This is a genomic window from Streptomyces sp. NPDC104313 (genome assembly GCF_055583985.1).
In genome coordinates this window covers 844,842-902,512 of sequence record NZ_JBVJMW010000001.1, presented here as the reverse complement: position 1 = coordinate 902,512, position 57,671 = coordinate 844,842, and the positions used below count along the sequence as shown (strand labels likewise).

At 72.8% G+C, this 57,671-nt stretch carries 41 protein-coding genes, 1 tRNA gene and 1 pseudogene (2 of these 43 cut by a window edge); 20 read left to right on the top strand and 23 right to left on the bottom strand.

The features are described 5' to 3' along the window. A protein-coding gene (locus ACZ60Q_RS03960; protein ID WP_469627905.1) for a sugar phosphate isomerase/epimerase family protein crosses the window boundary here: on the bottom strand, positions 1-490 show its 5' portion. Its footprint begins 437 nt before the window's first position; only the first 490 of its 927 coding nucleotides appear in the window; it begins with the start codon at positions 488-490; its stop codon lies beyond the left edge, outside the window. A gap of 133 nt (positions 491-623) precedes the next feature. Here ACZ60Q_RS03960 and iolC point away from each other — a divergent pair, with 133 nt between their 5' ends. The 8 genes from iolC to ACZ60Q_RS03920 all read left to right on the top strand — a co-directional run bounded on the left by iolC (position 624) and on the right by ACZ60Q_RS03920 (position 10,198). Further along, on the top strand, positions 624-1,697 hold the full coding sequence (gene iolC / locus ACZ60Q_RS03955; RefSeq protein WP_469627902.1) for a 5-dehydro-2-deoxygluconokinase: 1,074 nt from the start codon (positions 624-626) through the stop codon (positions 1,695-1,697). Next, on the top strand, positions 1,694-2,596 hold the full coding sequence (locus ACZ60Q_RS03950; protein ID WP_469627899.1) for a Cgl0159 family (beta/alpha)8-fold protein: 903 nt from the start codon (positions 1,694-1,696) through the stop codon (positions 2,594-2,596). Before iolC ends, ACZ60Q_RS03950 begins: the two co-directional genes overlap by 4 nt. Before the next feature lie 5 nt (positions 2,597-2,601). Next, on the top strand, positions 2,602-3,597 hold the full coding sequence (iolB, locus tag ACZ60Q_RS03945; protein ID WP_469627896.1) for a 5-deoxy-glucuronate isomerase: 996 nt from the start codon (positions 2,602-2,604) through the stop codon (positions 3,595-3,597). Next, on the top strand, positions 3,594-5,570 hold the full coding sequence (iolD, locus tag ACZ60Q_RS03940; protein ID WP_469627893.1) for a 3D-(3,5/4)-trihydroxycyclohexane-1,2-dione acylhydrolase (decyclizing): 1,977 nt from the start codon (positions 3,594-3,596) through the stop codon (positions 5,568-5,570). The genes iolB and iolD overlap by 4 nt, the downstream gene beginning before the upstream one ends. A gap of 58 nt (positions 5,571-5,628) precedes the next feature. Beyond that, positions 5,629-7,131, top strand: coding sequence for a CoA-acylating methylmalonate-semialdehyde dehydrogenase (gene mmsA / locus ACZ60Q_RS03935; RefSeq protein ID WP_469627890.1), 1,503 nt, complete (start codon positions 5,629-5,631; stop codon positions 7,129-7,131). A 122-nt stretch (positions 7,132-7,253) separates the two neighbouring features. Next, positions 7,254-7,874 (top strand): DUF4291 domain-containing protein, encoded by a 621-nt coding sequence (locus ACZ60Q_RS03930; protein WP_469627887.1) that lies wholly within the window; start codon positions 7,254-7,256, stop codon positions 7,872-7,874. 121 nt (positions 7,875-7,995) lie between these two features. Then, positions 7,996-9,369 carry a sensor histidine kinase gene (locus tag ACZ60Q_RS03925; RefSeq protein WP_469628017.1) on the top strand — a complete coding sequence of 458 codons (1,374 nt, stop codon included), beginning with the start codon at positions 7,996-7,998 and terminating at the stop codon, positions 9,367-9,369. A 7-nt stretch (positions 9,370-9,376) separates the two neighbouring features. Further along, the gene (locus ACZ60Q_RS03920; RefSeq protein WP_469627884.1) at positions 9,377-10,198 is read left to right on the top strand and encodes a response regulator; all 822 of its coding nucleotides are present in this window, start codon (positions 9,377-9,379) and stop codon (positions 10,196-10,198) included. On the opposite strand, the pseudogene ACZ60Q_RS03915 reads toward ACZ60Q_RS03920, so the two are convergent. Both ACZ60Q_RS03915 and ACZ60Q_RS03910 read right to left on the bottom strand, forming a co-directional pair. Continuing rightward, a pseudogene (locus ACZ60Q_RS03915) lies at positions 10,154-10,876 on the bottom strand (phosphatase PAP2 family protein); the annotation flags it as partial. The gene ACZ60Q_RS03920 and the pseudogene ACZ60Q_RS03915 sit on opposite strands and share 45 nt — an antisense overlap. Positions 10,877-11,019: 143 nt before the next feature. Next, positions 11,020-11,448 carry a GNAT family N-acetyltransferase gene (locus ACZ60Q_RS03910; protein WP_469628013.1) on the bottom strand — a complete coding sequence of 143 codons (429 nt, stop codon included), beginning with the start codon at positions 11,446-11,448 and terminating at the stop codon, positions 11,020-11,022. A gap of 143 nt (positions 11,449-11,591) precedes the next feature. Between ACZ60Q_RS03910 and ACZ60Q_RS03905 the strand changes: the two genes are divergently transcribed. The 4 genes from ACZ60Q_RS03905 (at position 11,592) to ACZ60Q_RS03890 (ending at position 17,550) form a co-directional block, all read left to right on the top strand. Continuing rightward, on the top strand, positions 11,592-14,246 hold the full coding sequence (locus ACZ60Q_RS03905) for an alpha/beta fold hydrolase (protein WP_469627881.1): 2,655 nt from the start codon (positions 11,592-11,594) through the stop codon (positions 14,244-14,246). Further along, on the top strand, positions 14,243-15,154 hold the full coding sequence (locus ACZ60Q_RS03900) for an ABC transporter permease (protein ID WP_469627878.1): 912 nt from the start codon (positions 14,243-14,245) through the stop codon (positions 15,152-15,154). The genes ACZ60Q_RS03905 and ACZ60Q_RS03900 overlap by 4 nt, the downstream gene beginning before the upstream one ends. A 147-nt stretch (positions 15,155-15,301) precedes the next feature. Continuing rightward, complete coding sequence (locus tag ACZ60Q_RS03895; protein WP_469627876.1) at positions 15,302-16,981, top strand: vWA domain-containing protein; 1,680 nt, start codon at positions 15,302-15,304, stop codon at positions 16,979-16,981. 113 nt (positions 16,982-17,094) lie between these two features. Continuing rightward, complete coding sequence (locus tag ACZ60Q_RS03890) at positions 17,095-17,550, top strand: anthrone oxygenase family protein (RefSeq protein WP_469627873.1); 456 nt, start codon at positions 17,095-17,097, stop codon at positions 17,548-17,550. Between the two features lie 283 nt (positions 17,551-17,833). Here the strand turns inward: ACZ60Q_RS03890 and ACZ60Q_RS03885 are convergent, their stop codons facing one another. The 3 genes from ACZ60Q_RS03885 to ACZ60Q_RS03875 form a co-directional block, all read right to left on the bottom strand. Then, the gene (locus ACZ60Q_RS03885) at positions 17,834-18,709 is read right to left on the bottom strand and encodes a peptidoglycan-binding protein (protein WP_469627870.1); all 876 of its coding nucleotides are present in this window, start codon (positions 18,707-18,709) and stop codon (positions 17,834-17,836) included. Between the two features lie 864 nt (positions 18,710-19,573). Next, positions 19,574-20,695, bottom strand: coding sequence for a Fic family protein (locus ACZ60Q_RS03880; RefSeq protein ID WP_469627867.1), 1,122 nt, complete (start codon positions 20,693-20,695; stop codon positions 19,574-19,576). Positions 20,696-21,101: 406 nt separating this feature from the next. Then, positions 21,102-21,177: transfer RNA gene (locus ACZ60Q_RS03875), tRNA-Arg, on the bottom strand. Positions 21,178-21,483: 306 nt separating this feature from the next. Between ACZ60Q_RS03875 and ACZ60Q_RS03870 the strand changes: the two genes are divergently transcribed. The 7 genes from ACZ60Q_RS03870 to ACZ60Q_RS03840 all read left to right on the top strand — a co-directional run bounded on the left by ACZ60Q_RS03870 (position 21,484) and on the right by ACZ60Q_RS03840 (position 30,275). Then, the gene (locus tag ACZ60Q_RS03870; protein WP_469627864.1) at positions 21,484-23,127 is read left to right on the top strand and encodes an ATP-binding protein; all 1,644 of its coding nucleotides are present in this window, start codon (positions 21,484-21,486) and stop codon (positions 23,125-23,127) included. Next, entirely contained in the window at positions 23,124-25,067 is a 1,944-nt protein-coding gene (locus ACZ60Q_RS03865; protein WP_469627861.1) for a YfjP family GTPase, read from the top strand. Before ACZ60Q_RS03870 ends, ACZ60Q_RS03865 begins: the two co-directional genes overlap by 4 nt. A gap of 133 nt (positions 25,068-25,200) precedes the next feature. After that, positions 25,201-25,662, top strand: coding sequence for a single-stranded DNA-binding protein (locus tag ACZ60Q_RS03860; protein WP_469627858.1), 462 nt, complete (start codon positions 25,201-25,203; stop codon positions 25,660-25,662). A gap of 188 nt (positions 25,663-25,850) precedes the next feature. Continuing rightward, positions 25,851-27,344, top strand: a complete 1,494-nt coding sequence (locus ACZ60Q_RS03855; protein WP_469627855.1) for a Cys-Gln thioester bond-forming surface protein — start codon at positions 25,851-25,853, stop codon at positions 27,342-27,344. Between the two features lie 125 nt (positions 27,345-27,469). After that, positions 27,470-29,134: an energy-dependent translational throttle protein EttA gene (ettA, locus tag ACZ60Q_RS03850; RefSeq protein WP_469627852.1), complete on the top strand. Its 1,665-nt coding sequence runs from the start codon at positions 27,470-27,472 to the stop codon at positions 29,132-29,134. 5 nt (positions 29,135-29,139) lie between these two features. Further along, on the top strand, positions 29,140-29,562 hold the full coding sequence (locus tag ACZ60Q_RS03845; protein WP_007448086.1) for an acyl-CoA thioesterase: 423 nt from the start codon (positions 29,140-29,142) through the stop codon (positions 29,560-29,562). Continuing rightward, positions 29,559-30,275 carry a DUF8010 domain-containing protein gene (locus ACZ60Q_RS03840; RefSeq protein WP_469627849.1) on the top strand — a complete coding sequence of 239 codons (717 nt, stop codon included), beginning with the start codon at positions 29,559-29,561 and terminating at the stop codon, positions 30,273-30,275. Before ACZ60Q_RS03845 ends, ACZ60Q_RS03840 begins: the two co-directional genes overlap by 4 nt. 33 nt (positions 30,276-30,308) lie before the next feature. Here the strand turns inward: ACZ60Q_RS03840 and ACZ60Q_RS03835 are convergent, their stop codons facing one another. From ACZ60Q_RS03835 to ACZ60Q_RS03815, 5 genes are all read right to left on the bottom strand, one after another. After that, entirely contained in the window at positions 30,309-31,856 is a 1,548-nt protein-coding gene (locus ACZ60Q_RS03835; protein WP_469627846.1) for an alpha/beta hydrolase, read from the bottom strand. Positions 31,857-31,955: 99 nt separating this feature from the next. After that, positions 31,956-32,960, bottom strand: coding sequence for an ABC transporter ATP-binding protein (locus tag ACZ60Q_RS03830; RefSeq protein WP_469627842.1), 1,005 nt, complete (start codon positions 32,958-32,960; stop codon positions 31,956-31,958). Next, on the bottom strand, positions 32,957-35,833 hold the full coding sequence (locus ACZ60Q_RS03825) for an ABC transporter permease (protein WP_469627840.1): 2,877 nt from the start codon (positions 35,831-35,833) through the stop codon (positions 32,957-32,959). The genes ACZ60Q_RS03830 and ACZ60Q_RS03825 overlap by 4 nt, the downstream gene beginning before the upstream one ends. 1 nt (position 35,834) lies before the next feature. Further along, positions 35,835-39,125 carry an FtsX-like permease family protein gene (locus tag ACZ60Q_RS03820; RefSeq protein ID WP_469627837.1) on the bottom strand — a complete coding sequence of 1,097 codons (3,291 nt, stop codon included), beginning with the start codon at positions 39,123-39,125 and terminating at the stop codon, positions 35,835-35,837. Between the two features lie 179 nt (positions 39,126-39,304). Then, positions 39,305-39,709, bottom strand: a complete 405-nt coding sequence (locus tag ACZ60Q_RS03815; RefSeq protein WP_469627834.1) for a globin — start codon at positions 39,707-39,709, stop codon at positions 39,305-39,307. Between the two features lie 191 nt (positions 39,710-39,900). Here ACZ60Q_RS03815 and ACZ60Q_RS03810 point away from each other — a divergent pair, with 191 nt between their 5' ends. Then, entirely contained in the window at positions 39,901-40,896 is a 996-nt protein-coding gene (locus tag ACZ60Q_RS03810) for a methyltransferase domain-containing protein (protein ID WP_469627831.1), read from the top strand. Between the two features lie 16 nt (positions 40,897-40,912). Here ACZ60Q_RS03810 and ACZ60Q_RS03805 read toward each other — a convergent pair whose 3' ends face one another. The 12 genes from ACZ60Q_RS03805 to ACZ60Q_RS03750 all read right to left on the bottom strand — a co-directional run. Continuing rightward, positions 40,913-42,397 (bottom strand): FHA domain-containing protein, encoded by a 1,485-nt coding sequence (locus tag ACZ60Q_RS03805; protein ID WP_469627828.1) that lies wholly within the window; start codon positions 42,395-42,397, stop codon positions 40,913-40,915. 131 nt (positions 42,398-42,528) lie between these two features. After that, positions 42,529-43,890, bottom strand: coding sequence for a vWA domain-containing protein (locus tag ACZ60Q_RS03800; RefSeq protein WP_469627825.1), 1,362 nt, complete (start codon positions 43,888-43,890; stop codon positions 42,529-42,531). Between the two features lie 112 nt (positions 43,891-44,002). Continuing rightward, a complete protein-coding gene (locus ACZ60Q_RS03795) occupies positions 44,003-45,424 on the bottom strand; it encodes a PP2C family protein-serine/threonine phosphatase (RefSeq protein WP_469627822.1) in 1,422 nt (473 codons plus the stop codon). Positions 45,425-45,426: 2 nt separating this feature from the next. Then, the gene (locus ACZ60Q_RS03790) at positions 45,427-48,273 is read right to left on the bottom strand and encodes a serine/threonine-protein kinase (RefSeq protein WP_469627819.1); all 2,847 of its coding nucleotides are present in this window, start codon (positions 48,271-48,273) and stop codon (positions 45,427-45,429) included. Next, positions 48,270-49,646, bottom strand: a complete 1,377-nt coding sequence (locus ACZ60Q_RS03785; protein WP_469627815.1) for a zinc ribbon domain-containing protein — start codon at positions 49,644-49,646, stop codon at positions 48,270-48,272. The genes ACZ60Q_RS03790 and ACZ60Q_RS03785 overlap by 4 nt, the downstream gene beginning before the upstream one ends. Positions 49,647-49,765: 119 nt before the next feature. Further along, positions 49,766-50,803: a glutamate ABC transporter substrate-binding protein gene (locus ACZ60Q_RS03780; protein ID WP_469627813.1), complete on the bottom strand. Its 1,038-nt coding sequence runs from the start codon at positions 50,801-50,803 to the stop codon at positions 49,766-49,768. Between the two features lie 11 nt (positions 50,804-50,814). Continuing rightward, positions 50,815-52,203, bottom strand: coding sequence for a hypothetical protein (locus tag ACZ60Q_RS03775; RefSeq protein ID WP_469627810.1), 1,389 nt, complete (start codon positions 52,201-52,203; stop codon positions 50,815-50,817). A 367-nt stretch (positions 52,204-52,570) separates the two neighbouring features. Next, entirely contained in the window at positions 52,571-53,554 is a 984-nt protein-coding gene (locus ACZ60Q_RS03770; protein ID WP_469627807.1) for an N-acetylglucosamine kinase, read from the bottom strand. Then, entirely contained in the window at positions 53,545-54,810 is a 1,266-nt protein-coding gene (locus ACZ60Q_RS03765) for a 6-phospho-beta-glucosidase (protein WP_469627805.1), read from the bottom strand. Before ACZ60Q_RS03765 ends, ACZ60Q_RS03770 begins: the two co-directional genes overlap by 10 nt. A gap of 1 nt (position 54,811) precedes the next feature. Next, a complete protein-coding gene (locus ACZ60Q_RS03760) occupies positions 54,812-55,714 on the bottom strand; it encodes a carbohydrate ABC transporter permease (RefSeq protein WP_469627802.1) in 903 nt (300 codons plus the stop codon). Between the two features lie 3 nt (positions 55,715-55,717). Next, complete coding sequence (locus tag ACZ60Q_RS03755; RefSeq protein ID WP_469627799.1) at positions 55,718-56,659, bottom strand: carbohydrate ABC transporter permease; 942 nt, start codon at positions 56,657-56,659, stop codon at positions 55,718-55,720. A 6-nt stretch (positions 56,660-56,665) separates the two neighbouring features. Continuing rightward, positions 56,666-57,671, bottom strand: partial view of an ABC transporter substrate-binding protein gene (locus ACZ60Q_RS03750; RefSeq protein WP_469627796.1) — the 3' portion only. Its footprint extends 326 nt past the window's final position; 1,006 of the gene's 1,332 nt are visible here — the last part of the coding sequence; its start codon lies off the right edge, out of view — the gene reads right to left on this strand; it ends in the stop codon at positions 56,666-56,668.

Below are 57,671 nucleotides of genomic sequence, written 5' to 3'. Positions count from 1 at the left end.
GGTGGACGACGATGCGCAGCCCGAAGCGCTCCCGGACCTCCCGGCCCAGCCGCTCCGTCTGCGCGGTCAGCTCACGCCACTGCGCGGGCGTGAGCACCCGGTCCTCCAGCACCTCGCCCGTCTTGTCGTCGCGCCAGAAGGAGGGGATGACGACCAGGTGCTCGGCGCCCATGGCCCGGGTCAGTCCGGCGATGTCCGCGACATGCGCCCACGTCCGGTCCCAGACGTCCGGGCCGTGGTGCAATCCGGTGAAGACGGTCCCGGCGGAGACCGTGAGCCCCCGGTCGCGGGTCTCGTCGGCCAGCCGGGCCGGGTCGGTGGGCAGATAGCCGTACGGGCCCAGTTCGATCCACGCGTATCCGGCCTCGGCCACCTCGTCGAGGAAGCGATGCCAGGGCACCTGCCGCGGGTCGTCGGGGAACCACACTCCCCAGGAGTCGGGGGCCGAGCCGATACGGATGCGGGCCGAGGACTGGACGGAGGGGGTCATAACGCCCAGCCTCGGGGCCCGTGCGGAAGAGTGTCAAGGGTTCGTCCGAATGTCCGGACAAAATATTGACAGGGTTCCCGGGAGGGGACTAGACCTGGGACCAGCCGGCCACCGGTGGGTCGAAGGGATGGGCATGTCTGAGCCGTACGACGTGATCACCATGGGGCGGATCGGGGTGGACCTCTACCCGCTGGAGGTCGGGGTACCGCTCGCCCGGGTCGAGACGTTCGGCAAGTTCCTCGGCGGCTCCCCGACGAACGTCGCGGTGGCGGCGGCCCGGCTGGGGCGGCGGACGGCCGTGATCACCCGGACCGGGGACGACCCCTTCGGCGCGTACCTCCACCAGGAGCTGGAGCGGTTCGGGGTGGACGACCGGTGGGTGACGCCCGTGCGGGAGTACCCGACTCCGGTCACCTTCTGCGAGATCTTCCCGCCGGACGACTTCCCGCTCTACTTCTACCGGCAACCCAAGGCCCCCGACCTGGAGATCCACGCGCCGGACCTCGACCTGGACGCGGTGCGCGATGCCCGGATCTTCTGGATGACGGGCACCGGACTCAGTGCCGAGCCGAGCCGCTCCGCCACCCTGGCCGCCCTCGCCGCGCGCACGCCCCGCGTCCGCCCCGCCGGTACGCCGCGTACGGCGACCGTCTTCGACCTCGACTGGCGGCCGATGTTCTGGGACGGCGGCGACGACAGCGCCGAGGCCCCCGCGCGGTACCGCGAAGCACTGGCCCGTGCCACGGTCGCCGTCGGCAACATCGACGAGTGCGCGATCGCGACCGGCGAACGCGAACCGTACGCCGCGGCCCGTGCCCTGCTCGCGGCCGGGGTGGAGCTCGCCGTCGTCAAACAGGGCCCGAACGGCGTGCTCGCCGTCCACCGGGACGGCACCACCGCCGACTGCCCGCCCCTGCCGGTCGAGGTGGTCAACGGACTCGGCGCGGGCGACGCGTTCGGGGGCGCGCTCTGCCACGGGCTGCTCGCCGGGTGGCCCCTCGACCGCCTCGTGCGGTACGCGAACGCGGCCGGCGCGATCGTCGCCTCCCGGCTCGCCTGCTCGTCCGCGATGCCGTTCGCGGACGAGGTCGAGGGTGCTCTCGCGGCCGGAACCGTCACGGCGGACCCGGGCACTCCGGTGAACACCGGCGCCGCCCCGGGCGACCTCGGCGCGGCGGCTGACGTCCCGGCCGGAGCGGGCTCATGACGCCTTTCGCGCCCTCCCTCTCCGCACTCGTGCGGCTGCGTGCCGAGCGCCCCGAAGCCGTCGCCGAGGCCGCCGCGCGACGGAAGCGGCGACGGCTGATCCGTCACCCCGGCGACCGGTTGATGATCATCGCGGCGGACCACCCCGCGCGCGGCGCGCTCGCCGTGGGCGACCGGGCCCTCGCCATGGCCAACCGCTTCGAGCTGCTGGAGCGGCTCTGCCTCGCCCTCTCCCGTCCCGGGGTCGACGGAGTGCTCGCCTCCGCCGACGTCCTGGACGACCTCCTTCTGCTGGGAGCCCTGGAGGACAAGGTCGTGATGGGGTCGATGAACCGCGGCGGGCTGGCCGGCGCCACGTTCGAGCTCGACGACCGGTTCACCGGCCACCGCCCCGACGACCTGGTCCGCCAGGGGTTCGACGCGGGGAAGCTGTTGCTGCGCATCGACCACGACGACCCCGGTTCGCTGGACACCCTGCACACCGCCGCCCGCACCATCGACGCGATGGCGGCGCACCGGCTGCCCGTCTTCGTCGAGCCGTTCCTCTGCCGCCGCGTCGACGGCCGCCTCCACAACGACCTCGGGGCCGCCGCCGTGGCGACCTCCATCGCCATCGCGTCGGGCCTCGCCGGGACATCCGCGTACACCTGGCTGAAGGTCCCCGTCACCGACGAACCCGGCGCCATGGCCCGGGCGATGGAGGCCTCCACCCTGCCCGCCGTCCTGCTCGGCGGCGAGGTCGGCGCCGACCAGGACGCCGCGTACGGGAAATGGCGCGACGCGCTGCGGCTGCCCACCGTGCGGGGGCTGGTCGTGGGGCGCTCGCTGCTCTACCCGGTCGACGGAGACGTGACGTGTGCCGTCGACACCGCCGTATCGCTGCTCGGCACGGGTAGGTAAGGGCCATGACGACGCATCACCCCCATGAGCGGGACCAGGAGACGCATCACCCCCAGGGGCGGGACCAGGAGACGCATCACCCCCAGGGGCGGGACCAGGACAAGCGGCAGGACGGGCGGGGCCGGTACCACCTGCCGGCCGGCAGCGTCGCACGCGGGGCGTACGCCGTTGACATCGACCCCGAGCGGGCCGGCTGGGACCGTTCGGCCCTGCGGGTGCTGGAGCTGGAACCGGGAGGTGTTCACACGCTCGACACCGGTGGTAGCGAATGGATCGTCCTGCCCCTGGCCGGTGCATGTACGGTGCGTACGGCAGGCGAGATCTTCGAACTACTGGGCCGGGAGAGCGTGTTCAGCGGGGTCTCCGACTTCGCCTACGTACCGCGCGACTCCCACGCACAGATCGCCTCCGGCGCAGGTGGCCGCTTCGCCCTGGCAGGAGCGAAGTGCGAGCGACGACTCCCCGCTCGCTACGGCCCCGCGCCGGAGGTACCCGTCGAGCTGCGCGGCTCCGGGACCTGCTCGCGCCAGGTGAACAACTTCGCCGCCGCCGACACCTTCGACTGCGACCGGCTGATCGCGGTCGAGGTGCTCACCCCCGGCGGCAACTGGTCCTCCTACCCGCCCCACAAACACGACGAGCACGTGCCGGGCGAGGAGTGCGAACTGGAGGAGATCTACTACTTCGAGGTGGCGGACGGCGGGATCGGCTACCACCGGGTCTCCCCGTCGCGCGACGGCGGTACGGACGTCCTCGCCGAAGTGCGCGGCGGCGACGTCGTCATCGTCCCCGACGGCTGGCACGGACCGTCCATCGCCCCGCCCGGCCGGACGCTGTACTACCTGAACGTGATGGCCGGGCCGGGGGAGGAGCGCGCCTGGCTGATCCGCGACCACCCCGACCACCGATGGATCCGCGACATCTGGCGGGACGAGCCGATCGACGCCAGACTCCCGCTGTACACGGCGCATCCGTCGCCCGGCCCGGAGGTAACGCCTTGAGCCCGACGAGTCCCGCGAACCCCGCCTGTCCCACCCGCCGACTGACCACCGCTCAGGCCCTGATCGCCTTCCTGGCCCGGCAGTACACCGAGCGCGACGGCCGCCGGCAGCGACTCATCAGCGCCACCTGGGGCATCTTCGGGCACGGCAACGTCGCGGGCATCGGCCAGGCACTCGTCGAGGCGGAAGGCGGCCGAAGCGGTGGGGACGGCGGCGGCGACAGGGCCGCGCACCGTATGCCGTACCTCCAGGGCCGCAACGAACAGGCCATGGTGCACGCGGCCGTGGGCTACGCCCGTCAGTCGGGGCGGCTCTCCGCCCACGCGGTGACCACGTCCATCGGCCCGGGGGCCACCAACCTCGTCACCGGGGCCGCCCTCGCGACGATCAACCGCCTGCCCGTCCTCCTCCTGCCCGGCGACACCTTCGCGACCCGGCCCGCCGACCCCGTACTCCAGCAGCTCGAAGTGGAGTACGCGGGCGATGTCTCGGTCAACGACTGTCTGCGCCCGGTTTCGCGCTACTTCGACCGGATCACCCGGCCCGAGGCGCTGATCCCGGCCGCGTTGCAGGCGATGCGCGTCCTCACCGACCCCGCCGAGACCGGGGCCGTCACGCTCGCGCTGCCCCAGGACGTACAGGCGGAGGCGTACGACTGGCCGCTGGAGTTCTTCGCCGAGCGCGACTGGCACGTCCGCAGACCCGCCCCCGACACGCACGAACTGGAAGCCGCGGTACGGGCGGTGCGCTCCGCCCGACGCCCCCTGATCGTCGCCGGCGGCGGGGTCCGGCACAGCGCCGCCGAGGAGACGCTCGCCGCGTTCACCGCCGCGACCCGCATCCCGGTCGCCTCCACCCAGGCGGGCAAGGGCGCGCTCCGCCACGACCACCCGGCCGACGTCGGCGGCATCGGCCACACCGGCACCGCCACCGCCGACGAACTGGCCCGCAGCGCCGACCTGGTGATCGGCATCGGCACCCGCTTCTCCGACTTCACCACCGCCTCCGGCACGCTCTTCGCCGATCCGGCCGTCCGCTTCCTCCACCTCAACATCACCGGCTTCGACGCCCACAAGCTGGCCGCCCTCCCGCTGGTCGCCGACGCCCGGGCCGGACTGGAAGCGCTCACGGCGGCGCTCGCCGGACGCGGCTACCGGGTCGACCCGGCGTACGAGACGGAGTACACCGGCGGCAAGGAAGCGTGGGAGGAACGGGTCGAGGCATCTTTCGCCACCCCCGACCCCACCGCGCGCCCCACCCAGACCCAGGTCCTCGGCCTGCTGGACGCCCTGGCCACCGAGGACGACATCATCGTCAACGCCGCGGGCTCCCTCCCCGGCGACCTGCACAAGCTCTGGCGCACCCGCTCCCGCGACCAGTACCACGTCGAGTACGGCTACTCCTGCATGGGCTACGAGATCCCCGCCGCGATCGGTGTCCTGCTCGCCGACGGAGCCCGGAGCGGCCCCGACCGGCCGCGCCGCCCCGTCTGGGCGCTCGTCGGCGACGGCACGTATCTGATGAACCCAACCGAGATCGTCACCGCCGTCCAGGAGCACCTGCCGCTGAAGCTGCTGATCCTCCAGAACCACGGGTACGCCTCCATCGGCGGCCTCTCCGAGGCGGTCGGCGCCGAACGCTTCGGCACGGCCTACCGCCGGCGGGACGCCGACGGCGGCTTCACCGGACCGCCGCTCCCCGTTGACCTGGCCGCCAACGCGGCCTCCCTCGGCATGCGCGTCCTGCGCGCCACCACCATCGACGACCTGCGCAAAGCACTCTCCGAGGCCCGTGACGCGCAGGGCCCCACTTGTGTCTACGTCGAGACGGAAACGCCCGACACAGTGTCGGGCCCCCCTCCGGCACAGGCGTGGTGGGATGTTCCGGTAGCCGAGACCGCGAGCCGGCCGGCGGCGGTCGAGGCCCGGCAGGAGTACGAGCGGCAGGCCGCCGCCCGACGCCGCCATCTGTGAAGCCCGCCTGAACCCGCTCGCACCTGCCCGAGCGGCCGGAAGCCTGAAGGAGTACGTCATGACGAAGACCGTCAACCACTGGATCGGCGGCAAGACAGTGGAGGGCACGTCGGGCCAGTACGGTCCCGTCACGGACCCGGCCACCGGCGCCGTCACCACGCGGGTCGCGCTCGCCTCCGTGGAGGAGGTGGACGCGGCAGTGGCGGCGGCGAAGGCCGCGTACGCGACGTGGGGCACCTCCTCGCTCGCCCAGCGCACCACCGTCCTCTTCCGCTACCGTGCGCTGCTCGACGCCCACCGCGACGACATCGCCGCGCTGATCACCGCCGAGCACGGCAAGGTGCACTCGGACGCGTTGGGCGAGGTCGCCCGCGGTCTGGAGATCGTCGAGCTGGCATGCGGGATCACCACCCAGCTCAAGGGTGAGCTGTCCACTCAGGTGTCCAACCGGGTCGACGTCTCCTCGATCCGCCAGTCCCTGGGCGTCGTCGCGGGCATCACCCCGTTCAACTTCCCGGCCATGGTGCCGATGTGGATGTTCCCGCTGGCCATCGCCTGCGGCAACACCTTCGTGCTGAAGCCCAGCGAGAAGGACCCCTCGGCCGCCAACCTGCTGGCCGAGCTGGCATCGGAGGCCGGCCTTCCCGACGGCGTCCTCAACGTCCTGCACGGCGACAAGGTCGCCGTCGACGGCCTGCTGAACCACCCCGACGTGGCCGCCGTCTCCTTCGTCGGCTCCACCCCCATCGCCCGCTACATCCACGCCACCGCCTCCGCGGGCGGCAAGCGCGTCCAGGCGCTGGGCGGCGCGAAGAACCACATGCTCGTCCTCCCGGACGCCGACCTGGACTCGGCCGCCGACGCGGCGGTCTCGGCGGCGTACGGCTCCGCCGGTGAGCGCTGCATGGCGATCTCCGCGGTCGTCGCGGTCGGCGCGATCGGCGACGAACTGGTCGCGAAGATCCGCGAGCGCGCCGAGAAGATCACGATCGGCCCCGGCAACGACCCCGCCTCCGAGATGGGCCCCCTGATCACCGCCGCCCACCGCGACAAGGTCGCCTCCTACGTCACGGGCGCCGCCGCCCAGGGCGCGGAGGTCGTCCTGGACGGCACGGGCCACACGGTCGAGGGCTTCGAGGACGGCCACTGGATCGGCCTGTCCCTCCTGGACAAGGTCTCCACCGACTCCGACGCGTACCGGGACGAGATCTTCGGCCCGGTGCTGTGCGTGCTCCGCGTGGACACCTACGAGGACGGCGTCGCCCTCATGAACGCCTCGCCGTTCGGCAATGGCACCGCGATCTTCACCCGCGACGGCGGCGCGGCCCGCCGCTTCCAACTGGAGATCGAGGCCGGCATGGTCGGCGTCAACGTGCCCATCCCGGTCCCCGTGGGCTACCACTCCTTCGGAGGCTGGAAGGACTCGCTCTTCGGCGACCACCACATCTACGGCAACGACGGCGTGCACTTCTACACGCGCGGCAAGGTCGTCACCACCCGCTGGCCCGACCCGGCCGACGCCCCGACGGGCGTCGACCTCGGCTTCCCGCGCAACCACTGAAGGCCGCCCCCACCGCCCCCGTCGTCCGCACGGGCCCCCGCCCGCACCGGTGTGCCGACGGGGCCCGTCGGCACGCGAAAAGCGGATGCCGGGCCACCGCCCCGTCCCACATCCTGTGACCCATGAACACCCCGACCCTCCCGCCCCGTTACGAGATCCGCGCCCGGCAGACCGCCACCACCGTCACCGTCTACCAGGCGTACCGCCCCGCCCTCGGACTGCCCGCCGCACGCGACGGGCGGTTCCCCGAAGCCTGGAAGCGGGACCGGATGACCTGGATCAAGCCCAGCTTCCTGTGGATGATGTACCGCTGCGGCTGGGGTACGAAGGAGGGCCAGGAGGTCGTCCTCGCCGTCGAGATCGACCGGAGCGGCCTGGAATGGGCCCTCGCGCGCGCCGAACTCTCCCACTACACGCGCGATGTGCACCCCGACCGGGCGTCCTGGAAGCGGAGCCTGCGCGCAGCCCCCGCCCGGGTCCAGTGGGACCCCGAACGCGACCTCGACCTGAACCCGCTCCCGTACCGTTCCCTCCAGCTCGGGCTGAGCGGCGAGGCCGCCCGGCGGTACGCGGACGAGTGGACCGTCTCCGTCCGCGACGTCACCCCGCTCGCGCGCGAGGTGCACACGGCGGTCCGGGCGGGGGAGCGGGAGAGAGCCGCGGCCCTGCTGCCCGTGGAGACACCGCTCGGCCTTGCCGCGCCCCGACCGGTTCGGGGCGGTTCCCCGGCGTCGGACATATGACTTTCGGCAGTGCCGAAAGGCTCCCGGTCTCCGTAGCCTCTCCCTCGTGAACAGCTTTTCCCCCAGGAACAGGGCCGCCCGTCGGCCCGGCCCCAGGTGGGCGGAGCCGGGAGGCCTGCTGGTGCCCGCGGCGGCGGCGTTCGGCGCGCTGAGCCTGGTCGGGTGGTGGTGGGGCCTGCCGACCGCGATCGCCGCCTTCGTCGCGGGGCGGGGCCCCGGGCGCGGCAGAACCGTCGTCCTGGTCCTGGCAGGGACGCTCGTGGCCGGAGCGGTGGCGGTGGCGGTGGTGCCGTCCCTGCTCGCCCTCGGGACGCAGTTCGTGGCGGTGGTCGTCCTCGCCGTACTGGTGCCCTGGTTCGTGGGACGGTTCTCACGTCAGTACCGGGAGCTGGTCCGGGCCGGCTGGGAGAGGGCCGAACAGCTGGAGCGGGAGAGCCGGTTGATCGCCGAGCAGGCGAGACTGCTGGAGCGGGCCCGGATCGCCCGGGACATGCACGACGTGCTGGGCCACGACCTCAGCCTGATCGCCCTGTCGGCCGGAGCCCTGAAGCTGGCACCGGGTCTGGACGAGCGGCACCGGCAGGCGGCCCAGGACATCCGGGGCCGGGCCGCCGCGGCGGTGGAACGCCTCGGCGAGGTGATCGGCGTCCTCCGCGAGGAGAGCGACGGCCCGCCGCAGGGGCCGGGAGGCTCCGACATTCCCCGGCTCGTCGGTGACGCGGTCGCCTCCGGGCTCGCCGTCGAACTGACGGTGACCGGAGAGGCGGCGGGCCTTCCGCCCGCCGTCGAACGCGCCGCGCACCGGGTCGTGCAGGAAGGCCTGACCAACGCGGCCAAGCACGCGCCCGGCCGGTCCGTGAGCGTCGAGCTCTCGCACACGGCGACCGGGACCCGGGTGGTGGTCCGCAGCGGAGCCCCGGCGACACCGGCCGGGCACGGGGGCCGTGGACCTGCCGGGCACGGGGGCCGAGGCCTCATCGGGCTGGACGAGCGCGTCCGGCTCGTCGGCGGCACCCTCGACCACGGCCCCCGGGACGGCGGCTTCACCGTCACCGCCCGGCTGCCCCACCACGCCCCCGCGCAGCCCGCGCCCCGGCCCGCCGCCGGCGGGGTGAGCCCCGGGCCGGCGGGATACCGGCGGGCCGGGCGGCGGGTCCGCCGCACCCTGCTCACCGCGCTGGCGGTGCCGCTGACAGCGGGCGCGGTACTGCTCGCCGGGGTCGGGATGTGGGAGACGGTGGCCGCGTCCCGGTCCGTGCTCGACCCGCGCGACTACGCCCGGCTGCGGGTGGGGCAGGATCGGTCCGACCTGCAAAGGGTGCTGCCGGACCGGCAGTCGGTGAAGCGGCCGGCGGGCGCCGGGCGCAAGGAACGAGGGGTGACGTGCGAGTTCTACGCGATGACGGCCGACCGCTTCGACGACCGGTCCGGGGACGCGTACCGGCTCTGCTTCCGGGACGGCAGACTGGTCTCCCGCGACGCGCTGACACCGTGAGCGCCCGATGACCCGACCGGACACGTCCCGGGCGGCGGACACGTCCCGGGCGGCGGACACGTTCCGGGCGGCGGACGCGTCCCAGCTGTCGGACACGTCCGCGGCGGCGCGCACGGCCCCGGCGGCGGACACGAACCCGGCCGGGACGATCAGGGTCCTGGTCGCCGACGACGAGCCCATGATCCGTGCCGGAGTGCGCGCCGTCCTCGCCACCGACCCGGGCATCGAGGTCGTCGCCGAGGCGGCCGACGGGCACGAGGCCGTGGAGCTGGTCCGGGCGCACCGCCCGCACGTGGCCGTCCTCGATGTGCGGATGCCGAGGACCAACGGCATCGAGGCCGCGGCCGAGATCCGTCGCACCCTGCCCGCCACCGGCGTCGTCATGCTGACCACGTTCGGCGAGGACGACTACATCCTGCGGGCGCTGGGCTGTGGGGTCGCCGGATTCCTGATCAAGTCCGGCGAACCCGAGGAACTCGTCGCCGGGGTGCGGGCCGTGGCCGACGGCGCCGCCTATCTGTCACCGAAGGTCGCCGCCCGCGTCGTGGCGCACCTCGCGTCCACCGGGGCCGGGGCCCTGGCCGGCCGCCGGGACGCAGCCCGGGAGCGGGTCGCCGGGCTGACGCCCAGGGAGCGCGAAGTGCTGTCGCACCTCGGGGGCGGGCTGTCCAACGGGCAGATCGCCCGGCGGCTGCACCTGGTCGAAGGCACGGTCAAGGCGCACGTCAGCTCCGTCCTGGCCCGCCTCGGCGTCGACAACCGGGCCGCGGCCGCCGTCGTCGCCCACGAGGCCGGGATCCCGCCCCCACCACCGACCGAGCAGCGCTGAGGCGAACACACCGGCGGGGCGGGCCGACACGAGGAGCACCGCGGTGACGACCGCCCCGCCGAGCACGGCTCCGGCGATCACGTCGTGCGGGTAGTGGACCCCCACCAGGACCCGCAGCAGTGCCGCCGCCACGGCCAACGGCAGGGTCACGGCGGCCAGTCGGGGCCGCCGTAGCGCCAGCCCGACCGCGAGGGCGGCGGCCAGGGTGGCGTGGTTGCTCGGGAACGACCAGTCGCCCGGCTCGGGGCACGCGGCGAGCGCCCGGACGCCGTCCACCGCCCGGCACGGGCGCTCCTCGTCGACGATCAGCTTCAGCGCCTCGCTGACGGTGTACGCCACGACGGTCCCGGCGCCGATGAGCACGGCCCCCGCCGCCGCGCCCGCGTCCCTCCGGCGCACGGCCGTCCAACAGATCCCGAGCAGCAGCAGGCCGAGGACGATCAAGGTGGCCTCGGAGGACAGTTCCAGAAGGTGCCCCAGCCAGTCCGGGGCGTCCCCTACCGCTTCCGTCAGCGACCGGTAGGCGGACACGGAGACCCCCTGGGTGACCTCGGCCGGTCCGGGCCGTCCCAGACCTCCGGGCGACAGCGCCCCGATCACGGCCGCCGCCGTCGCCAGCAGGGCGGCCGATCCGAACAGCCGGACGGGCCAGTGGTGATGATGTGTGTGCTTTGCCATGCGGCGAACGTACGAAGCCACCGCGGCCCGGCGCCGGGGCCGAACGGCAGGAGCCACCCCCGCCGAAGGTCAGGGTTGACGCCCGTCCGCCCGGCCGCCCGGCCGCCCGGACGCGCCCCGGCGCGTGTCGCGTGCGAGGCGTCCTACTCGTGGGCGGCGCCCTCCCCGAACTCCCAGGTCAGCATCGCGAACCCGCCGTCGTCCCCCGCGCCCGCCGACCGGTACGTGGCGAGCGCCGCCTCGTTGTCCGGCTCCACGCCGACCCACAGGTCGTAAGCCCCCCGCTCCCGGGCGACGTCCACGAGCGCCAGCGTCAGGGCCCTGCCGATGCCCCGGCGGCGGAACGGGTCGTCGACCGCGAGTTCGTACAGGCACATCTCCGTGCCCTTGTCCGGGTGCAGCATCTCGATGCCCGAGACGAAGCCGGCCGGGACGCCGTCCACGTACGCGATCAGCATCAGGTGACCGTCCGCGGCGAGGAAGCGGGCGGCCCACTCCTCGCGGGGCGGTGCGTCGTAGAGATGGCCGGCGGCCAGGAGCTCCATGACGGTCGTGGCGCGGCGAATGTCCACCATGTCCTCCCGAGGCAAAGGGTCTGAAGGCATTCTGTACCGCGTCCGGAGTACGGCGGGGGCGCACCGTACCTCTCAGGGAGGCCGCCCGCCTCCCCCCGGCGGCACCCAACCGGCTTGCATCCTCCGCTTAGGGTCGGGGGATGGAGACCTCTACTGCTCGACGGTGGCGCCCGCTGCCCCGTACCCGTGCCCGGTGGGCCGCGGCCGCGGCCGTGCTCGCCGTGCTCGTGGGCGGCGGCACCTGGACCGCCGTCGCCGACGACGGCACGCCCGCCGTGCAGCGCGAGGACCGGACGCTGCGCATGGACGGGGTGCCGATCGACACCTCGTACTTCCACGCCAAGGGTTCCGGCAAGCGCCCCGCCGTGCTCATCGGACACGGCTTCGGCGGCAGCAAGAACGACGTACGGGCGCAGGCCGAGAAGCTGGCCGCCGACGGATACGCGGTGCTGACCTGGTCGGCGCGCGGCTTCGGCAAATCCGGCGGGAAGATCTCCCTCAACGACCCGGACCACGAGGTCAGGGACGTTTCCCGGCTCATCGACTGGCTGGCGACCCGTCCCGAGGTGGAGCTCGACGGCAAGGGCGACCCCCGGGTCGGTCTCACCGGGGCCTCCTACGGCGGGGCCGTCTCCCTGCTCGCCGCCGGGCACGACGAGCGGGTCGATGCCATCGCGCCCGTGATCACCTACTGGAACCTCGCCGACGCCCTCTTCCCCGACGGGGTCTTCAAGAAGCTCTGGGCCGGGATCTTCATCACCACCGGCGGCGGCTGCGAGAAGTTCGAGAAGCGGCTCTGCGAGATGTACGAGCGGGTCGCCGTCAGCGGCAAGCCCGACGCCGAGGCCGTCGACCTCCTCACCGAGCGTTCGCCGTCCGCCGTCGCCGACCGCGTCAAGGTCCCCTCGCTCCTCCTCCAGGGGCAGTCCGACTCCCTCTTCCCGCTCGGCCAGGCCGACGCCATGCAGAAGGCCATCAGCGCCAACGGCGCACCCGTCTCCGTCGACTGGATCTCGGGCGGGCACGACGGCGGCGACAGCGAGACCGGACGCGTCGAGGCCCGGGTCGGCTCCTGGTTCGACCGGTATCTCAAGAAGGACAACGGCACCGACACCGGGCCCGCCTTCCGCGTCACCCGCACCGGAGGCGTCGACTCCACCGACGGCGCCGCCCTCCTGCGCGGCGCGAGCGGCGACACCTACCCGGGGCTGCGCGGCGGCGGCCGGGACATCGCGCTCGGCGGCGGGACGAAGACCTTCCGCAACCCGGCCGGCGCCGCACCGCCCGCCATCTCCGCCGTGCCCGGCGTCGGCGGCGGACTCGCCCAGCTCTCCTCCCTCGGAGTCGGGCTCTCGCTCGACTTCCCCGGACAGTTCGGCCGCTTCGAGTCCGCCCCGCTGGACACCTCCGTACGCGTCACCGGCACACCCACCGTGAAGGTGAACGTGACGGCGAGCGGCGACCGGGACGCGGTGCTCTTCGGCAAGGTGTACGACGTGTCACCGGACGGCAGGCAGCAGGTGCTGCCCCACCAGCTCGTCGCCCCCTACCGGATCACCCCCGACCAGCAGGGCAAGCCGGTCGAGCTGGCGCTGCCCGCCGTGGACCACGAGTTCGAGGCCGGACACCGGCTGCGGCTGGTGTTCTCCGCGACCGACCTCGGCTACGCGTCCCCGGCCGAGCCCGCCACGTACACCGTCACCGCCGACGGGCCGCTGACCCTCCCCACCGCACCCTCCGTCACGACCGCCGCCGCCACCCTCCCGTGGTGGACCTGGGGCCTCCCGGCCGCCGCCCTCGTCATCGCGGCCGGTCTCCTGCTCACCGCCCGCCGCCGCACCGCGACGCCCCCGCCGGACCCCGCGCTCACCGACGTACCACTCCAGATCACCGGGCTCTCCAAGAAGTACGCCAAGTCCGTGGACCGGTACGCCGTGCGCGAGCTGTCCTTCCGCGTCGAGAAGGGCCAGGTCCTCGGGCTGCTCGGGCCCAACGGCGCGGGCAAGACGACGACGCTGCGCATGCTCATGGGACTCATCACCCCCGACGAGGGCGAGATCCGTGTCTTCGGGCAGGCCATCCGGCCGGGCGCGCCGGTGCTGTCGCGGGTCGGGGCGTTCGTGGAGGGGGCCGGCTTCCTGCCCCACCTCTCCGGGCGCGCCAATCTCGACCTCTACTGGCAGGCCACCGGCCGGCCCGCCGAGGGCGCGTACATCGACGAGGCCCTGGAGATCGCCGGCCTCGGCGACGCGCTCGCCCGGGCCGTACGGACGTACTCCCAGGGCATGCGCCAGCGGCTCGCCATCGCCCAGGCCATGCTCGGCATGCCGGACCTGCTGATCCTCGACGAGCCGACCAACGGGCTCGACCCGCCGCAGATCCGCGAGATGCGGGACGTGATGATCCGGTACGCGGCCGGCGGCCGGACCGTCATCGTCTCCAGCCACCTCCTCTCCGAGGTCGAGCAGTCCTGCACGCACCTGGTCGTCATGGACCGGGGCCGGCTCGTCCAGGCCGGTCCGGTCGCCGAGATCACCGGATCCGGCGACATGATCCTGGTGACCACGGCGGAGGAGGTGTCCGAGCCGCTGGCGGAGAAGGTCGCCGCCCTGCCCGGCATCGGCTCCGCCGTCCGCACCGACGACGGGCGCGGACTCCTCGTCCGCCTCGACGGGGCCACCACCTCCCGGCTCGTCTCCGATCTCGTCCGGCTCGACGTCCCGGTCACCGGCGTCGGACCGCACCGCCGCCTGGAGGACGCCTTCCTCACCCTCATCTCCGGAGGAGCAGCATGAGCGCCCCCGTCCAGCCCCCCGAGGTCCGGGGCGACACAGCGCGTCCCGAGGCCGCCGGCTACCGCGCCCGGCGCACGCTTCCTCTCCGCGTCGAGGCCATGCGGCAGTTGCGCAGGCGGCGCACCCTGCTGATGGGCGGCGTGCTCGCCGCCCTCCCCTTCATCCTGATCATCGCCTTCGCGATCGGCGGTACGCCGGACGGTGAGGACGGCGGCGGGGGCCGGGGCGGCGGCAGCCGGATCAACCTGATGGACGTGGCGACCGAGTCCGCCGCGAACTTCGCCGCCACGTCGCTCTTCGTCTCGGCCGGATTCCTGCTGGTGGTGCCGGTGGCCCTGTTCTGCGGGGACACCGTCGCCTCCGAGGCGAGCTGGTCCTCGCTGCGCTATCTGCTCGCCGCGCCCGTGCCGCGCGTACGGCTGCTGTGGTCCAAGCTCGTCGTCGCGCTCGGCTTCAGCCTGGCCGCGATGGTGCTTCTGCCGCTCGTCGCGCTGGTGGCGGGCACGGCGGCCTACGGGTGGGGGCCGCTGAAACTGCCCACCGGGGGAGCGCTGTCCGCCGGGGAGACGGTGCCCCGCCTCGCGATCGTCGTGGCGTTCATCTTCGTCTCCCAACTGGTCACGGCCGGACTGGCGTTCTGGCTGTCCACGAAGACCGACGCGCCGCTCGGCGCGGTCGGCGGCGCGGTGGGCCTCACCATCGTCGGCAATGTGCTCGACGCGGTCACCGCGCTCGGCTCCTGGCGTGACTTCCTGCCCGCGCACTGGCAGTTCGCCTGGGCCGACGCGCTCCAGCCGCAGTTGGAGTGGGGCGGCATGATCAAGGGAACGGCCGTATCAGTGACCTATGCCCTGATCCTGTTCGCGCTGGCCTTCCGTGGGTTCAGTCGTAAGGACATCGTGTCCTGAACCTGATGTTCCGCCGGTTTCCCGCCCACCGGCCGCCGCTGTTGCCGCATCGAGATGGTTCCGCAATGCTTTCGTCGGCTCCGGTCGACGACCCCGTACGTCACATTCGCAGATGTCGAGGACACCGTGACGACGTGGGGGTTACGCATGCATCAGGTCGGCCGACGGCACGAGAAGCGGGCAGAAGGCAGGGCAGAAGCCAGGGCGGTGGGCCGGGCGGGAGCCGTGGCGCTTCTTCTGGCGGGCGCCCTGGTGCTCACCGCGTGCGGCAGCGGCGACGGTGCCTCGGGCGGCAAGCGCGAACTGAGTTCGGATACGCGCGACGGCCAGGGATCGACCGGCGGCGGACAGCCCGCGCCGGTCCCGGCTGCGCCCGAGAAGGGGCGGTCGGTCGCACCGACGGGAGAGTCCGGGGACGAGAGCAGACAGGACGTCGCGCCACCCGACTACCTCTCCACCTTCGCCCTGGACGTGGACACCGCGAGCTACGGCTACGCGCGCCGCACCCTCGGCGACGGCACGCTGCCCGCCCCGGAGGACATACGCCCCGAGGAGTTCGTCAACAGCTTCCGCCAGGGATACGAACGGCCGAAGGGCCCCGGCTTCTCGGTGAACGTCGACGGGGCGCGCATCGGTCCCGGGAAGGGCGGGGGCGGTGGCAGCGGAGCCTCCGACTGGTCGCTGCTCCGCGTCGGCCTGGCCACCGAGGCAGCCCCGTCGACCGCTGAACGGCCGTCCGCGGCGCTCACGTTCGTCGTCGACATCTCGGGGTCCATGGCCAAAACCGGGCGCTTGGACCTGGTGAAGAAGTCCCTGACGATCCTCACCGACGAACTGCGCGACGACGACTCCATCTCCCTGGTCACCTTCAGCGACGAGGCCGAGACCCGGCTGCCGATGACCCGCCTCAAGGGCAACCGGAGCCGGATCAGGAACGCGGTGGAGGAGATGCGGCCGGCGCAGTCCACCAACGTCGAGGCGGGCATCACCCTCGGCTACGAGGAGTCGGTCGAGGGCCACCGCGAGGGCGCCACCAACCGTGTCGTGCTCCTCTCCGACGCACTGGCCAACACCGGAGACACCAACGCCGACGGGATCCTGGAGAAGATCGACTCCGCCCGCCGGGAGTACGGCATCACCCTCTTCGGTGTCGGCGTCGGCAGCGACTACGGCGACGCGTTCATGGAGCGGCTCACCAACAAGGGCGACGGGAACACCACGTACGTCGGTGACGAGGAAGCGGCCCGCAAGGTCTTCGTCGACCAGCTGCCCGCCCACCTGGAGATCCGGGCCCGCGACGCCAAGGCCCAGGTGGCGTTCGACCGGAAGACCGTGAAGCAGTTCCGGCTGATCGGCTACGAGAACCGCAAGGTCGCCGACGAGGACTTCCGCGACGACAGCGTCGACGGCGGCGAGGTCGGCCCCGGCCACACGGTGACCGCTCTGTACGCCGTACGGCTGCGCGGGGGCACGTCCGGCACCGTGGCCAGGGCCACCGTGCGCTGGCTCGACCCCAAGACCCGCAAGCCCCAGGAGGAGACGGGCACCGCGACGACCGGGGCGATCGGCGAGTCCCTGTGGGGCGGCGAGGGTGACCGGCTCCAAGTAGCAGCCGTGGCCGCCTATCTCGCCGATCACCTGCGGGGCGGCGACCTGCCCGGCGCGCCCGGCCTCGCTGAACTCGCCTCCCGGGCCGCCGGGCTGGCGGAGACGACCGAGGACCGTTCGGTCACGAAGCTGGCCGAGGCCATCGGACAGGCGGACCGGATCGAGGGCGGATCGGGAGCGGATGACGAGCCGGAACAGGGCGAGGGCGAGATCGGCTGAGACGGAGCGGGCCGGGAGGGCCGGGCGGGCCGAGGGTCACCCGGGCCGAAACGGTTCGCACGGTCATTCGAAAATGGGCCCTGTGAACCGCCGTTCCGGGTCATGATTCCGCCATGACCTCCCTCTTCCTGGTGCTGGCCACGATCGTCAACGGTCTCTACGCGGGCTTCATGCTGACGTTCCTGATCGCGATCATGCCCGGCCTCACCGACCTGACGGACGAGCAGTTCACGGCGGCCATGCGCCGTTTCAACGAGAAGGTTCCCGGCCCGGTCTTCCTGGTCCTGTTCCTCGGCGTCGTCGCGCTGCCCGCCGCCGCGTTCCTCACCGGCCTCGGCGAGCACGGCGAGGTGGCGGGGCCCGCCATCCTGGGTGCGCTGATCTGCGTGGTCGCCGGCCACCTGGTGACCGTGGTCGGGAACATCCCGCTCAACAACGCCCTCGCCGCCTCCGAGGGCGGCGACGACAGCGCGGCCCGCGCGGCCTTCGAATCCCGCTGGAACGCACTCCACCGGGTGCGTACCGCGTTCAACCTGGTGGCGTGCGTCCTGCTGGCCGTCGCGCTGTAGGGCGCGCCCCGTACACGGGCTGGGCGCCCGATCTCCTTCGTTGCCCGGGCGGGGAGTTACCGGGCCCCCGCCTTTGCCCGCCGCGGATGGCGGGGGCCGAGCAGCACCACGAGGGCGGCCGCGCCGGGCACGGGCGCGTCGGCCCGCCGCCGGCCGGACCGCTCGTACAGACGCAGCGCCGCCTCGGCCCGCAGGGAGGTCAGCCTGGTGGGCTGCCGCCTCCATCCGCACCGTCCGGCTCCTTTGCCTCCGGCGGAGAGGGGAGGAGCCGGACGCGCCGCCGTCACACGTTGGGCACCTTGAGCCGGTCCCAACTGCTTTTGCCGGGAACGCCGTCCGCGTCGCCGCCCGTGTAGCCCAGCTTCCGCTGCCAGGCGGCGTAGGACTTCCGGTCGGCCTCGGACCAGGCCGGGCCGGGACCCACCGTGTACCGGCCGCAGCCCTCGGCCACCAGGCGCTTTCCCATCGCGGTGACGACCGCGCTGTTGCGGCCGACCTTGAAGAACGCGGCCCCCGGGAACGGCTCGTACGTCGGCTTCGGCGGCGGATCGGACGGCCCGTCCGGGGAGTCGCCCAGCCGCTTGCCGATCCGCGTGCGCATCGAGTTCATGGTGAACCCGCGCGGATCGACCTTTCCCGGCTGCCACTCCAGGTGCCCGATCACCGACCGTTGCGACCAGCCGTGCGTCCGGCAGACGGCGGCGGCGGCCCGCTCGATCGCCAGCAGCTGGGCAGCCGGCCAGGGATCCTTGCCGTCACCGAGGTTGACGCACTCGAATCCGTAGAAGTGCCGGTTGCCGTCGGTGTTGGCCTCATTGTCCGAGGGCAGCGCCTTCTCCGCGACGACGGCGCGCAGGACGTCGTCGTCACCGAGACCGGCGTGGTTGGCCCGCCCGTTCCCCACGAGGTACACGGTGCCGTCCTTGGCGATGACCCCGTGGCAGAGCGGGCCGGGCAGGGCTGAGTGGCCGTTGTAGCAGAGTTCGACCGAGGACGCGGTGCCCGAGGTGACGGTGTGATGGATCATCACGCCGTGCGTCGGACCCCAGGGGCCTTTGTGGTTGCGGTTGTTGGTACGCCAGCTCCGGTGTTCGACGACGTGGAGGCCTTCGTCGCGGAGGGCTTTGAGCAGCCTGGCTGCGGACAGCGGCGTCGCCATCGCGGCGCTCCTTTCCCTGATGGTGCGTAGTTCACGCGGGCGCTTCGGTGTGGGGTCGGCGGGACCGGCGGGTGGGCGGCGGCACGGAGCCGCGTACGCCCGCCGGGTGACGGGACGGTCGGGAGCGCCCTGCGGCGGGGATTCCGCCCTCGGGCCCACCCGATCGATTTGCCCGCTCCCACGCCCTGCCGAACGTCCTGCCGGACGGAAGGTTGAGCCGTGCCCGAACTCCTGCCCGATACGGAGGGCGCCGAGTCCTCCCGAGGCCGTGCCCCGTGCCGCGGGCCGCGCTGCGCCACCACCGGCCGCAACCCCGCCGCGCCCCCTCCGCACGCCGACGTCACTCCCTTCCCGGGGAGCGGGCCGGGGCCGCGTTCCCTCGGTACGGCCGGGCGCGGACCGAACTGCTCCCGCCGCCGTACGCGGCTGTCGGTCCCGCCTTCTGCCGTGACGGGGCGATGACCGCGATGACCTTCGACCGCCGGGCCGCCCGTGCGCGGCCCTCCGTTGCCTACGCCGCTATCACGCCGCGCTCGCCGGCGTCCCCCTGACCGACGAAAGGCCCTCCAGCGCGGAGGGCCTCACGGTCGTGCGGTCGGTGTGCCCCCGGCAGGACTGGAACCCTGCGGCCAAACGCTGGGAAGGCACTCGGTCCAGTCGTATCCGTACCGACCTGACCTGACCTGACCTTCTGTCGTTCAGTGACGCATCGTCAACTGTTCTGGCGGGTACGTGTGGGACGAACTTGCCAGCCGACTGGTGGTGGGATCATGGAGGTGGAGCCGGTGAGGATCTGCGGTGGCGGCTCGACAAGTTGCAGGACGCCTCGGCCACCCTGGCGGCGTAGTCGCCAGGGTGGGCTGGTCACCGCTCTCGCCGGTAGGGGTCCGTGTACGGCTCCATGGACTGGCGGACCTCGTCCCGGACCGGGTCCATGAGGGGGCCAGGGGCGTAGTAGCGGGCCCGGGCCTTGCCGTGGGGGGCGAGCCAGCCGCGGGCGACGAGCTCCCGGATGTCGCGGATGGCCTGCTGGTCGCTGAGGCCGGCGTCCTGCTGGTAGACGGTGCGGCGCACCTTCGCGTCCGAGAACGCGGGCAGCAGGGCGTAGACGACCCGTTCGTCCAGGCCGGCCGATTCGACGCCTTCGACCAGGCGGGTCCAGGCTCGCGACATGACGTCGAAGCGGCGCTGGGCCTGCTGGGCCTGGCGATGGTGGGCGGTCAGGCAGAATCGGATCCAGGGCCGGGTGTCCCGCTCGGGGCTCCAGCGGGGGCCGCCCACGTCCTCCAGAATCTGGTAGTAGGCGTAGGTGTTCTGTCCTCGGCCGAGCCATTCCTCGATGGACGCGAATTCGGGCGGCATCAGTGCCTCGCGGGAGAACACGAGGGTCGACAGGGCGCGGGACATGCGCCCGTTGCCGTCCTTCCATGGGTGGATCTTGACGAGGTTGAGGTGGGCCATGGATGCGCGGACGTGGACGGGCGCGTCGAGGTCGCCCTCATTGAGCCAGTCGATGAACTCCGACATCAGAGCGGGAACGCCCGCTTGGTCCGGCGCGGTGTAGGCGGGGACCAAGGGGTCGTCGGGGCTGGTGACGTAGACAGGTCCGTCGCGCCAGCGTCCGGGGCGCTTGTCGAGGTGGTGGCCCTGGAGCATGAAGTGCAGGCCGTTGAGCAGGCCGGCGTCGTAGCGGAAGTCGTCACCAGCGTTGGCGAGGGCCTGGATGTAGGTCATGCCGCGCTGGTAGCCCTCCAGCTCGGCGCGCGTCTTCTCCCCGGTCTCCAGCGGTTCCTCGCCGGACATGAGGGCTTCCACGTCGTCGACCGTCGCGGCGTATCCCTCGATGGTGTTCGAACCAACGATCGCCCGGGCGGTGAGATTGCGGCGCAGCTGCTGGGTCCAGCGCGGGGTGGCCCGGAGCAGGTGGCGCAGGGCACGACGCATGGCTTCGATCTCATCGAGGGTGCGCAGGTCCTCTGTGCTCAAGGAGGGAGTCGCGTACAGCATAAATCGATGACACAATGATTGTGTCAAAAAGTCAAGCAGCTGGCGGGAGTGGAACCACCGCCCGCGAGGCCGGCTGTAGAGGCCCCAAGGAGGGCTTCCGGGTTCCTCCGGTCGTGGCCGCCCAGGGGGTAGCGGTGGCCGACCCGAACGGAATGCCGCGAAAGCGCCTCCCCCTGTGGAGTCGACGCGCCGTCAGGGGTGCGCTGACCGGCCACTTCTCCCCTCGGTCCTCCAAGGGTGGGGCGGGTGTTCTTCGGGGGGCACATGTGAGCCGTAGTCTCAAAAATTAGCCCCAAAGCTGAGCCAGTCAACCGTTCCGGATGGCAGGGCGCCCGCCGCAAGCGATCTTGCGGCGGGCTGGGACGGCATCTGACCTGCTAAAACGTGGCGCCCCCGGCAGGACTCGAACCTGCGGCCAAGCGCTTAGAAGGCGCCTGCTCTATCCACTGAGCTACGGGGGCCGGGAGTCCTGATCGGTGGTTCCGTGGCCGTGCCGGGACAAGGATAGGGCTCCGATCCCCTGGACCCGGTTGCTTCACCTGCGTGGCACGATGTGGAGGTTCGGTGAAGCGAACCGATAATCGCAGGTAGGTGCGATTCCTGCACCGGTTTTCGCTCCCCTCGCGCCGGGTGTTGTGCACTCGTTATGCCCCCGTCCTACTCGTCCCCTCTGTCCCGACTCTGTCCAGAGGGTGGAACCGCCGCGCAGAGGGGTCTATACGCTTCAAAAAGGATCCAAAATTGGGCATTCTTCGCATGTGGTGACCATGGACGTACGGCCTCAGCTCATCGACGCACTTTCCGCCCTGCGCGACCGTGTCGCCGCCGTGCGTCTTCCACTGCCCCTGCCGGGGGCCGAACGCGCCCGGCAGACCAGGGTCGAACTCCTCGCCCAGCTCGACGACTACCTCCTGCCACGCCTCAAGGACCCCGAGGCGCCCCTGCTCGCCGTGATCGGCGGATCCACCGGGGCCGGGAAGTCCACCCTGGTCAACTCGCTGGTGGGATGCCGGGTCAGCGAGGCCGGGGTGCTGCGGCCCACCACGCGGACCCCGGTGCTGGTCTGTCACCCGGACGACCACCACTGGTTCGCCGGAGTGCGGGTGCTTCCCCAGCTGACCCGGATCTGGCTGCCGCCGGGTCAGACGCCCGACCCGGACGGGCTGGACGACCTCGCCGCCCGGGGAGAGGACGGGGAGACCGCGCTGCGCGTGGAGACAGCTATGAGCCTGCCCCGCGGGCTCGCCCTCCTGGACGCCCCGGACATCGACTCGCTCGTCGTACGCAACCGGGTCCTCGCCGCCGAACTCATCTGCGCCGCCGACGTCTGGGTGATGGTCACCACCGCCTCCCGCTACGCCGACGCCGTGCCCTGGCATCTGCTGCGTACCGCGAAGGAGTACGACGCGGCACTGGTCACCGTCCTCGACCGGGTGCCCCACCAGGTGATCGCCGAGGTGTCCCGGCAGTACGCGGCGCTGCTGACCCGGGCCGGACTCGGGGACGTACCCCGGTTCACCATCCCGGAGCTGCCCGAGTCCGCGGGCGGCGGCAGCGGACTGCTCCCCACCACCGCCGTCGCCCCGCTGCGCGCCTGGCTCGCCCACCGGGCCCAGGACCCCGCCGCCCGGCAGCAGGCGGTGGCGCGCACCGCCTCCGGCGTCATCCAGTCCCTCAACGTGCGGATGCCCTCACTGGCCTCCGCTGTCGCCGCCCAGTACGCCGCCTCCGTACGGCTGACCGGGGTGGTCCAGGACGCGTACGGCAAGGAGGCCGCCCGGATCCGGCGCCGTCTCCAGAGCGGCGCCGTGCTCTCCGGGGACGCGCGGACCCGGTGGCGCGGCTACCCGCTCTACAGCTCGCCCGAGGAACTCCTCGAATCCCTCGTCGACAGCCTGGTGGCCCTGCTCCAGTGCTCGGTCTCCGCCGCCGACGAGCAGATCCGTACCCAGTGGCGCCGCGAGCCCGCCGGAGGCCTGTTCCGGTTCGAGGACGCCGGGCGGGAGGCCGGGGGCTGGGGGCCCGCCGAGGACATCGAAGGGCGGATCTCCGTCGCCGTACGCCGATGGCGGCGGGTCCTGGAGGAACTCGCCGAGGAGGAGGTGCGCCGCCTCGAACGCAACGTGGCGCCGGCGTCCGAGACCGTCGCCGCGGTGCTCGCGGCCGCCCTCCTCGGCGGGCGGCGCGCCCGTGCGGCGGGGGAGCAGCTCGCCGAGCGCGTCGGCGCCCAGGGCGCGCTGCGCCTCCGCGACAAGGGGGGTGAGCTGCTGACGACCTACCTCGACCAGGTCCTCGGCGCCGAACGCGACCGCCGCCTCGCCCCGCTCGACGCACTCGACGTCGCCCCCGAACCCCAGGCCGAACTGATCGCCGCGCTTTCCGTACTGCAGAAGGAGAGGTGGCAGCGATGACCGCCGTCACGGACAAGGACCAAGGCAACAGCAACAGCTACAACAGCGACGGTGGCGGTGGGAAGTCGGACCGGGAGGTGTCGGGCAGGGGCAGGGACGGGCGCTGGGACGACGGGCTCATCGCCCGGCGCGCGGCGGTGGCCGAGGACCGTGAGGCCGCAGAAGCCACGCCCCGGGCGTCCGCCGAGGACGACGCCGAACCGCAGGTCGAGGCGTACATCCCCTCCGGCGGGCCACTGCCGCCCCGGCTCGACGCCCTGCGCGAGCTCGTCGGGCTCTCCCGCGCCCGGCTCGACCGGGACACCCTCGCCGAGGCGGGCCGCGTGCTGGACGAGGCCGCCGCCCGGCAGCGGCTCTCCTCGCGACACACGGTCATCGCCATCGCGGGAGCCACCGGGAGCGGGAAGTCGACCCTGTTCAACGCGCTCGCCGGCGCCCCGATCTCCGACACCGGGCTGCGCCGGCCCACCACCTCCCAGCCCATCGCGTGCAGTTGGACCGACGGGGCCGCCGGCCTGCTGGACCGCCTCGCCGTCCCCGGCCGACTGCGGCGCAGGCCCCACCCCGGGCCCGCCGCCTTCGACGAGGCGCTCCAGGGGCTCGTCCTGGTCGATCTGCCCGACCACGACTCGGCGGCCACCGAACACCGCGACCAGGTGGACCGGGTCCTGGCCCTGGTCGACGCGGTGATCTGGGTCGTCGACCCGGAGAAGTACGCCGACGCGGCCCTCCACGAGCGCTATCTGCGCCCGCTCGCCGGACACGCCGAGGTCACCTTCGTCGTCCTCAACCAGACCGACCGGCTGCCCGGCGAGGCGGCCGACCTCGTACTCGACGACCTGCGCCGCCTCCTCGACGAGGACGGCATCGCGCTCGGCGAGCACGGCGAACCCGGCGCCACCGTCATGTCCCTGTCCGCCCTCACCGGCGACGGGGTGCCCGAACTCCGCGAGATGATCGGCCGCTTCGTCCAGGACCGCACGGCCGCCACCCGCCGCCTCTCCGCCGATATCGACGCGGCGGCGGCGCGGCTGCGCCCGGTCTACGTGGCCGAGGGGCGGCCCGGACTCGGCGAGCGGGCCCGCGACGAGTTCACCGACCGGCTGGCCGAGGCCGTCGGCGCGGCGGCCACCGGACAGGCCGCCGAGCGGGAGTGGCGCAGGAACGCCGGGCGGGCCTGCGGGACGCCGTGGCTGCGGCTCTGGCGCTGGTACGAGAACCGCGGCCTGCCCGGCAGCCTGGACCGGATGGGCCAGGCGCTCACCCCGCCCGAGGAGGAACTGACGGCCCGGCAGCGGGTCGAGCAGGCGGTGCGGATCGTCGCGGACGGCGCCACCGACGGGCTGCCGGGCCCCTGGGCGCAGGCGGTGCGCGAAGCCGCGTTCAACGGGGCGAAGGGGCTGCCCGAGGCGCTGGACGAGCTGGCGGTGAGGGCGGGCGCCCCCGGAGCGTCCAAGCGGGGCGCCGGGACACAGACGGGGCAGAGCGCCGTCACCGGAGCCCTGATCGGCACGCCGTTCGGAGCCTCGACCGGAGCTCCGGTCGGGTCCCTGCCCGGCGGCCGGCCCGTCAAGCCGCCGCGGCCGAAGTGGTGGCCGGCCGCGGTGCTGGCCCAGGCGTCGATGACGCTCCTCCAGATCTTCGGCGGCCTGTGGCTGGTCGGCCAGATCATCGGCGTCCTGGAGCCGGGGCTCCTCACTCCCGCGCTCATCATGCTGGCCGGAGTCGTCGGCGGCCCGCTCGTGGAGTGGTCCTGCGCCGCGGCCATCCGGGGACCGGCCCGGCGGTACGGGCAGGACGCCGAACGGCGGCTGCGCGAGGCGGCCGCCGGGTGCGGCCGGGCCAGGGTCCTGGATCCGGTCGCCGCCGAGCTGGCGCGCTACCGGGAAGTGCGCGAGCGGTACGTGACGGTGACGGAGTTTTCCACAACCGGCCGGTAGTCCACAGGCCCCGACGCGATTCCCGCCCGGCGTCCACGATGGAGTCCGCACCTCACCGGCGTACGGAGAGGTACGAGCGGTGCGATGCGGTACGAGCGGTGGATCCGGTACGACAAGGAAAGCGGGGCGGGAAATGAACGAGACCTTGGTGACCCTGGTGGGTAACGCCGCGACGGCGGTGGAGTTCCGCGAGACGGCCACCGGTGGAATGGCGCGATTTCGTTTCGCCGTGACTCCGCGGCGCTGGGACCGGGAGAAACAGCACTGGGCCGACGGCCGCACCAGTTTCTACACCGTCTGGTCCTGGCGGACGCTCGCCGCGAATCTGGCCGGTTCCGTCTCGGTCGGAGAACCCCTGGTCGTGCACGGTCGGTTGAAGATCCGTGAGGAGGAACAGGCCGGTCAACGCCGGACGTTCGTCGATGTCGAGGCCGTCGCCGTCGGCCACGACCTGAGCCGGGGAACGGCCGCCTTCCGCCGGGTGGTCAGAGCGGAACCCGTTCTGACGGAGCGTCGGGAACGCGTCACGGACGGCGATGCGCGGGAGTCGCCGGAACAGCGGGAGCACGTCGGCTCAATGGCGGCGGTGTCCTGAAAAGGCTGGTCGGGGACGGCGGCGCGCGATAACGATTCCGATTCGGAATGGTTGGGCAAGGGCAGTACGGGGGACCGCCCTTCGCCCGTTCTTTAGGATTCCCAGTGCTCACGGGTCACTTGGGTCTGCTGGCGAGGCATTCCCCACACGCGCACCATGCGCGAGTGTCTCGCCCGGAGGGGAATTCTGTGTTTTCTGCGTCTTCAGCGTCCGCTGCGTCGTCCGGCACGACAGGGGCGCCCCCCGGCCGCGGGATCCGCCGCCCGGTCGCCGCGCTGCTGCTCTCCGGTCTCGTCGCGGCTGCCGCACTCCTCGGAGCCGGACCAGCGGCGGCCGACGACCCGGGCCGGCACCACGGCGGCGCGGCCGCGGTGCTCGACGGGCTGAAGACCTTCGACAGCGCCGTGCTCCGCATCGCGGGGAAGAACGGGGCGCCCGACCGGACCCAGGAACTGCCCGCCGGACTGTTCGAGATGACCGTGGACGGCGGCGGCAAGCTCAAGACCTACTGCATCGACCTCCACAACCCCACCCAGGACCAGGCGAGGTACCTGGAGACCCCCTGGGCCGAGACCTCGCTGGGCGGCAACCGGAACGCGGGGAAGATCCGCTGGATCCTCCAGCACTCCTACCCCCAGGTCGATGACCTGGCCGCGCTCGCCGACGCGGCCGGCACCGGTCCGCTGACCGAGCGGACCGCCGCCGCCGGGACCCAGGTCGCCATCTGGCGTTACTCGGACAACGCCGATGTCACCGCGTCGGACCAGCAGGCGGAGAAGCTCGCCGACTGGCTGCACCGCAACGCGCGCAAGACGCAGGAGCCCCGGGCCTCGCTGACCCTGGAGCCGGGCGCCGTATCCGGCCGGGCCGGTGAGCGGCTCGGCCCCGTCACCGTCCGCACCGCCGCCAACCAGGTCTCGGTGTCACCCCCGGTGGACGCGGCGGCCAGCGGCATCGCGGTCACGGACGAGAAGGGCGTCCCCGTCACCGACGCGGCGGACGGGGACCGGCTCTACTTCGCCGTGCCGAAGGACACCGCCGACGGCACCGCCTCCCTGGCCGTCCACGCCACCACCTCCGTGCCGGTCGGCCGGACCCTCGCCGGGACCGGCCGCACCCAGACCCAGATCCTGGCCGGCTCCAGCGAGTCCACGGTCTCCGCCCGGGCCGTCGCCACCTGGGCCGAGCAGGGCGCCGCCCCCGCACTGACCGCGCGGAAGAACTGCGCCGCGGGCGGAGTGGACATCACGGCCGCCAACCGGGGCGACGAGCCGTTCACCTTCGAGCTGGCCGGAACCGAGCACTCCATCGCCGCCGGGGCCACCCGCACGGTGACGGTCCCCGTCGCCGAGGACCAGGCGTACGACTTCACCATCACCGGCTCCGCCGGATTCGCCAGGACCTTCACCGGGGTGCTGGACTGCGCCACCAGCGGCAGCGTCCTGGACCGCGAGGGCGAGGGGGAGGGTGAGGCCGGCAACGGCATCGGCACGCGGAGTGCCCAGCAGTCCGTCCCGGCCACGACCGGCTCCGTCACATCGGGGCTGGAGGGCGACCTCGCCGAGACCGGCGGCTCCAGCGCCACCCCGATGCTCGCCGCGGTCGCCATCGGACTGCTCGTCGTGGGCGGCGGTGCGGTCTTCCTCCTCCGCCGGAAGGGACCGCACACCGACGGCGAGTGAAAGATCGCATGCGGGGAGTGACGTCGTTCCCGTGTCGATCCCCGGACGGGTTTCCGTCCGGGGAGGGCTGTCAGGCAAGATGGGGTGTATCTGCCCACACCTCTATTGCTGCCGGACGGTTTCTCTTGGCTGAGTACATCTACACCATGCGCAAGACGCGCAAAGCGCACGGCGACAAGGTGATTCTCGATGACGTCAACCTGAACTTCCTGCCCGGCGCGAAGATCGGTGTCGTGGGGCCCAACGGTGCCGGTAAGTCCACGGTGCTGAAGATCATGGCGGGCCTGGAGCAGCCGTCCAACGGTGACGCCTTCATCTCGCCCGGTTTCAGCGTCGGCATCCTCATGCAGGAGCCGAAGCTGGACGAGGAGAAGACCGTCCTGGAGAACGTCCAGGACGGCGCCGCCGAGGTCATGGGCAAGCTCAAGCGCTTCAACGAGGTCGCCGAGTTGATGGCGACCGACTACTCCGACGCGCTCATGGACGAGATGGGCAAGCTCCAGGAGGACCTGGACCACGCGGGCGCGTGGGACCTGGACGCGCAGCTGGAGCAGGCCATGGACGCGCTGGGCTGCCCGCCCGGCGACTGGCCGGTCACCAACCTCTCCGGTGGCGAGAAGCGCCGCGTGGCGCTCTGCAAGCTGCTCATCGAGGCCCCGGACCTGCTCCTCCTCGACGAGCCCACCAACCACCTCGACGCCGAGTCGGTGAACTGGCTGGAGCAGCACCTCTCGAAGTACCCGGGTGCCGTCGTCGCCGTCACCCACGACCGGTACTTCCTGAACAACGTCGCCGAGTGGATCCTGGAGCTCGACCGCGGTCGGGCGATCCCCTACGAGGGCAACTACTCCACGTACCTGGAGCGCAAGGCGACCCGCCTCAAGGTCGAGGGCCGCAAGGACGAGAAGCGCCAGAAGCGTCTCAAGGAAGAGCTGGAGTGGGTCCGCTCCAACGCCAAGGGCCGCCAGACCAAGTCCAAGGCCCGTCTCGCCCGGTACGAGGAGATGGCGGCCGAGGCGGACAAGATGCGGAAGCTGGACTTCGAGGAGATCCAGATTCCGCCGGGCCCGCGGCTCGGTTCCATCGTCGTCGAGGTGGAGAACCTCTCGAAGGCCTTCGGCGACAAGGTCCTCATCGACGATCTGTCGTTCACGCTGCCCCGTAACGGCATCGTCGGCATCATCGGTCCGAACGGCGCGGGCAAGACCACGCTGTTCAAGATGATCCAGGGCCTGGAGACGCCGGACAGCGGTGCCGTCAAGGTCGGCGACACGGTCAAGATCTCCTACGTCGACCAGTCCCGCGCCAACATCGACCCGAAGAAGACCCTCTGGGCCGTCGTCTCGGACGAGCTGGACTACATCAACGTCGGCCAGGTCGAGATGCCGTCCCGCGCCTACGTCTCCGCGTTCGGCTTCAAGGGTCCGGACCAGCAGAAGCCGGCCGGCGTCCTGTCCGGTGGTGAGCGCAACCGCCTCAACCTGGCCCTCACGCTCAAGGAGGGCGGCAACCTGCTGCTCCTCGACGAGCCCACCAACGACCTCGACGTCGAGACGCTCTCCTCGCTGGAGAACGCCCTCCTGGAATTCCCGGGCGCCGCTGTGGTCATCTCCCACGACCGCTGGTTCCTGGACCGCGTCGCCACCCACATCCTCGCCTACGAGGGTGACTCCAAGTGGTACTGGTTCGAGGGCAACTTCGAGTCGTACGAGAAGAACAAGGTCGAGCGACTCGGCGCGGACGCGGCCCGCCCGCACCGTGCCACGTACAAGAAGCTCACGCGAGGCTGATCGTCTTGGCTCGTCACCTCTACAGCTGCCCCCTGCGCTGGTCGGACATGGATGCCTTCGGCCACGTCAACAACGTGGTCTTCCTCCGCTACCTGGAGGAGGCCCGCATCGACTTCATGTTCCGGCTGGCGCCCGGGGACGGCTCACCGTCGTTCTCGGGCGGGTCCGTCGTGGCCCGTCACGAGATCGACTACGTACGGCCGCTGGTCCACCGGCACGAGCCGGTGACCGTCGAGTCGTGGGTCACGAAGATCGGCGCCGCGTCCCTGACGATCGCCTATGAGATCAAGGACCCCGACCAGGTGTACGTACGCGCCTCGACCGTCGTCGTGCCGTACGACCTGGCGGCGGAGCGGCCCCGGCGGATCTCCGCCGAGGAGAAGCTCTTCCTCCAGCAGTACCTGGCAGAGGAGCCCGCCGCGGCATGACCGTGCCCGTGCAGTCGCTGCGGTTCGCCGACGCGAGGGAGGCGGCGGATCTCGCCGCCTTCCTCGGCCGGCTGCTCCACTACGACCGGGCCGCCGCGGTCCGGTTGCAGGCGGGCGGCGGCGACGCACTGGCCGTGTTCGGCCGCCCGCCCTCCTTCGAGGTCCTCGCCATCCGCGCCGCCCGTCTGGCCGTCCCCGAGACGCTCGACGTCACGGTGTCGGCCGGTGAGCTGCTGGAGACCCTCGACGTTCCCGGCCCCGGCGACCCCACGAGTGCCCCGGAGCCGGGCGCCGGGGCACTGCCCGCCCCGGTCACCGGGCCGCCGTGGACCGGTGTCCTGCCGCCCCGGGGGCCTTGGCGGGAGCAGCCGGGACTGCCCGGGCCGGACGCCCTGCGCGTCGCGCTGGAGGCCGCCGTCACCGAATTCCGCGCCCGGGACGAGGCCCTGCCCGAGGAGCGGCGCACCCGTGCCGAACGGGACCGTATCGGCCGGGAGATCTGGTCCCGGCCGGTCGGGACCACGGATCTTCCGCTCCGGGCCGTCCACGCGGCCCAGTCCCTCGGCTTCCTCCGGGCCGACCCGCGGTTCCCGGTGTCGCTGCTGTCCTCGGGCGGCTGGCTCCGGCTGCGGACCCCGTACGGCTCGATCGCCCTGCGCAGGGCGGCGAGCGGCGAGCTCGGCGCCCTGCCCTTCACCGTCGGCCCCCGCTGACCCGTGGGTCCCGCGCCCCCGGGCGCCCGCTGGTCATCGCTCGGACCTCCCGGCCGCGGGGCAGGTGAGGTCGTGCGCGGGCAGGGTCCCGTCGCGCAGATAGTCGTTGACGGCCCGGTCGGCGCAGGGCACCGGCCGCAGCCCGTCGGTTCCGCGCCCGTAGACGCCGTGCGCGCGGATGTCCGCCGTCACCAGCCGCGAACCGGTCAGCCTGCGGTGCAGGGCCAACGCCCCCTCGTACGGCACGTTGTTGTCGCGGCGGGCCTGGAGCATCAGGACCGGCACATCGTTGCCGATCTTCGTGCCGGGCTCGGCCGGTTCCGTCTCCCAGAAGGCGCAAGGGGCCGTCATCCCGTTCGCGAACGGACCAAAGACGGGCTGCTCGGCCCGGCTGCGCAGGGAGTTCTTCCAGTACCTCTCCGGGTCGGACGGCCAGCCACCGGCCGGCCAGCCGCCGTCCCCGCACATGAACACCGCACCGCCCAGCATGCTGTCCGCGAGCTCGGGAGAGGCGAGCATCTCCAGCATCGCGGCCAGTTCGGGGCCGGGCTCGACCGGCTTTCCGGCGGCCGCGTCCACCAGGTCCCGTACCGTACCGGCGAGCGCCGCGTCGTGCTCCTCGTGCTGGATCAGCTGCCGGAGCACCAGCCGTAGGACAGGGGCGTCGAGCCGGACCCCGGCGACGGGCACCGGGCGTCTCTCCGCCCCGTCGAGGAGCCGCTGCACACCGGCCCGCACCTCGGCGGCCGTGCGGCCCAGGGCGTAGGCGCCGTGGCGTCGGGCGGTCCAGCCGGCCCAGGCGTCCAGGGCCTCTTCGAGCGGCTTCCCGGCCGACCGGAACAGCTGGTACTGGGTGGCCGTCGGGTCGGTGCTGGAGTCGATCACCATCCGGTCCGCCCGCCCCGGGAACAGCTGGGTGTAGACGGCGCCCAGATCGGCCCCGTACGAGGTGCCGTAGTACGAGAGCCTGCGCTCGCCCAGCGCCGCCCGGATCGCGTCCATGTCGCGGGCCACATTGCGCGAGGAGGCGTGCGGGAGGAGCGTGGCGTTGTCCCCGTACCGGCCGCAGCGCCGCGCGGTGTCCCGGGCCGCACGGACCGATCGGTCGAAGTCCTGGCGCGCTGAGGTGACGGGGCCGGGCGGCACGGCCGGCCCCGCCGGGGCGCAGCGGACCGGGGTGGATTCGCCGAGGAAGCGGGGATCGAAGCCGATCAGGTCGTAGCGGTCCGCCACGTCCCCCAGCGCCGGTCGCAGGCGCAGGGTGTTGTCCAGCCCGGCCCCGCCCGGTCCGCCCGGGTTGGAGAGGAGGACGCCGCGACGCCGGGAGGGGTCCGCGGCCTTGATCCGGGAGATGGCGACCTGGAGCGTGCGGCCGTCGGGATCGGAGTGATCGAGGGGCACGGTGACGTCGGCGCACTGGGCGCCCGCCGCGTTCAGTTTCTCGTACCGGTCCGGGCAGGGCCCCCAGTCGAGGTGGTGGCGCGCGGGGGAGGGTGACGGGGAGGCCGCGGTCGCGGGCACCGCTCCCGCGAGCAGACCGGCCAGTCCCAGGCCGACGAAGTACAGCGGGGCGACGCGCATGGCGCTCCTCCGAACAGGTGGAATGACCTGAACGACGCTACGGGCGCACCCGAAGCCGCAACCATCCGGACAGCCCCCCGAACTGTCCTGGTGCCGTCCCTACTTGCCCGGCTCCTCCGGGGGTGCCCCGTGCGCGTCCGGCCAGACGCCGATGTGGTCCTGCTCCAGCTCCAGCAGCACCCGGTGTTCCATGCCCAGCGTCCGCGTGTGATCCGCGGGCAGTTGGAGCCGTCCCGCCCGGTCGAGCATCGCGTACTCCCGGGCGACCTGCGACTCCTGGCCCGTCGCCGCGTCCACCTCCATGCGGCGCAGCACCTCGGAGGACGTACGGCCGTCGCGGATGGCGACCGTACGCCGCACCTCGTTCGCGACCGCCTGGTCATGGGTGACGATCACGATCGAGGTGCCCAACTCCTCGTTGGCGCGCCGGAACGCGGCGAAGACCTGTTCCCCGGTGGCCGAGTCCAGCTCCCCGGTCGGCTCGTCCGCGAGCAGCACGGACGGGGAGTTGGCCAGCGCCACCGCGATGGCCACCCGCTGCTGCTGCCCGCCGGACAACTGGTGGGGGCGCCGGTCGCGACAGTCCGCGATGTCGAGCATGGCGAGCAACGACTCGGCGTGAGAAGCCCGTTCGCGCTTGCCGCCGCCGCCGCGCAACTGCATGGGCAGGGTGATGTTCTGGATCGCGGTGAGATACGGGAGCAGATTGCGGGCGGTCTGCTGCCAGACGAACCCGACCACGTCCCGGCGGTAGCGCAGCCGTTCCTTCGGGCCCATCGACAGCAGATCGCAGCCCGCGACCTTCGCCGTCCCCGCCGTCGGCACGTCCAGGCCCGCCAGGATGTTCATCAGCGTCGACTTGCCGCTGCCCGAGGCCCCCACCAGAGCCATCAACTCGCCCTCGGTGACGAGCAGATCCAGGCCCTGGAGGGCCTGCACCTCCACCCCGTCCGTGGTGAAGATCCGCACGACACGGTCGCAGGCGATCAGCGCGTCGTGCCCGTAGGAAGGGCGGTCCCGGCGGGCCGCGGCCCGCTGCTCCAGCTCCGCCAGCGTCGTTTCGGCCGCGCGGGCCGTGCCTGCTGTCTCGGTGGACGAGGTCATCGGGAGTCTCCTGCCCTGAGTTCGGTGATCGATCCGCGGCGGCTCGCCCACCACGCCTGAACGCCCGCGACCGCGGCGGCGAGCGCTACCACCCCGGCGGCCGGGAGCCCCAGCGACCAGAGGTCGGTGCGCAGCATGACGGGGCTCGTGTCCGATCCGGCGACGCCCGCGAGCGCCAGCGGGACCAGATCGACGCCGGGGGAGAGCAGGGCGATGGTCGCCCAGCCGGTGAACAGCCCGCCGCCCGCCGCCAGCAGCGCCTGCGGCGTCGCCTCGAAGGCCAGCAGTCGCCTGCCCTGCCCGGTGGTGAGCCCCATCGTGCGCAGCCGTGCCAGGAGCGTCTTGCGCTCCGGCGCGGTCTGGAGCAGCGACAGCAGTACGGCCAGCAGTGCGTATCCGGCGCCCGCCGCGACGGCCGCGAGGTAGATCCTCTCGGCGCCCGCCTGCATCGGGGTGTTCACATACCGCGCGCGCTCCTCGGAACGCAGCTGTACGACGTACTCCTTGCCGCTCTCCTCGACCGCCGCGCGCAGTTTCCCGGGATCCGGCGCGCCGGTGAGGAGCAGTGTGGTGGGCGCCTTCTGCTCCAGGGCGGCGGAGTTCACGATGAGGAAGTTCGTGGTGGAGATCGAGGCGACGCGCGGGACGGTCCCCACGATCTGGACCTTGAAGTCCCCGGACAGCGTATTGATCGCGTGCGGCTCCTTGCCCAGACGGGCGGCCACGGCCGGGGAGGCGATGGCCGGCAGGACGCGCTCCGGGCCGGCCCCCGTGCCCTTGGTCAGCGGGGCCGAGGGGCCGGTGGCCTTCAGCCGGGCGGCCGGGAAGTCCGGCAGCCCGGTCGCGCGGGCCAGCTCGGCGTACGGGGCGGGATCGACGCCCACCAGGGCCGCGGTACTCACGTCGGCGGCGCTGCCGGTGCCGCTGCCCGTACCTGTATCCGTACCGGCATCGTCCGTACCGGAGCCGTTCCGGTTCGCCCCGCCGTCACCGGCCACGGCCTCCGGCAGGGCCACGCTGTACTCGATCCGTAGCGCCGCCGCGCCCTGTGCGCCGTCCAGGTCGCGCACCGTGCGCACCAGCTCGTCGGGCAGGGTCGCCCGCTCGCTCATGCCTGTGATCCGGGCGTCCGCGCCGACGGACGCCAGCGCCGCGTCGTCCCGCGCGTCACCGATGCCGGCGATCACCGAGCCGCCGAACGCCGCCGTGGCCAGCGCCAGCAGCAGGGCCAGCAGCGGCAGCGCCCCGCCGGCCGAGGAACGGCCGGCGCGGGCCAGTGACAGGAAGCCGATCGCCCCGCGCAGCCGGGCCATGGGGCGTGTGGCGAGCCGCAGGGGAAGCGGGTAGAGCCGTACCAGCACCAGCGCCGCGATCAGCGCGACGAGCACCGGCGCGGCGCTGACCAGCAGGTCGGTGCCGCCCTCGGCCGACGTGCCGCGACGGCGCAGCGCCGTCACCGCGCCGACCGCCAGGACGAGCAGGGTCAGTTCGGCCACGGTCCGCCGACGCGAGGGCCGGGCGCTGACCATGTCCTCGCGGGCACCGTGCAGCGTGGGCCGGATGTGCTGGAGCGCCGTCCGCAGGGGCAGGGCGACGCACACCAGAAGGCCGACGCCGGCGGCCGCCAGCGCCCCCGGCCACCAGCGGCCCTCGCCCACGGCCAGTACCGCGAGCAGCAGCCCGAGCGCGCTCGCGGGCAGCACGGTCACCGCGGTCTCCGCGAGCAGCCGGCCGCCGATGCCGCGCAGCGAGCCGCCGCGTGAGCGCATCAGCGCCAGTTCGCCGCGACGGCGGGCGGCGATCAGGGCCCCCGTCATCAACAGGACGACGGCGGCCACGGAGCCGATGCCGAGGGCGGCGACCGCGATCACGGGACTGATCGCGTCGCGCATCCGCGCGTTGGCCTCCACGATGTGGCCGAGTCCGGTGGCGAACACCGCGGTGTCCCCGGCGATCTCCCGCACCTTCAGCAGCCCGGGGCCGCTCTCCAGCGAGGCGATGACGGACGTCAGCCGGGCACCGTCGGGGCCGCTCAGCCCGGCCGGGTCGGGCGGTATCCGCCAGAAGAGGACGGGCTCGGCGGCCGTGCTCAGGAGTACGGGGCCGGTGTCCTCGGCCAGCAGGACGGTGCCGGTCCAGAAGTTCTGCGGGACGGGGCTCCCGGGGTCCGGGACCAGGGAGGGGGTGCGCAGCAGCGGATCGGCGGACCAGTAGCTGCCGCGCGGATCGCGCGGGTCCACGATGCCGGTGATCGTCACGGTGATGGGTTCCTGGGCCGCGGTGAGCAGCTCGACGGTCGCGCCGACCTTCACCTTCAGCTCGGCCGCCGTCTCCTCGGTCACCGCGCCCTGCACCTCACGGGAGTCCGATGTCACCTCCCGCGGCGTCGTCGGCCAGGCGCCCGCGGCCAGGGTGGCGTGCTCCTTCAGCCCCGACTGCGCCACGTACGAGAGCCGCGGGGGAACCGCGTCCGGCCTCGGCAGCCAGGGCTCGTGCGCGACGGCCGGCTTGGTGGTGCGCACCCCGTAGGCGACCGACGAGGTGTCGGCGCGCAGCGGTGCGGGCAGCACCTTCAGGAGATCGGCCCCGACCCGCGCCAGCCCGGGGTTCCGTGCCTCGGCTTCCCGCTGCGTCTGCGGCAGTTCCAGCCCGGGCTGCGGGCGGGCGACCTCCAGAACGCTGCGGCCCGCCTGCGCCGTCAGGACGTCGTGGCGCAGCCCCTTCGTCTCGTACGCGTCCACGGCCCGTGGGAACGCCGCGGCGAGGAACGCCGTCACCAGCACCAGCACCGCGAGTGCCGCCGCCGCACCGGGCGCGGTACGCAGCCGGGTACGGATCCACGGGGCGGTGGCCGCCCGGTCGTTGTGACGCATATCAGTGGTCCCCCTGGTGGCGCAGGGTGACCGCTGGGTCCCCGCGGCGGAGCGCCATCGTCGCGACGATCACGAGTGGCAGTGCGGCGACCCCGGCCAGCAGCGCCGCGACCTGCCCGGCGGGCAGTTCGACCAGCACCGGTGGAACGGGCCGGTCGGCCTGCCCGGTCAGAACGATGAGCGGGACGACGGCCCGGGTCAGCACCGTGCCGATGCCGAGCCCGATGAGCAGGGCGAGCGCGATCAGCACGCCCTGTTCGGCGGCGATCATGCGGGCCAGCTGGCGGCGCGGCGCGCCGAGTGCCCGCAACACGCCCAGCTCGGCGGACCGTTCGCGCCGGGACCCCGAGGCGCTGACCGCGAAGCCGACCGCCGCCAGCGCGGCGGCGACCACGGCCACGGCCGGCAGCGCCGACTGCGGGCCCGCCCCCAGCGGGTCGTCCACCAACTGCTGGGCGGCCTCCGCCCGGACCAGCACCTGGGCCGGATCGGTGTCCGGCAGGGCGCGCAGGGCGGCGGCCGCCTTCGCGGCGTCGCCGGGGGCGGTGCTCAGCCACCATTCGGTCGCCTCGATCGTGGCGGTCGGCCGGTGGGCCAGGACCTCGGCGACGGCCTTGAGGTCCAGCAGCAGCGCGCCGCCGCCCGCCGCCGGGTCCGGGGTGCCGGGTCCGGCGGCCCCGGTGGTCGGCAGCCGCCGCACCGCCTCCGCCAGGGTCACCCGGACGGTGTTCCCGGCCAGGGTGACGTCGATCTCGTCGCCCAGTTTCGCGTTCGTGCTCTTCAGATAGGCGTCCGTCGCGACCGCCTTGACCCCAGTGGCCTTCGGCCGGGCGGCGGTGACCCTCAGGGTGCCGCTGGTCGGCTGCCAGGCGTCCTCGCCGTCCACGCCGGTCTCGTAGGTGAAGTCCGGCAGGCCCGGGGCGTCGTTGCGCACCGGCGGCTTGCCCGGCCGGTCCTCGCCGAACTCGGTGAGCGTCATGGCCGCGTCCCAGCGCGTCGACTCCGGTGCCGGCACCGGGCGTTCGGTTCCGGCCTCGGCGACCACCCGCACGTCGCTCACCGAAACCCGGTGCTGTCGCGCGTAGTCGGACGGCGCCGCGGCGTCCACCTCGATGCCGGTCAAGGCCAGACCGCCCGCCGCCGACACCGGGAAGGACACCGGGACCGGGCGGCCGTCCACCGGCACGGGACCGGCCAGGACCCGGTGGGGGAGGCCGTAGCGGTCCTCCAGCAGCACGGTGACCACCGGCGGTTCCGGGTCCGGGTACTGGCTGTCCCCCGAGCGCTTCTGCGACACCGTGGTGATCCGCAGGTCCAGCTTCAGCCGGGTGCTGTCCTTGGGGAGGACGAGCCCGGGGCGCGGGGCCCGCTCCGGGGCTATGGCCTCGAACAACTGCCGCGGGCTTCCACCGGCGAGGTCGGAGCGCATCAGCATCCGCTCGTCCGCGTGGGCGGTGTCCAGGGCGAGGACCTCGGCGGTACGCCCGCCGGAGGTCTCCAGGGCCGCCCGGTAGGCGGGGGCCGCCTGCCGCACGCCTTCCAGGGCGCTGAAGGAGCCGGCCGTCGCCGGACCGCTCCCGTGCCCGCCCACGAGCCGGACCGAGGCGCCGGAGCCGAAGTCCGCCTGGTCGGACTGCGAGCGGTTCCAGGAGGCGCTCTGCCCGATCGCCAGCATGCCCATCGCGACCGACAGGACCAGCAGCAGCACCGGCCCCGCGCCGCGCAACGGGCGCCGGCTGAACTGCCAGCCCGCCAGGGCCGAGGGCAGCCCCCGGCTCTTGGCCGCACGCCGTTCGGCGAGCTTCGCCGCGGGCGGCAGCAGGCGCAGCGTGAGGACGGTCCCGGCGAGCAGGGCCAGCGCGGGGGCGGTGACCAGCAGGGGGTCGATCCCGAGGTTGCCCGCCCGGTCGCCACTGAGCGCGCCGCTGCCGGACTGCCGTTCCAACTGCCAGTACGCCACCGCCGCGACGAGTAGCAGCCCGAGGTCCGCGCCCGCCCGCACCGGACCGGGCAGCGACGCGGCCCGGGTCCTGCGCCCGCCGGTCCCGGCCGTCAGCGAGGGAGCCACCACGGCCAGGGCGCAGGCCAGCGCGACGGCCGCGGAGACCAGCCACACGGTGCCGGTCGAGGACTCCCCGACCTTGAGTCCGATCCGGGACAGGGCGCTGCGCTCGGCCAGCAGCCCGGTCAGCGGCCCCGCGAGCAGGGGGGCGACCACCGCGGCGGGCACGGCGAGCAGCAGCGCCTCGATCGCGGCGAACGAGGTGATCCGGCCCCGCGAACCGCCCCGGGCCCGCAGCAGTTCGCGCTCCCCGTCGCGTTCGCTGTTCAGCAGTCGGGCCACGAGCAGCAGGGCGTACGCGGCGAGCAGCACCAGCTGCACCGCGACGATCATCAGCGTGGAGCGGGAGACCAGCAGCGCCCGGTCGAGCTGGTCGAGCACGGTGGGCAGCGATGTCCGCGCGGTGACCCCGGACGCGAACACCGGTGCGGCGGTCAGGGCCTTCGGGGCGCCGGCCGACGTCTCGCGCAGCCCCTTCATGGAGCCGGTGGTCAGCTCGGCGAAGTCGGCGGACGCCAGCCAGGACGTCTCGCCGGCGCCGAGCGCGCCGGAGGCGAGGGCCGAGGGATCGGTGAGCAGGGGGCCGTACGTGGTGAAGGCGAGCTTGCGCACCCCGCGCCCGCCGAGCGGGTCGAGCTGCCAGTACGGGTCGGACCGGTCGGCGGCCTCGTAGACGCCGGTGACCAGGACCCGCTGCTTCTTGTCGCGGAGCCGGTCGGTGACGGTGAGCCGCGCGCCCGGCTTCAGCTTCAGCGCCTCGGCGGCGACGACGGGCAGCGCGACCTGGACGGGCCCGTCGCCTTCGGGGGCCACCGCGGGCGCCTTGCCTCCGGTGATCCGTACCCGGCTCGGGTCGAGGGCGGCGAAGTGGGTGAGGTCCGGCTCGCCGCGCCGGGCGGCCGGGTCCTGGAGGCTCCGCGGCAGCGCGTACGACCCCGAACTCTCCAGCTTCCCCACGGTCACGGGCAGCCCGTCGAAGGCGTCACGGGAGGCCTCGCGGACGGCGGCGTCGGCCTCCGCGCGCTGTTCGTGGTCCACGGACGCGGAGACGACGAGGGCGGCGGAGGCGGCCGACCGGTGGGTGAGCGAGTGGCGCAGGGCCGCGTCGCCCACGGAACCGGAGAACGCGGTGAGCGCCGCCAGGACGGAGGTGGTCAGCAGGACGGCCAGGACGGCCGCGGAGAGCAGCAGGCGATGAGCCCTCACCCGTAGAAGGACGAAACCCGTCACCTGATCCCCCAGCCCCTGAAACACCGTGTGCGCACGCCCCCCGACGTACCGGTGATGCTTTCAGAGGCAACAGGGTTCTGGTAACCGCTTACAGGTGCAACTTGATCCGATCGTGATCGTTATGCGGATGCGAAGTGTCGAATTCCGGAGTCACCCGGTCACGGATCGTGCAGATGTGATCAGTCGGCGGTGTTGATCATCGAAGCGGCGGCGTAGGTCAGGTAGTCCCACAGCCGGCGCTCGTGCTCGGGTGAGAGCCCCAGCTCGTCCAGTGCGACCCGCATATGGGCGAGCCAGGCGTCATGCGCCGCCCGGTCCACCCGGAACGGCGCGTGCCGCATCCGCAGCCGCGGGTGCCCCCTGTTGTCGCTGTAGGTGCGCGGGCCGCCCCAGTACTGCATCAGGAACAGCGCGAACCGCTCCTCGGCCGGGCCCAGGTCCTCTTCCGGATACATCGGCCGCAGCAGCTCGTCGCCCGCCACGCCCTCGTAGAAGCGATGGACCAGGCGCCGGAAGGTCGCCTCGCCGCCGACCTGCTCGTAGAAGGTCTGCTCCTGAAGCGTGTCGCGCGGATTCTCAGTCACCCGTCCATGGTCGCAGACGCGCCGGCCGAGGACGGGGGGACCAGGACCGAGGACGGGGATACGGCCGAACACCGTCCCGCCGTATCCCCGTCCGCCGTCCCTCCCCGCTGCCGCTCTCCGCCGCCGCTGCTTTCCGCTGCCTCTTTCCGCCGCCGCTCGCCCGCGCGGCCACGGCGCAGGACAGTGGAGGCATGGGTGCATACCGGCAAGGCTCCTCCCCGCCCGACGTCGAGGCCGACGCGGCGCGGGAAGCCCTCGTGCGGGAGATCGCCGCGCGGGGCGCCTTCACCGGCCCCGCCTGGCGCACGGCCTTCGCCGAGGTGCCCCGCCACCTGTTCGTGCCGTACTACTACGTGCGCGGAATCCGGGGCTACGAACGCCTCTGGGGCGAGGACCCCGACCCCGAACGGCGCTCCCGCTGGCTGCGCGGGGTGTACGCGGACAGGGCACTGGCCACCCGGCTCAAGGACGGCGAACTCGTCTCGTCCTCCAGCCAGCCGTCCCTGATGGCCCTGATGCTCGACGCCCTCGACGTACGGGACGGACACACGGCCCTGGAGATCGGCACCGGCCCCGGCTACAACGCGGCGCTGCTCGCCCACCGGCTCGGCGACTCCGCGGTGACCACCGTCGACCTCGACCCGGAGATCACGGAGTCGGCCCGGAGCCACCTCGCCGCGGCCGGCTACCACCCGACGGTGGTCACCGGCGACGGGGCCCTGGGCTCCCCGCGGCGCGCCCCTTACGACCGGATCATCGCGACCTGCACCCTGCCCTCCGTACCGGGGGCCTGGCCGGAACAGTGCCGTTCGGGGGCGCGTATCCTCGCGCCGCTCGCCACCGGCCTGGTCCTGCTCCAGGTCCGCGCGACGGCGCACGGTCCGCGCGCCGAGGGGCACTTCCTGCACACTCCGGCGTACTTCGTGCCCCTGCGTGGGGCGCTCCCGGGGCCCGGGGTGCTGCCCTACCTCGGCGGACTGCCGCACCGGGTCGCCGGGGACGACCTCTTCCGGTTCCTCCTGACCCTGACCGCGGGCACCCTCGATCCGCACGAGGCCCTCTCCCTCTGGGAGCGCGAGGAGCGCCCGCAGCGGGAGAGGTACGGCATCACGGTCGGCCAGGGCCGGCAGTGGGCCTGGCTCGACGACCCGCAGGGCCCGTACGTCTGGCCGCTCGCCGCCGGGTGAGGCGGCGCGTGCTGCCTCAGTCCCGGCGCACCGTGATCGTCGTCCACGCCCCGACGTGCACCTGGTCGCCGTCCTGGAGCGGTACGGGGACGTAGGGCTGGATCGGCTCCTCGGCGCCGTTCAGCGTGGTGCCGTTGGTGGAGTTCTGATCCACGACCGCCCAGCTGTTGTCGGGCTGCCGCACCAGCACCGCGTGCTGGTGCGAGACGCCCGGGTCCTCCGGGGGCACCGACAGATCGACGTCGGGGGACTCGCCGGTGCTGTGCCGGCGACGTCCGATGGTGATCTGGCTCCCGGTGAGCGGAAGGCGCTGTTCCGGGGAGTACGCGGGCAGGTTCAGCCCGGTCGCCTCGGGGCCGCTGCGCTGCATCATCGCGAGGAAGTACGCGCGGTCCGGAGCGATCACGGCGGTCCAGGAGGCGGACTGCTGGGGCAGGCCCTGGCCGGGCGCCCCGCCGTGCTGCTGACCCTGGTCGTAGCCCTGGTCCTGGCCGTGCTGCGGACCGTGACCCTGCTGGCCCGGCCGGCCCTGCTGGTCGTAGCCCTGGTCCTGGCCCTGCCCCTGGTGGGGGCCAGGACGCTGGAACCCCTGCGGCGGCTGCGACTGCTGGGACGGGGAGGGCGGCGGCAGCATCCAGTCGTCCCCGCCGCCGGTGTGCCCCGACGACTGAGGCGGACCGGGCGGCGCCGACTGCTGCTGTTGCGGTGGCGCGAAGGGCGAGGCCTGCTGGGGCTCGAACGGAGAGGGTGCCGACTGCTGGGGCTCGAACGGCGAGTGCGTCGAGGGGGTCGACCGCTGCGGCTCGAACGGCGAGGACCCGGATTGCCGCTGTGGGGGACCCTGCTGGAACGAGGACGGCGGCGGACCCTGCTGGAACGCCTGAGGAGGAGGCCCGCTGTGGCTGCCGTCGCCGTGCGGACCGCTGTTGCCGTGCGGACCGTTCTGCTCGGGGGCGAGCGGCTCGGCGGGACGGTTCATCTGCGAGGGGCGCGAGCCCTGGTACTCGAAGGGGTCGCGCGCTTGGGGGGCGCCGGGCGGGCCGCCTTGGCCACCGGGACCGCTGAGGGGGCCGGGCCGGCCGCCGGGCTGCCCACCAGGCCCACCAGGCCCACCAGGCCCGGGCTGACCGGGTCCGCCGGGTCCCTGTGCCTGGAATCCGGGCGGCAGATTGAGGCCGGGAGGAGCTCCGCCGGGCGTGCCGTGCTGCGGGGCCAGCGGGGTGTAGGAGGTCGCCGTGTTGGTGAGGAAGTTCCAGCGGCACTCCTCGCAGTACGGCGCCATCGCCTCACGCGGCGTGCGGCACTGCGGGCACAGCTCCGCCTGCATGGTGGGCCGGCCATCGCCGGAACCCTGCTGCGGGTAGCCGTAACCGGGAGCGGGCGGCGGCGGAGGAGGCGGGGGCACCGCGCCCGCGGGCGCACCGCCGGTGGCCATGCGGTGTCCGCAGACCTCGCACCAGTCCTCGGAACCCGACTGGTGTCCGTTCGGGCAGGTCGGCATGTCGGCGCTTCCCCCTCTCCTCTTCCGGCCCCGGAGGCCGTCATGCTGTCGGTCGCGGGCGTCCTTGCCCAACGCATACGTATGGTTGCTCTGTGCTTATGGACCGGTGGTCGTCCGATGACCGAGCCGTGCTACTTCTTGACGCGAACGGTCTTGGTGGAGCGCGTTTCGAGGGTCATCTCGTCCGCTTCCGCAACCTTCGCCTTCAGTCGCACAGTACCTGTCGCGGCATCGACGACGTCGACCACCTTCGAAAGCAGTTTCGCAGTGTCCTGGTTCCCGGACGCCGACGCCAACTGCACCGCACGGCCCAGTTTCGCCGTCGCGCCGTCGAAGTCGCCCGACTTGCGTGCGTCCAGGCCCTGCTGGATGACTTGTGCCAGTTCCGCCTGACCCGTGTAGTGCGCGACCTGCGGATTGATCGAGGTCGAGGCCACCATGTCGTCCGTCCACACGGCCCGTACGAGCCCCTGCGGCAGTGTCTGCGGGGCGCCCGCGCCCGAGGGGGCGGGCAGGATCAGCGAGACGCGGGCGGCCAGCATCTCCTGGCCGATCCCGGCCTCCGGAACCAGGACGCACACGTGGTAGTCGCGGGACTCGTCGCCCCAGGAACCGGTCGGGTAGTCCCCGGCCCGGGGGCCCGCCCCGGTACGCCGCCCGGTCAGGTCCGCGACCGTGGGCGCGACCTGCTTCACGAACCGGATCTCCACCCCCACGGGCGTCCAGAGCCGCAGCGCCACGTCCGCGACCTCCTTGCCCATGGCGTTCTCCATCATCCGCGTGAAGTCCGCGGCCAGGCCCGCCGGGTCGGCGACGATGTCGGCGGTGCCGAGGAGGGCGGCGGCGATGCCGGCGACCTCCTTCACCTCCCAGTCGGTGCCCACCCCGCGGGCGTCGCAGGTGAACCGGCCGACGCAGGAGTCCAGGGCCGCCCGCAGGTCCTCGGGCGCCTCGTGCTCGTTGCGGCCGTCGGTCAGCAGGATGCCGTGCCGGATGCCCACCTCGGCCGAGCCCAGCAGCCGGTCGGCCAGCCGCAGCCAGGTACCGATCGCGGTGCCCCCGCCCGCGCTCAGCTTCCGCAGGGCGTCCTTGGCCCGGGCCTTCGTCTGCTGGTCGGCGACCGCGAGCAGCCCGTTGCCCGGATAGACGTCCTTGGCCACATGCGTCCCGGCGACCACCGCGAACCGGGTGCCCTCGCGCAGGGCGTCGATGGCCGCCGCCGTCGCGTCGCGCGCGTTGCGCATCTTCGTCGGCGGGTAGTCCATCGAGCCCGAGCAGTCGACCATCAGCACCACGGCCGCGTCGGGACCCTGCCCCGGCCCGTACGCGGGTGAGGGCGCCGAACCCGCCAGCGGTACGCCGCCGGTGGTGCCGCCGCCGGTCGACGTCACGGTGATGATCGCGTTGACCTCACGGCCGCCCTCGGGCAGGAACTCGTTCTGGTACACCTCGACCGAGAACCGCGGCATGTTCGACTTGGAGAAGTTGGCCATCTGGTCGGCTCCTTGAGGCTCCACAGAGGATCAGGCGAAGAGGGGACGCGGGGACGAGGGCCTGGGGACGAGGGCGGCTGACACGGGGTCGGGGCAGGGACGGAAAACCGGATCAAACGGTGCCGCAGGCCGATCCTGCCCCTTGCGGCCGTACGGCGAACGGCAGAAGCGCCACCGTTACGTTGTCGTGGCCCCCGCCGTCGAGAGCGTGCCCGACGAGCAACTGGGCCGCGCGCAGCGGCTGTTCCTGGGCGTCGGCCGGGACGGCGGCGGCCATCTCCTCGGCGGATTCCGCGTAGTTCCACAGGCCGTCCGTGCACACGACCACCAGGCCCGGGCGGTCCGGCTTGAACGCGGCGGTATGCGGCTCCAGTTCGTACGCGTCGGCGCCGAGCCAGCCGGTGATGGCGTGGGCGCGCTCGTCCGCGTACGCCTCCGCCTCGTTCATCAGGCCGGCCGCCACCATCTGCGCGGCCCAGGAGTCGTCCTCGGTGAGCCGGGCGGTCGGCCGGGTCCGGTCCTGGGGCACCCAGTAGACGCGGCTGTCGCCGACCCAGCCGACGATCAGCAGGCCGCCCGCCATGATCGCGCCGACCAGGGTGCAGGCCGGGGCGTTCTGGTTGCGGTGCGCGTCGTGCTCCCTCGCCCCGGCAGGTTCCCGCGCCAGGGCGTTGACCGCCTCGGACGCGGCGACGATCGCCTCGTGCATCGCCTGCTGCGGGTGCGTACCGCGCGGCAGGGCCTCCAACAGCGCCTCGTTGGCGGCGCTCGCGGCTGCCGCCGACGCCTCGTCGGGACGGCTCGCCGAGGAGACGCCGTCGCAGACGATGGCGACGACGGCGGGAGAGCCGTCCGGCAGCGCGGTCGAGGACACCGCGAAGGAGTCCTCGTTGCGGTGGTGGCGCAGGCCCCGGTCGCTGACGGCGGCCACCGCGTCGAGCTCCTGCTCCATGTGGTCGCGCGCACGGGGCTGGGCGTGCCCGCAGTTCTCGCAGTAGCCGTCGGGGTCCACCCGGCCGGAGCGGCAGGCCACACAGACCTTCGCCCCGGCGGCGGGCGCGGCGGTATGCTCCGCCGCCCGGGGATCGGGCGCGGCCAGCGCGAAGTCACCGGAGGCCCTCGCACCGCCCGGGTCCGCCCGGTCGTCGTGGCGCAGCCGGCCGGCCACGGACTCCGGCCCGCCCGCCCGCACCGGACCGGGCGACGGCACCGCGCCCTGCCCGGACATCGCGTCAGGAGTGTCCGGCTCTGTCAACGGCCTGCCGCCCGAGCCCGTCCCCGGCACGTCCGCCGGACGGACCACGGGCGCGGCCACATCCGAGCTGTCGGTCTCCTCGGCGGCGGGCCACCGCACCGCTCCGGCGGCCGGGGTGGCCCGAGGCACGGTGATGGCCATCGTGGGCCGGTCGTCCGGGCGCGCCGGCCCGGCCGAGAGGTCGTAGCCGCACGCACCGCAGAACAGGTCGCCCGCAGCCGGCGGCTCCTCGCAGCCGGGGCACTTCGACAGGGCGGGCTGCTGGTGGCTCTGTGACATCTTCACACCCACGTCCGGGGGCGGAAACGGTTGGCCCGCTCCACCAGTTCGATCCTCTGCTCGCCCCGCTGCGCGAGCCGGGCGAGCATCCGGTACGAGCGTTCCAGCCCGAACCGCAGCCCCCGCTCGTTCAGTTCGGCGCCGAGCAGCTTGCGTACACCCGCCGAACCGGCGGCCGGTCCGCCCAGCCCCGGGACACCGGGACTACCGGAGAGTACCCAGTCCAGCGCCTTGCCCAGTACCTCGGTCGACAACTGCTCGTGACGCACCGGGTCCAGACCGAAGGCGGCCAGCGCCGCCACCTGGACGCCGGCGGCCGTCAGATCGGCCAGCAGCGGCTCCCGGTGCGAACGCTCGCGCAGCCGCGCCCGCACGGCGGCGACCCGCGCCGCCGTGTAGTGGATCGAGGCCTCCGGCACCGACTCCAGGGCGCTCACCGCCCCGGCCCGCTCACCGGCGGCGATCCGCACCCGGGCCAGGCCGAACGCGGCGCTGACGAACCCCGGGTCGGTCGCCCACACCAGGCGGTAGTACTCGGCGGCGTTGTCCAACTGGCCCAGCACCTCCGCACAGATCCCGAGCGCCAGCTTCGGCGCCATCTCCCCGGGGAACGCGTCGTAGACCGCGTCGAAGGAGAGCGCCGCCGTCTCGTGGTCACCGGTCACCAGCGAGGTGACGCCCCGATACCAGACGACCCGCCAGTCGTCCGCGTGATCACCCTCCAGGGTGGTCAGCGCCCGGGCGGCCGAGTCCAGCTCCCGCATCTCCAGCCGGGCCCGCAGCTCCCGCAGCCGGGTCTCCAGCGAGGGGGCGGGCACCGTGTGCAGGGCCGTGATCAGCTCGGCCGGGGCGGAGGCCAGGAGACCGGCGAGGAAACCGGCGTTCGGGTCCATCGCGTCGACCCGGGGTACCGGCAGCGCCAGCGACATGGCCCGCGTGTCGAACAGGGCGAGCAGGACGCCCCCGGAGGTCGCCCCGAAGGGGTCGTACGGTCCCGTCGCGACGTACGGCCCGGCCGACGGGCCCGGGGCCGGCTCGGCGGTCCGGGGCGCCGGGAGCGGAGCATGCGCCGGGGGAGCGAACACACCCGGGGCGCCGCCCTGCGCCGAGCCCCGGACATGGGTGGGTGGTGCCGCCTGCGGAGAGGCCCCCGTCGCACCCGACGGGTGGGCCCCCGCCGGCCCGGGGGGCTGGGCGCCCACCGGCAGCGCCCCGGCCACCGCGGACGTCACGGCCCCCGGTACGACCGGCGTCGTGGCGCCGTGTGCCTGCCACGTGCCGCCCTGCGCCGGAACGCCGGACGGCGGACGGCCGCGGCCCTTGCGGCGGCCCAGGAGCACACCACGCCCGGGGCCGGTGTCCCGGCCGCCCAGCCGTGAGACGTCGTCCGTCTGACGAGCGAACAACTCCGTGTCGATCAACCGCAGTTCCGAGCCGAACAGCGTCGACAGGGCGGGACGCGGCCGACCGGTCCGGAGCGCCACAACCTCCCGCAGCACCCCCGTCAGCTGCTCGGCCATCTCCGCGGCGGAGGCGAACCGGCGGGCCGGGTCCGGGTCGGTGGCCCGCACCAGCAGCCGGTAGAACGACTCGTAGGTCCGCAACACCTCGATGGTGTCCGGGTCCGGCAGCGAGTCCACGAAGACGTTCGTGTACCCCTGGAAGTCGAAGGTGAGGACCGCCAGCGTCCGGGCCACCGTGTACAGATCGGAGGCGACCGACGGCCCCAGCTCCGCGACCTCGGGGGCCTGGTAGCCGACCGTCCCGTAGATGGCCGACTCCTCGTCGTCCATCCGGCGCACCGCGCCCATGTCGATCAGCTTGAGCTGGTCCTCGGTCTGGATCGCGTTGTCGACCTTGAAGTCGCAGTAGAGGAGATTGCGGCTGTGCAGATGGCCGAGCGCCTCCAGCGCCTCGATCCCGTACGCACAGGCCTGCTCGACCGGCAGCGGGTCGCGCTTCCCGGCAGCGGTGCGGCGCTCGTTGGCGATCTCCTTGAGCGCCTTGCCGCCGACGTACTCCATCACGATGTAGCCGTCGAGCGAGCCGGTCCGCTGGTCCAGGTGCTCGACGAAGTTGTAGATCCGCACGATGTTGGAGTGCTCGATCTCGGCGAGGAAGCGGCGCTCGGAGATCGCGGCGGCCATCGCGTCCTGGTCGCCCGTGTCCAACAGGCCCTTGAGGACCACCCAGCGGTCCGAAACGGCCCGGTCCACCGCCAGATAGACCCAGCCGAGCCCGCCGTGCGCCAGAGGGCCCACGACCTCGTACTGGCCGTGCACGATGTCGCCGCCGCCCAGCTTCGGCACGAAGGAGTACGGGTGGCCGCACTTGGTGCAGAACCCCTCGGTGCGGCCGGGCCGCTCACCGCGCGAACGGCCCACCGGGGCACCGCAGTCCGAACGGGAGCAGAACCGCTTGCGCTCGGGCACCTCCGGGTTCTCCATCACCGCCGTGCGCGGGTCGGGCCGGGGCACGTCCGGGACCTCCACCAGGCCGACGCCGAGCCGCCCCCGGGCCGAGGCCGCCGACGTCGAGCCCGAGGAACGCACCGAGACCGAACGGGAGGTGGACGCCCCGGACAGCGAGCGCGACAGCCTGCCGGAGACCGAGCGGCGCGAGGTCGACGAACGGGACGAGGCGCGTCCGGAGGCGCGGGAGCCGGCGCGCCCCGAGGAGCTGTTCCGGCTGCTCGCCCGGCCGCCCCCGGCGATCCCGGTCGGTGGCGAGGAGACCATGCCCGTCGGCGAGACGACCGGAGCCAGACCGCAGGTGTCGCAGTACAGCTCACCGCCGCCCATGTCCTCGTAGTTCCCCTCGCACGCGGGGCGCTGGCACTGCGTACTCATCGTCTCTCCCCCTGTTCGCCCGTGCCCGTGCCCGTGCCCGTGCCCGTGCCCCGTCGGTCCTGCGGTCCGTCGGGCAGGCGCGGCGTCAGCATGTCCGCGACCGCGTGCTGGTAGCGCAGGACGGCCTGCTCGGCGACCCGCAGATCGCACGGCGCGCTCCACAGCATGCGGCGCGCCGCGTCGTACCGCTCCATCAGCACCGGATCCTCCGCCAGGCCGTGCCGGGCCACCTTCGCCCGGTACGCGTCGAGCCTGCCGCGCAGCTCCGCGCGGACCGCCAGCGGAGCCGTCACCGAGGTCAGCGACTCCCGGGCGCGCAGCAGTTCGTCCTCGGCCTCCTGCTCCAGCGACTCCAACAGCGGCGACAGCCGGTGCCACTGGGCGTACCTGCGGTGGTCCGACGCCGCCGCCAGCCGCTCCTGGAGGGCGGTCGGCGGCCCGCTGACCGCGGGCACCTCGGAGGCGGCGATCTTCGCCAGCACCTCGCCGCGCGCCGCCCGTGCCTCCGCCAGGGTGCGATCGGCCCGCGAGAGCACGTCCCGCAGCCGCACCAGGCGCGCCTCGGCGTCCTGCCGGACCGCGAGCACCGCCTCGATCTCCCGTCGTACGTCCTCCAGGGCGCGGGCCGCCCGGTCGTAGCGAGAGGTGTCGGGACGGCCGCCGCCCGGCGCGGCGCTGCCGGGCCCCGGCAGCCAGAACGCCAGCGGGTCGGAGATCACCTGCACCCGCAGCGTGGCCAGCTCCTCGGTGATCTCCGCCAGATCGTCCCCGGCCGGATGCTCACCGGGCCGCACCCCCACGGAGTGTGCCAGCGAACGCGTCCGGTGCAGCTCGGCGGCGAGCAGATCGATCCGGGCGGGCAGCGCCGACCATACGGAGTCGGAGGAGACGACCATGTTCAGGGACCTGGCGTACAGCTCGTTCATCCGGGTGACCAGCTCCTGGAGGGAGAACCGCTCGGAGAGCCTGGCCGGACTCGCGGCCGAGGGCGGCTCCACGGCCCCCGGGTTGGCGACGGTGACGGCCTCGCCGCGCAGCAGACCGGTCAGCGCGGTGAGGTCCTCCCGGTTCGGGTGGCGCCGCCGAGCACGGATCTCCCGGGCCTCGGACAGGGCGCCGGCGTACGCGTCGAAATAGCCCCACAGCAGGGTGATCGACTGCTCGGTCGTGGCCCAGCGCTCCCGGGTGACGCCGGTCAGCTCGGCACCCTCCAGGAGCCGGCGGCCGGCATGGTCCTGGAGCGCGAGGAGCGAGGTCTCGATGGCCTCGTGCTCCGCACCGAGCCGGGCCAGCGCACGGTCCGCCTCCTCCCGGTCCATGACCGGGCCGGGGGGCCTCCCCGCGAAGCTGGGGAAGGATCCCGCTACGCCCATCGATCACCTCTCGGCTCTTCCCGCCGGTCCGGTGGGCCCGGCGGGATCGGTCTGTTTCGGTCTGCACCGGACTTCTCCGGTCCGCTCGCCCCGGTCCGTGCGCGCAGGGGCGCTCCGGCTCAGTCCCCGCGGTACTTGGGGGCGGGCGGGCCCTCTATGCCGGGCAGGTCCGTCGCCAGCCACTCGCGGTACGACGTCATCCAGGGGCTGTTCGGGCCGCCCGCCCGGTAGTCGACGAGGACCTTGTTCACCCGGGCCACCAGGTCGTCGGCGCCCTTCTTCGTCGCGACGCCGTAGTACTCCGTGGTGAACGGGGCCTTCCCCTTGAGCTCCACCGCCGGGTCCTGCGCCGCCTGACCGGCCGCCAGGGCGTTGTCCGTGACGACCGCGTCCACCTCGCCGAGCTGGAGCCGCACCAGGCAGTCCAGCTGGTTGGGCACGGTCAGCAGGTCCCGGTCGCGCTCGGTGCCGTCGAAGTCGTCCTTGTAGAGCGCCCCGAAGGACTTCTTCTCCAGTGCCTCGTACGCCGTGGAGCCCTCGGCCGAGCAGACCCGCTTGCCCTTCAGCGACTCGTCGTAGCCGGTGATCGTCGACTCCTTCGGAGCGAGCACCTGCTGCCCGGCCTGGAAGTAGGCGGTGGAGAAGGAGACCTGCTCCAGCCGCTTGCAGTTGATCGTCATCGTCCGCACGACGACGTCGACCCGGTCGTTCTCCAGGGCGGCGATGCGCTGGTTGGTGGGGATCGCGCGGAAGATCACCGCGTCCGGGTCGCCCAGGACGTCCCTCGCGATGGCCCGCACCAGATCGATGTCGAACCCCTCCAGCTCCCGGGCCGCCGGATTGCGGTAGCCCCAGCGGAAGCTGTTCTGGTCGACGCCCGCGATCAGCTTGCCGCGCTGTTTGATCCTGTCGATGCTGGGCCCGTCGGCGCTCGACGCGGGCAGGCTCGCCTCCGGCTCGGTGCACTCCTCGGCCCGTGCCCGGTCGGCCGTCACCGCTCCGCCGCCCGGGAAGTCCGCCCCGGCCGCCCCGCCGCTGTGGTGGGCCAGCGGCAGCAGGGTGACCGCCGCGGTGACCGCGCACGCCCCCGCCATCCCCGCCACACCGCCCCAGCCGCGCAGGCCGCCGTGCGCGGGCCGGCCCTTCGACCTGCTCATCGCTGCCCCTCTCACCGGTACTCCGAGAGCCTGCGGTTGACCCCGACGATCACGGCGGCGGCCCCCAGGACCGCCAGCGCCGCTCCACCGGTCGGCAGGCCCCGCAGGGCCCCGCGCCCGTCCTTCGCCGCCGAGGTGAACTCGCCCTGCTCATGGGCGAGCGCCTTCTCCAGCGCGGCGTCCACCTGCTGGAAGGACTGCCCGGTGGAGTCCTTGGTCCCGATGATCTGCTCCAGGGCGCCGTCGTAGTCGCCGTGGTCGTCCGTGGCACGGGCCTCGCGGTGGCGGACCTGCCACTGGGCCACCCCCTCGGCGGCGTCGAGGACCGGCGTTTTGCCGCTCTCGTCGTCCGCGAGCCGGTCGGCCTTCTCCAACCGGGCTTTCAACGCCTTCATCCCCGTGCCGTAGTCCGCCTCGTACTGGTCGGCGGAGCCGTCGGGGGTCAGCACCGCGCCGCGCGCCACCAGGGTGAGGTTCTCGTTGGCGCGCGCCTTCAGGGAGTTGATCCGCGCGTCGTTGAGCACATCCAGGGACGCCTGGCCGTGCACCATCGCCGACCGCAGCTCGGCACGGGCCACCGTGTGTCCCACGGCCAGCCAGAGCACCACCACCGAGGTGGTGGCCGTCGCCGCCAGCAGCCCGTGGTTCAGCACCCGGTTCGTCCGGCGGTAGGTGCGCCGCTGCATCCACGCCAGCGCGCCGAGCACCAGAACCCCGGCGCCGAGCGACAGGAGGGGCCACTGCCGGGCGTCGGCGGAGTCCGTCTCCAGCCGGCCCGTCTCCGCCGCGTAGAGCCGCTCGGCGGCCGGCAGCATCTCGCCGGTCATCTTCTGGTTCGCGTACCGGAGGTAGGCGCCGCCCAGCGGCAGGCCCTGGCGGTTGTTGGCACGGGCGCGCTCGATCAGACCCGTGTAGACCGGGAGCAGCTTGTTGAGGGTGGCTATCTCACGGCTGGACGCACTGTCGGACTCGGTGCTCCCCGACGCCTTCACCAGCAGCCGGGCCGCCTCCTCGATGTCCTTCCGGTACTGCTCGCGCACGGCCTCGGGCTCCTGCGCGCCCGCGAGGAAGCCACTGGCCGCCGTCGTGTCCGCGTCCGCCAGGAAGCGGTAGATGTCCGCCGCGTCGGCGCTGAGCGGCTGACTGCGGCTGACCACGTCGTCGGCCGAGGAGGCCCGCGAGGAGATCTCCAGGGTGGTCACCGCGCCGAACGCCACTACCAGCAGGGCCAGGACGGCCCCGATGATCTGGAGCCGGCCGGGCTCGGTCGTCGCCACGGCGCGCAGGCGCTCCGCCCGCGCGGCCCGCGTGGTGCGGCGCTGTGCGTCCACGCCGACGTGCGCGGATACCGGGTCCGGCGTGCGCGACGTCTGCGTGCCGCCGCTCGGCGGGTGTGTCACTCGACCTCCCCCTCGGTCACTGACGGCGGGCCTCCGTCCCCGGCCCAGGGATGCGCGCCCGGCCAGAAGTATGGCCGCGGGGACGGACATCCACACCAGGAACGCCTGTTTCCCGTAGCGGTCCCCATATCTGTCCCCACATCAGTCCCCGCATTCGATCAGGGCGGACGCGGCCGATCAAGGCAAGCGGCGCAAGGTGCCCCGATACATCCCCATAAGCGAACGGACTCCCCATCAGGTACACGTCCCAGGAGCCCGATCAGTTCCCTCGGGCCGCTCGCGGGCCGGGCGTTCACCCGTACGAGGAACGTCCCCTCACGCGAACCGCGTGAGGGGACGCCCCGTGACCTACGACGTGCTCCGGTCCTCAGACGTACTGCGCGCGCAGCCTCCGGTGGACCTCCGGCGCGGCGCCCGTACGGTCCAGGCCCAGCAGCGCCGCGCCCAGCACCGGCGGCTCGGAAACGACCCGCACCTCGGCCTTCGGGGCGCGGGCCGCGAGGAGTTCGGTGATCCGGCCGTTCAGCTGAGGATGGCGCGCGGCCAGCACACTGCCGCCCAGCAGCACCGGAGCCTCCTCCGCCAGCAGGCCGAGCCTGCTCAGCGCGACCGAGGCCATCGCCACCACCTCCTCGGCCAGCCGCTCCACCAGTGCGAGGGCCACCGGGTCCCCGCCCGCGGCCGTCGCGAACAGCACTGGCGTCAACTCGTGCCGCCGCGCCGACGGGATCGCGCCCCGGTGCAGTGCCTCGATGAGCGCGTACATCGAGTCGAGCCCGAAGTGGCCGGGCAGCGCACGGGCCAGCTCGGACCGTTCGCCGCGCCCGTCCTCGGCGCGCGCGGCGAACCACAGCGCCTCCTCCGCGAGCCCCGAACCGCCGCCCCAGTCGCCGGATATCCGCCCGATCGCGGGGAAGCGGGCGGTCCGCCCGTCCGGGGTCATGCCCACGCAGTTGATCCCGGCCCCGCAGACCACCGCGACGCCCCGGGGCTCGTCCACCCCGGCGCGCAGGATCGCGAAGGTGTCGTTGCGCACCTCCACCGAGGAGCCCCAGCCCCGGGCCTCCAGCGCCTCGGCCAACTCGGCCTCCTCGACCGGGAGATCGGCGTTGGCCAGGCACGCGGAGACATGGGCGGACGCGCCGGGCGGGCCGTCGGCGTCCGGCAGTTCCGCGAGGGCCCGCCCCCATGCGGCGGCCAGCACGTCGATCGCGGCCTCCACCCCGACCACGGGCGGCTGGAAGCCGCCGCCGCGCGCCGAGGACAGCACCGTGCCGTCCTCGCCGATCAGCGCCACGTCGGTCTTGCTGTTGCCCGCGTCGATGGCGACGACCGACACGTTCACGCCCACGAAAGGTGCTCCCGGTTGTGCGCGATCAGCCGGTCGGTGAGGCCCTCGGCGTACTCGTACTGGCCGATCAGCGGGTGGGCGAGGAGCGCCTTGAAGACCCGGTCCCGGCCGCCGCGCAGCGCGGCTTCCAGGGCGAGGTCCTCGTACGCCGTCACGTTGGCGATCAGACCGGCGTACAGCGGGTCCAGCGCCGGTACGGCCAGCGGGGTCGCACCGTCGTGACCGACCCGGGCCTGGACCTCGATCACCGCGTCGTCCGGGAGGAACGGCAGGGTCCCGTTGTTGTACGTGTTGACCACCTGGACCGGCGAGCCGCCGTCGCCCAGCAGGGAGGCCGCCAGGTCCACGGCCGCCTCGGAGTAGAACGCGCCACCGCGCTTGGCGAGCAGCTCGGGCTTCTCGTCCAGTGTCGGGTCGCCGTACATCGCGAGCAGTTCCTTCTCCATCGCCGCGACCTCGGCGGCCCGGGACGGCTTGGTGCCGAGCTCCCTGACCACCTCGTCGTGGGAGTAGAAGTAGCGCAGGTAGTAGGAGGGGACGACGCCGAGCCGGTCGACGACCTGGCGGGGCATGCGCAGGTCGTCGGCGATGGTGTCGCCGTGCTCGGCGAGCAGCCGCGGCAGGACGTTCTCGCCGTCCGGGCCGCCCAGGCGCACCCCCAGCTCCCAGGTCAGGTGGTTGAGCCCGACGTGGTCGAGGTGCACCTCCGAGGGGTTCACGTCCAGCAGCCGGGCGAACTTCCGCTGGAAGCCGATCGCCACGTTGCACAGGCCGACGGCCTTGTGCCCGGCCTGGAGCAGGGCGCGGGTGACGATGCCGACCGGATTGGTGAAGTCGATGATCCAGGCGTCCGGGTTGGCGCGGCGGACCCGCTCGGCGATGTCCAGGACGACCGGCACGGTGCGCAGGGCCTTGGCGAGGCCGCCGGCGCCGGTGGTCTCCTGGCCGACGCAGCCGCACTCCAGCGGCCAGGTCTCGTCCTTGTCGCGCGCGGCCTGTCCGCCGACGCGCAGCTGGAGCAGGACCGCGTCGGCGTCGGCGACGCCCGCGTCGATATCGGTGGTGGTCGTGATCCTTCCGGCGTGGTCCTGCTTGGCGAAGATCCGCCGGGCGAGACCTCCCACCAGGTCCAGGCGGTCGGCCGCCGGATCGACGAGCACCAGCTCCTCGATCGGCAGCGTGTCCCGCAGCCGGGCGAATCCGTCGATCAGTTCAGGGGTGTAGGTGGACCCGCCACCCACTACTGCGAGCTTCATGTCAGCCTTTTACTCCGGTCAGTGTGACGCCCTCGACAAATGCCTTCTGGGCAAAGAAGAAGACGGCGATCACGGGGGCCATGACCAGAACGGTCGCGGCCATGGTCAGGTTCCAGTCGGTGTGGTGTGCGCCCTTGAAGGATTCGAGGCCGTAACTGAGCGTCCAGGCGGCCGGGTTCTCGGAGGCGTAGATCTGTGGTCCGAAGTAGTCGTTCCAGGCGGCGAAGAACTGGAAGAGGGCGATGGCCGCTATGCCCGGCTTGGCCATCGGCAGGACGACCTTCATCAGCGTACGGAACTCACCGCAGCCGTCGACCTTGGCCGCGTCCAGGTACTCGTTCGGGATGGTCAGCAGGAACTGCCGCAGCAGGAAGATGGAGAACGCGTCACCGAAGGCCATCGGGATGATCAGCGGCCACAGGGTGCCGGACAGGTCCATCTGCTTCGCCCAGAACAGGTACATCGGGATGATGACGACCTGAGGCGGCAGCATCATCATCGAGATGACGAGCATCAGCGACAGCTTGCGGCCCCGGAAGCGGAACTTCGCCAGCGCGTACGCGACCGGCACGGACGAGACGACCGTCAGGACGGTGCCGACGCCCGCGTACAGCAGGGTGTTGCGCCACCAGGTCAGGAAGCCCGGGGTGTTGAAGACCCGCTCGTAGTTGCCCCACTCCCAGGTGTTCGGGGTGAGGTCGCGGGTCAGCGCCTGCTGGTCGCTCATCAGCGAGGTCAGCACCACGAAGACGAACGGCAGCACGAAGAAGAGCGCGGCGGCGATCCCGAGGGAGTGCACGGCGATCCAGTGCAGCAGCGCCTTGCGGCGGGCGGTGCGCGCGGCGGGGGACCGCGGGGCGGTCGCCGGGTCGGGGGCGGCGGTCTTTTCGAGGAGTTGGGTCATGGCTCAGTCACCGGCCGATATCAGGTTGTTGCGGCCCCGCATCAGCAGCGCGGTGAAGGCCATGGCCAGGGCGAACAGGACGAGGGCGACGACACAGGCGGCGCCGTAGTCGAAGCGCTGGAAGCCCAGGTTGTAGACGAGCTGCGGGAGCGTCAGTGTCGACTTGTCGGGATAGCCGGGTTCGAAGGACTGGCCGGAGCCGCCGATGACTCCGGAGGCGACCTTTCCGGCGACGAGTGGCTGCGTGTAGTACTGCATCGCCTGGATGACGCCCGTCACCACGGCGAACAGCACGATCGGCGAGATGTTCGGCAGGGTCACGAAGCGGAACTTCTGCCAGGCGGACGCGCCGTCCAGCTGGGCCGCCTCGTACTGCTCGGTCGGCACGTCCAGCAGCGAGGCCATGAAGATGACCATCAGGTCCCCGATGCCCCACACCGCGAGCATGGTGAGCGCCGGCTTGGACCAGGAGGCGTCGTTGAACCAGCCGGGCGTCGGCAGGCCCAGGTCTCCGAGGATCGCGTTGACGGGCCCGGTGCCGGGGTTGAGCAGAAAGACGAAGGCGAGTGTCGCGGCGACCGGCGGGGCCAGATAGGGCAGGTAGAACAGCGTCCGGAAGACCCCGGTCCCCGTCTTGATCCTGGTGATCAGCATCCCGATGCCGAGACCGAAGACGACCCGGCAGGTGACCATGACGAGCACCAGCCACAGGGTGTTGCGCAGCGACGGCCAGAACATCGGGTAGTCGCTGAAGACGTAGGTCCAGTTGGCCAGCCCGTTGAAGACCGGCGCCCCGAAGCCGTCGTACTGGGTGAAGGAGAAGTAGACGGTCGAGAGCATCGGGTAGACGAAGAAGACCGAGAACCCGATCAGCCACGGCGACATGAAGGCCGCCGTGCGCAGCGCCGACCTGCGGCGCTTCGAGCGGAGTGTGTGCGTCGTCATCGGGGGCTACTTGGCCTTGGCGATGTCGGTGTCGATCTGCTGGGCGGTCTTCTCCAGACCGGCCTGGAGGTCCTTCACCGCGCCCTTCTCGTACTGGTAGCCGAAGTCCTGGAGCGTCTGCTGGTACGTGGAGCCGTTGACGGCCCCGTCGGGGGTGCTGGACTTCGGGTGCTGCGCGATGTCCAGGAAGGTCTTGAACCGCGGGTCGAACTTCAGGTCGGGGGAGTTCAGCGCCTCAAAAGTGGAGGGCACGTTCCGGATGCCGTTGGCGAAGTCGACGACGGCCTTGGTGTCGCTGGTCATGAACTCGATCAGCTCCCAGGCCGCGTTCTGCTTCTTGCTGGCCGGGGCGATGCCGACGATGGTGCCGGAGAGGAAGCCCTTGCCGTAGCTGTCGGCCTCGTCATCGGCGACGGGCATGGGCGCGACGCCGATCTCGAAGCCGGGCTTGGTGTCCTCGGCCATACCGAGCCGCCACTCGCCGTCCAGCTGCATGGCGACCTGACCGGTGTGGAACGGGTGCTTGGCGCCCCACTCGTCGCCGAAGGTGCCTCGGTACTTCTCCAGCTTGTCGTAGCCGCCGAGGTCCTCGACGAGCTTCCTCTGGTACGTGAACATCTCCGCGAACGCCGGGTCCTTGGCGATGTTGGACTTGCCGTTCTCGTCGAAGTACGTGTGGTCCCACGAGGACAGGTAGTGGTCGGCGACGGTCTCGTAGCCGTGGAAGGTCGGCATGAAGCCGAGCTGCCCGTAGCTGTCGCCCTTCTCCACCGTCAGCTTCTTGGCGACGCTCGCCAGCTCCGACATGGTCTTCGGCGGCGCGGTGATCCCGGCCTTCTCGAAGGCGTCCTTGTTGTAGTAGAGGCCGTAGGCGTCGGTGAGCAGCGGCAGGGCGCAGCGGTTGCCCTCGAACTGGGTGTAGTCGAGGAGGACCTTCGGGAAGGTCTTCTCCAGGTCGAGCTTCGACTTCTCGATAAACGGCTTCAGGTCCGCGAACGCGCCCGACGAGCAG

What these genes read in the sequence shown, in the direction of transcription:
- iolC (WP_469627902.1), top strand. Translation starts at nt 624, where the DNA reads ATGTCTGAGCCGTACGACGTGATCACCATGGGGCGGATCGGGGTGGAC.
- ACZ60Q_RS03950 (WP_469627899.1), top strand. Translation starts at nt 1,694, where the DNA reads ATGACGCCTTTCGCGCCCTCCCTCTCCGCACTCGTGCGGCTGCGTGCC.
- iolB (WP_469627896.1), top strand. Translation starts at nt 2,602, where the DNA reads ATGACGACGCATCACCCCCATGAGCGGGACCAGGAGACGCATCACCCC.
- mmsA (WP_469627890.1), top strand. Translation starts at nt 5,629, where the DNA reads ATGACGAAGACCGTCAACCACTGGATCGGCGGCAAGACAGTGGAGGGC.
- ACZ60Q_RS03930 (WP_469627887.1), top strand. Translation starts at nt 7,254, where the DNA reads ATGAACACCCCGACCCTCCCGCCCCGTTACGAGATCCGCGCCCGGCAG.
- ACZ60Q_RS03920 (WP_469627884.1), top strand. Translation starts at nt 9,377, where the DNA reads ATGACCCGACCGGACACGTCCCGGGCGGCGGACACGTCCCGGGCGGCG.
- ACZ60Q_RS03905 (WP_469627881.1), top strand. Translation starts at nt 11,592, where the DNA reads ATGGAGACCTCTACTGCTCGACGGTGGCGCCCGCTGCCCCGTACCCGT.
- ACZ60Q_RS03900 (WP_469627878.1), top strand. Translation starts at nt 14,243, where the DNA reads ATGAGCGCCCCCGTCCAGCCCCCCGAGGTCCGGGGCGACACAGCGCGT.
- ACZ60Q_RS03895 (WP_469627876.1), top strand. Translation starts at nt 15,302, where the DNA reads ATGCATCAGGTCGGCCGACGGCACGAGAAGCGGGCAGAAGGCAGGGCA.
- ACZ60Q_RS03890 (WP_469627873.1), top strand. Translation starts at nt 17,095, where the DNA reads ATGACCTCCCTCTTCCTGGTGCTGGCCACGATCGTCAACGGTCTCTAC.
- ACZ60Q_RS03885 (WP_469627870.1), bottom strand. Translation starts at nt 18,709, where the DNA reads ATGGCGACGCCGCTGTCCGCAGCCAGGCTGCTCAAAGCCCTCCGCGAC.
- ACZ60Q_RS03870 (WP_469627864.1), top strand. Translation starts at nt 21,484, where the DNA reads ATGGACGTACGGCCTCAGCTCATCGACGCACTTTCCGCCCTGCGCGAC.
- ACZ60Q_RS03865 (WP_469627861.1), top strand. Translation starts at nt 23,124, where the DNA reads ATGACCGCCGTCACGGACAAGGACCAAGGCAACAGCAACAGCTACAAC.
- ACZ60Q_RS03860 (WP_469627858.1), top strand. Translation starts at nt 25,201, where the DNA reads ATGAACGAGACCTTGGTGACCCTGGTGGGTAACGCCGCGACGGCGGTG.
- ACZ60Q_RS03840 (WP_469627849.1), top strand. Translation starts at nt 29,559, where the DNA reads ATGACCGTGCCCGTGCAGTCGCTGCGGTTCGCCGACGCGAGGGAGGCG.
- ACZ60Q_RS03835 (WP_469627846.1), bottom strand. Translation starts at nt 31,856, where the DNA reads ATGCGCGTCGCCCCGCTGTACTTCGTCGGCCTGGGACTGGCCGGTCTG.
- ACZ60Q_RS03830 (WP_469627842.1), bottom strand. Translation starts at nt 32,960, where the DNA reads ATGACCTCGTCCACCGAGACAGCAGGCACGGCCCGCGCGGCCGAAACG.
- ACZ60Q_RS03825 (WP_469627840.1), bottom strand. Translation starts at nt 35,833, where the DNA reads ATGCGTCACAACGACCGGGCGGCCACCGCCCCGTGGATCCGTACCCGG.
- ACZ60Q_RS03810 (WP_469627831.1), top strand. Translation starts at nt 39,901, where the DNA reads ATGGGTGCATACCGGCAAGGCTCCTCCCCGCCCGACGTCGAGGCCGAC.
- ACZ60Q_RS03805 (WP_469627828.1), bottom strand. Translation starts at nt 42,397, where the DNA reads ATGCCGACCTGCCCGAACGGACACCAGTCGGGTTCCGAGGACTGGTGC.
- ACZ60Q_RS03800 (WP_469627825.1), bottom strand. Translation starts at nt 43,890, where the DNA reads ATGGCCAACTTCTCCAAGTCGAACATGCCGCGGTTCTCGGTCGAGGTG.
- ACZ60Q_RS03795 (WP_469627822.1), bottom strand. Translation starts at nt 45,424, where the DNA reads ATGTCACAGAGCCACCAGCAGCCCGCCCTGTCGAAGTGCCCCGGCTGC.
- ACZ60Q_RS03790 (WP_469627819.1), bottom strand. Translation starts at nt 48,273, where the DNA reads ATGAGTACGCAGTGCCAGCGCCCCGCGTGCGAGGGGAACTACGAGGAC.
- ACZ60Q_RS03785 (WP_469627815.1), bottom strand. Translation starts at nt 49,646, where the DNA reads ATGGGCGTAGCGGGATCCTTCCCCAGCTTCGCGGGGAGGCCCCCCGGC.
- ACZ60Q_RS03780 (WP_469627813.1), bottom strand. Translation starts at nt 50,803, where the DNA reads ATGAGCAGGTCGAAGGGCCGGCCCGCGCACGGCGGCCTGCGCGGCTGG.
- ACZ60Q_RS03765 (WP_469627805.1), bottom strand. Translation starts at nt 54,810, where the DNA reads ATGAAGCTCGCAGTAGTGGGTGGCGGGTCCACCTACACCCCTGAACTG.
- ACZ60Q_RS03760 (WP_469627802.1), bottom strand. Translation starts at nt 55,714, where the DNA reads ATGACCCAACTCCTCGAAAAGACCGCCGCCCCCGACCCGGCGACCGCC.
- ACZ60Q_RS03755 (WP_469627799.1), bottom strand. Translation starts at nt 56,659, where the DNA reads ATGACGACGCACACACTCCGCTCGAAGCGCCGCAGGTCGGCGCTGCGC.